This window comes from Antiquaquibacter metalliresistens (assembly GCF_029211225.1).
Classification (GTDB): domain Bacteria; phylum Actinomycetota; class Actinomycetes; order Actinomycetales; family Microbacteriaceae; genus Rhodoglobus; species Rhodoglobus metalliresistens.
Genome location: NZ_JARGEM010000002.1, coordinates 115,343 through 171,308 on the forward strand (window position 1 = coordinate 115,343; position 55,966 = coordinate 171,308).

The following is a 55,966-nucleotide window of genomic DNA, read 5'->3' on the forward strand; positions in this document are numbered from 1 at the left end:
TTCACGGCGTCGGCGCGGGGGTCGGGGTCTGCTCTGGTGTCGGGAGCGGACCCCAGCTGAAGCCCGTCGTAGTAACCCCCTCCGCGAGCGCCTCGACTTGCACGAGATACTCCCCGTCGTCGGGCATCCCCCCAGCGGCGACGAGCGTGAACCGCGAGCTGCCGGGAACCTTGCCATCGAACGTGCACCTGGCCCCGCCGTCGTCCATGGGACAACTCCAGCCGGTGGACGCAGCTACGATCCGCACCGTGTCCGGCAATGCGATCGAGAACGAGACCAGCGACCACTCGTCGGCCTCAATGTCGAAGTCGACCTCGAGTCCCACCGACCCACCCCGGTACGGCGTCACCGTCGTCCCCAGGTGTGCGGCCGGCGCGTCGAACGCGGCGATCGGGACCACCGAGCTGCCGGGCAGATCCAACACACCCGACGCGCCCAACCACGCCGCCATCAGAAGCCCCGCGCCCGCGATCAGAGTCACAACGGCGACGACGACTCCGGCGGGCCCAACCACCACTGCCCGTGCCACCGCACCGGCACGGGCCAAGATCGCTCCCGCGCCGGATACGCCGATCGTTCCCAGAGGGCTACCGTTGCCGGGGCGCCCGACCGCCCAGGCGACGCTCGGTGCCGGGGCGGTCTTGGAACTGGAAATCGACGAAACCCGTGCTCCCTCGTCCGACACGGAACCGGCGGTAGCTGCGGCCGTCGCCGCGGGTGCCGGTGAGCCGACCACGAGGCCCACGCTCAACAGCGGCAGGATGCCGAGCGCGCTGGTCAGCGTCGCGTATCGATTCCAGACTGTGCGGCAATCCACGCAGCCGAGCACGTGCAGAACCCCAGCCGCGCCAGCCGGATGCGCCTCGGGCGCATCGAATACTTGCGACGGCAAGGCCTCGGCGTTCACCGCGCATTCCTCGCGGCCCTCGCCGAGCATCACTACGAGCAGCTCTCGCCGAAGTGCCGTCTTCGACCGTGTGACCAGTGTGGAGACCGCGCCTGCCGAGCGACCCAGCTCCGACGCCACCTCACGTGGTGGTCGCCCGTTCACGACCACCTCGCGAAGAGCTCGCTGGGAATCGGCGCTAAGCCGGTCGAACGCCCGTCGCACCAGATCGAACTCGGAGTGCAGCTCCACGCTCTGAAGAGATTCGGGTATCGACGGCAGGCTGGATTCCGGCAGCTCTTCGACCCACGCTTCGCGTGCCCGCGGAGAACGATGCTCATCGATCTGCCGATTCCGCATTGCGGCTACCAGATAGGTCAGCACGTTCTCGGCAGGCCCTTCGCCGCGCTTCCACAGTTCCAGCAGCCGCGCCATCGCCCCGGCCAGCAGATCTTCGGCGCGATCAGGCGATGTTGCCACACGCCGCGCCATTAGCCGCAGATAGGGGAAGTGGCGTGCGAAGAACTCGCCTGCCGCCGCGCTATCACCCGCCATCGCCTTGGCTATCAGCTCCGCCTCGGGGATGGCCTTCACTTCTGGACCCTCCCCTCTCCGACTCGGACGCTCAGATACGATTTTACCGGGGCTCATGGGCACACTCGACCTGACCCAGGCTCGCGCTGCGCATGTCCCGGGACTCTTGTCTTGATCTCAAGTTGACAGGAGCTGTGTGCGTCGGCAATTGAGTCTGGACCCTTCCGCTTATATCGCGGTGAACGTGGGCGCCCGACCTGCCCAGCCGCCGGTGCACTGCTGCTGTCGGCCCAGGAAGAAGCCCTTCGTCCAGGCCAGCAGACCGGCGGTGTACGGCGAGTCGTCTGGGGCCGCCGACAGGTGCTCCCTGCCCTCGTACTCCCTGGCCCGCCCCGCAGCGATCGGCCACTGCTCGTGCACCGTCAGCAAGATGAGCTGGTCGGCCGCGCTCCACAGTGTTACGATGATCCGTCCGGGCGGCTTGTTCTCGCCGAGCCTCTCGCGGCGCGCCCCGGTCAAGTACGTCGAGCCAGACATGGCGGCCACCGTGAGAAGTGTCGCAGGCGTTGTTGAACCAGCGAGACTTTCGCCCGAGTCTGCTAGACGTTCGCAAGGTAGCGGATCATTTTAGCTGCGTCTGCCTGCCACATGCGCGCGATGACCGAGTCCGGGACGCCGAGTTGCATCAGCAGAGTAACCATCGTGTGCCGTGCGAAGTGCGTAGTCGGCGTCTCGGGAGTGCCGGGCGGGCGATCCTTGAGATCCTTCGCTTGTTCGGCCGTGATGACCCCGGCCGCGTGCAGGACCGACCTCCACTCGGCCTGGTCCTCCCAGTCGGCCCAGGGAGAACCATCCGACCGGTGCCAGATCAGGTTGTGCGGATTTGGATCAGCCTCGGTGCGGTCTAGGTACGCGACGATCCGATGGAACTCCGGCTCGATCAGGGGGAACCGGCGAACCTTGCCAGACTTGGGGCGAACGAGATACTGACGCCCCTTGATGTGCCGGTACTCGAGGCCGGGACGCAGCATCGGTCGCGCCTGTGGGCAATTGCCCCCGCGCTTTCGACCGCAAGTCCCGCCGCAACCGTGGTCGTGCGGAACGTCGGTCATCGACCACTGCACGATGAACTCCCGAGTCTCGCGATCTACGCTGTCGCGGGTCGCGCCGAGCCGCTCGCCCTGGCGGATCCCCCCGAGGAGAGAGACCCACCATCGCGTGCCGTCGGGCCTGCGGTCGGCCTCATCGAGCACGGCGATCGCGTGATCCACCGCGAGCGCTCCCCGCTTCTTGCCTGAGGCGTTCGGTGCATCGACGTCGCGAATCACGCTCGGAATGCGGAACTCCTTGCGGGCGTCCTCAAAGAAACGAGACAACGTCCAGTGCAGCTTGAGCGCCGTCGTCGACGCGCGCCCGCCGCGATGGATCGCCGAGTAGATATCGAGGATGTGAGAGGGCCGCAGGTCGGCAATGCGCTTAGTCCCGATTCGCGGCAGCACCCACACGTTGAACTGCGATCTGACCGTCCCATACTGGGATGGCTTGTAGGACGCCAGGGCGATGTTCTCGAGCCACTTCGCGTAGTAGGCGGCTACCGTGACGGTGCGGTTCGCTACGCCGCCGCTGGTGCGGATCTCGGTCTTCGCCTCCTCGAGCTTCTCTACGACTTCCGCGACCGTGCGCCCCCAGTAGGTCTTCTGATTCCGCTTGCCTGGCACCTCTGGCGGCAGCTCGAGCGTTGCCCGATAGCGACCGAGCTTGTCCGGCCCCGATATGCCGCCCTCGCCCTGGCGTCGCCTCGGGCGCTGCTTCTTCGCCTTTCTCGTGGTCCCCGTCGAGGTTGTTTGACTGGTTGATTGTGCAGCCAATTTCGTGCTCCGTCCGTATCAACATTCGTATCAACTACGGCATGTGAATCCATGACGGCACATGCCGGCACCGGAGAGGCCGACAGAGCCCGACTTCCCTTTGTTTATGGGCAGATCGGCTGATTTCCGGGGGACGATGTCTCTTCCCGGAAGTAAGGTGTTCGCCTTAGGACGGAACTGCTCTTCCATTGAGCTACAGAGGCCGGCGCATCCCAGTCTAGAGAGAGTGTGGAGGGGCGGAGGCTATCCGGGTGGGTAGAGGTAGGCGACGACGGCGCCGGCCTGGATGACGCGGGTGGAGTAGGTGTTGTCCCAGTTGCGGTTGTACTCCTCGAGGAGCACGGTGCCGTCGCCGTAGACGGCGGCGACGTAGGCGACGTGGTTGTAGTTGGTCATCGCGACCGCGCCGGGGATCGGGGTCATGCTCGTGGTCCAGCCGTTGGCCTGCCAGCCGGAGAGCCAGGAGCCGGCGCTGCCGACGCCCATCGAGCCGCCGGTCCAGCGGAAGGGGGCCGAGGTGAAGCCCTGGTCGCGGTTCAGGCGCCAGGCGACGAAGTCGACGCACTCGCTGCCGTAGAAGCCGAGGGGGGTGAGGCCGTACTGGCCGAGGTAGGGGTAGTCGTCGCCGGACTGGCGCGCGGAGGCGCGCAGCGAGGCGAGCGCGGCGCGGGCTTCGGCCTCGCGCAGCTGGGCGAGCTCCTCGGGAGTGGTCGCCGAGAAGGCGTCGCGCTGCGAGATGTTGGGTGCGGCATCCGCGGCGACGCGCAGCGACTGGGAGTCTGCGACGGCGTAGCTGGTGTCCGATTTCTCGGTCTCCTGAAACGCGTACGCCGGAAGGGCGGCGACCCCGAACAAGCCGCCGACGGCGGACATCGTCAGCAGGACGAACGCTGGATTTCTGGTGGAACGGTTTGACACGATTTCGGAACTCCCCTTGCGGATCCCTTCGAGGCTAACCCGGGAATGGCAGGAAGTCGAACCGACACGGCGCGTCGTTGTACCCCGAATCAGGTCGGCGGGTAGAGGAACTGCGTCACGGCGGAGGCCGGCAGCACGCGCTGTCCGTAGACATGGGAGTAGTTGTGGTTGTACTCCTCGATGAGCACGGAGCCGTCGGCGAGCACCGATTTCACGTACGCGACGTGGTTGTTCGGGAACCACGCGACCGCCCCCACGACGGGGGTCTTCGAGACCGTCCAGCCGTGCGATTCCCAGGCGTAGAGCCACTGCGAGGCGTTGCCGCCGGTGGGGGTCAGCGTGGACCACACCCACTTGTAGGGGGCCGCGTAGTAGCCCTGATCGCGGTTGAGGCGCCAGGCCACGAAGTCCACGCACTCGCGGTAGAAGTAGTTCAGCGGCGACAGCCCGCCGCCCTGCGACGAAGTGAGTTCGTAGGCCCAGGGATAATCGTCCCCCAGTTCGCGCGCACCCGACGCCAGGTACTCGGCGTTGTTGGACGCGCGCAGGGCATCCTTCGACATCTCCGCGAGCTGCTCGGGGGTCGTCGCGCGGTATCCGTCGCGGATCGCGCCGAGGGCCGTGGCCTGGTCGCTGATCACGAGCGACTGCACGTCGAGGTCCTTCGCCTGCGGCGCGGCCGGGGTGCTCAGCGCGTAGGCGGGCAGGCCCGCGACCGCGAACATGCCGCCGACGATGCCCATGGTCAGCAGCACGCTGAACGGGTTCTTGCGAGACGCCTTCGGGGTGGATGCCCGCATCGAACGCACGACCGCCCGGCGGTCCTTCGGCGCCCGAGCGCTGCGCCGCCGCTCCTCGGCCGAGCGGGCCGCACCCTTGGCGACCCGGGGTGGAACCGCGGAGCCGCCACGCGAGGCGCGCATGTCGCGCCGCGAGGGATAGGCGGCCGAGGCACGCCCCTCGGTCGAGGCGGCGGCCTGAGACGGGGCCGGGGCCGCACCCCCGAAGAGGTCGCTCAACGCGTCGTGAGACGGCTGCTGATCGACCAAAGCGTGGATTCCTTCTCGGGTTTCGGACTCAACGAGGCTACGGGAGCGAGCATGCCGTGGCGAATTGTCACAGCAAGGTAACAGTCTACGCCGCCGGAGCCAGGTACTCCTCCCAATCCGGCATGGCGCGCTCGACGCCGCGCACGAGCCACGTCGTGCCGCGGGGCGGGCGGGGGTTCACCCGCAGGCTCCAGTTCATCTCGGCCGGCGTGCGGTCGCCCTTGAGGTTGTTGCACTTCAGACAGCAGGCGACCAGGTTCTCCCAGCTGTCCTTGCCGCCGCGGGAGCGCGGCTGCACGTGATCGATCGTGTTGGCGCTCGCGCCGCAGTAGCCGCAGCGGTGGTTGTCTCGCCGCAGCACGCCGCGCCGCGAGACGGGCACGTGCCGTCCGGAGGGGATGCGCACGTAATTGCGCAGGATGATCACCGACGGGCGCTCATAGGAGCCTGCCGCCGCCCACACCGGATGCTCGGCATCCGCCGCGATGACGGTCGCCTTCTGATTTATCACGAGCACGATCGCTCGCTTGAAGGACACCACGGCCAGGGGCTCATAGCCCGCGTTCAGCACCAGCGTGCGCATTCGCACTCCTCTCGAAAGAGCCTGCACGGCTTGCAGGCGTTCGACTCCCCTGGATTCCAGCGGATGGGAGGGTGCAGAAACGCGAAAGGCACCGTCTGTCGACGGTGCCTTCAGTGTCTGGACGCGCGCGCGAGCACGCATCCTCGACTGCTGCGACGTATGCGGAATTGGGCGCGCGCATCCACGGTTTGGATGCTGCACCTGCCCGACATCGTCACTCCCCGGTCCACTCGTGGATTCCAAGGGCTTCAGGCTAACCCACAATGCCGGTGTACACCCGTGACGGCGCGCAAAGGTTCACGCGCCGTTAACGCGGCGCGTGAACTAGAAGTCGAGCACCAGCTCGGCGCTGCGGGCGCGGGAGACGCACGGGTACATCACGCCGAGCGCGTCCTTCTCCGCGTCGTCCATCACGGAGTCGAGGTGCTCCGGCGTGCCCGACAGTACGCGCACCTCGCAGGCGCCGCACACGCCCTTGCGGCAGGAGCCGGTCACGGGCACGCCGCCGCGCTCGAGTGCGTCGAGCACGCTCTCCCCCGCGCTCACGGTGAGTTCGAGGGGGTTTCGGCTGAACCGCAACCGCAGGTCGCGATCCGGCATGCTCGCCGCGCGCACCACGGGCACGAACCGCTCCAGGTGCAGCCGGTCCGTCGGCACGGCCGCCGCCACCGCGGCCATCAGCGGCTCCGGGCCGCAGCAGTACACCTGCGTGGTCTCCGGCGTCGAGAGCTGCGAGAAGTCGAGCGGGCCCGCGGTCTCGTCGCCGGCGTGGATGCGCACCCGCCCCGGGTAGCGCTCCTCGAGTTCGTGCGCGAAGGCCATCGCCTTCCGGCTGCGCCCCACGTGGATGAGTCGCCACTCGCGCGGCGCCGGCAGCGACTCGATCATCGCCTTGATGGGAGTGATGCCGATGCCGCCGGCGATGAACAGGTACTCCCTGGCCGGTTCGAGCTCGAAGTGGTTGAGCGGGCCGGAGACCTCGATCGTCGTGCCCGGCATGACGTTCTCGTGCACCCACCGACTGCCGCCGGCCGAGTCCAGGGTGCGCAGCACCGCGAGGTCGTAGTGGTGCCGCTCCCCCGGGTCCCCGCACAGCGAGTACTGCCGTTCGAGGCCGCCCGGAAGGTGCAGGGTCACGTGCGCTCCGGGGTACCAGATCGGCAGCATCCCGCCGCCGAGGGCGACCAGCCGGATGCCCATCACCCGCTCCGCGATGAGACCCGCCTCCGCGACGACCATCGTGCGTGTCTCGATGCGGGGCGGCGAGAGGCGCGGAGCCGAGTCGTGCGGCGGCACCCAGACCTCCGCCCGGGCCGCCGCTCGGGTGCGGTTGCCGACCGCGATGCGCACGACCGTCGCGAGCGCGGTGAGACCGATGAGGCCGTAGGCGAGGATCATGTAGCCGATCGAGCCCACGTCGGTGCCGGAGAGTCCCGCGTGGAATGACACGAGCAGCACGGTCGCGTAGCTCGCGTAGTGCACCGCCTTCCAGAGTCTGCGGGGCAGGCGGTGCATGATCATCGACGTGCCCTGCACCGCGATCAGCAGGTAGAAGGCGATCACGCCGAGCGCGACGGCGAAGGGCCGGAAGTCGGTCGCGAACGGCACCAGCACCTCGACCGGCGAGAACTGCAGCCAGCCGTCGAGCATGAGCGTGACCATGTGCAGCAGCACCATGGCCACACCGAGACCCCCGAGGTAGCGGTGCAGGTCTTGCAGCCAGCCCGGGTTGTCGATGCGGCGCAGGATGCGGGTGGAGAGCAGGATGCCCCACACCACCGAGAGCGTCATCAACGCCCAGGCGAGCATCGCGCTCGCCCTGGTCAGATACCACCACAGGTGAGGGTCGTTGAGAATCACGCGTATCTCCCCCAGTTCGCGGATGCCTGCTGCCGCCCGTCGGCGTCGACCAGCAGGGCCGCCGCACCGACCTCCGGCAGCCAGGCGAGGTAGTCCGCGGCCGGCCTCAGGAACCCGGACTTGGCGAGGGCCTCGGCGCGAGCACCGGTCGCCGCGATGACCGTCGCGGTGGCGGTGACCGTCGCCGCGCTCGCTCCTTCGCGCGGGTCGATCAGGTGGTGACGTTCGCCCTGCGGGGTCGCGAATCGCCGCTTCAGTCTGCTGGAGGTGACGATCGCGCCCCGCGCGATGCGCACCGTGGTGAGGTGGCGCGCGGTGTCGAACGGGTTCTCGACGCCGAGCAGCCATGCCACCCCGTCGGGCGCGCGCCCGGCGACGACCACGTCGCCGGCGAGCTCGACCATCGCACCGAGGGCGCCCTCCGCGAGCGCGAACTCGCTCACCAGGTCGGCGGCGAGGCCCTTGCCGATGCCGCCGGCATCCAGCGTGGTGCCGAGCGGCATCGTCACGAGGGTGCCGTCGATGTCGATGCCGTCGAGCCGTCCGGGTGCGCGGGCGCTGTGCGGCAGTTCGGTCACGATGTCCGGCGCGACCGCCGAGGCGGCGTAGCCGGCTTCGATGACCAGGGGCAACAGGGTGGGGTCGAAATCGCCGTCGGTGAGCGCGGCGCCGTCGCGCATCGCCTCGATCAGGCGCACGGTGAGCGGATCCACCTCGGTCGGGCGACCCTCCGCCCAGTTCAGCCGCCAGACGTCGCTGACGGGCAGGAACCGGCTCCATTTCTCCTCGCAGCGATCCGCGAGCCGGAAGGCCGCATCCAGCAGTGCCTCGGATGCCCCGACCAGGCTGATCGTCGCGTGCCCGCCCATGAGCGGCCGACGCTGCGAGATCACCTCGGGCTGCGAACCGGCGGCGAGGTGGAACGCCGTGATCGCGTCGCGCGCGATCGGGTCGTACGGCACTCAGCCACCCGACCCGCCCGTGGTGCCGCTCGGCTGCGCCGGGGCGGGGGCGGGTTGGGGCTCGACGACCGGGGCTGGTGCGGGGGCAGGGGCCGGGGCCTCCACGACGGGGGCCTCCACCGCCGGGGCTTCGACCACCGGCGCGGGTGCCGGCACCGCCTCCGGCGGCACCTCGGCCGCCGGGGCGTCGGAGGTGCCGACACCGCGCGGCGCGACATCCGTGGCCGTCTCCTGCGCCGTCGCCGCGTTCTGGAACCCGACCACACCGCCGACGAGCGCGAACGTGGAGAGCAGCCCCACCAGGGTGCGGCTGCCTCCCGCCGGTCGCGACTTAGTCATCGTCCCCGGACTCGTCCTCGTGCTCGGCGCTGTCGTCGTGGCCGTCGTCGTCGTAGCTGTCGTCGTCACCGTCGTCGTCGCTCGTGTTGCTCTGCGAAGGCGACGGCACACCGCCGGTCGAATCGCCGTCGTCGTCGACGCTGCCGTCACCGCGCAGCCCGTTGTCGTCGTCGGCACCGGGGGTGGGGGTCGAGCTCGGTGTGGGGCTCGTGGTCGGGCTCGGGGTCGACGTGGGCACGAGCACGTCCGTGGCCTGCCCGATGGTGCCCTGATTGAAGGCGGCGAGCGTCGCCCCGTTCACGGCCATGGCGGCGCCCGTCGTGGCGAGCACACCGATGATGGAGAGAGCGATGATGGCTGGAGTCTTCATGCCTCCACGCTAGAAGTGCGTCGTCGAAGACGAATCTGGCGAACATCCAAGATTCGTCCAAGATCCGCGGCCTGCTCCGAGAACCGGCGCCTCGCGACCACAATTGACCCATGCGGGTACTGGTCGTGGAGGATGACGCTTCCGTCGCCGACGGCATCCTCGACGGTCTCGCCCAGGCCAGCATCGAAGCACGCCACGTGAGCACCGGTGCCGCGGGACTCGAGTCGCTGACCGACTACGCCCCGGACCTGGTGCTGCTCGACCTCGGACTGCCCGACATGGATGGCACCGAGGTGTGCCGCAGCATGCGTGCCCGCTCACAGACGCCGATCATCGTCGTGAGCGCGCGCGACGACGAGATCGACCGGGTGCTCGCGCTCGAGATGGGTGCGGACGACTACGTCGTCAAGCCGTTCGGCATGCGCGAACTGGTGGCGCGCATCCGTGCCGTCTCGAGGCGCACGGCCGCGCCCGCGCCGGATGCCACGCCGCAACGGGTCTTCGGACCGCTCGTCATCGACTCCCGCACCCAGAAGGTGACCCTGGATGGCGCGCCGATCCACCTCACCGCCAAGGAGTTCGAGTTGCTGCTGTACCTCAGCGACGACCCCGGCGCGGTGTTCCGACGCACCGAGATACTGCACGACGTGTGGTCGACCAACTGGTACGGCACGACGAAGACGCTCGACGCGCACATCGCGGCGATTCGCAAGAAGCTCGGTCACCCGGGATGGATCGAGTCGGTGCGCGGGGTCGGCTTCCGCTTCGGTGAGCCGACGTGAAGTGGCGCCTCGTCGCGGCCCTGATCGCCACGACCCTGCTCGTGATCCTGGTGCAGGACGTGCCGCTGAGCTTCACCCTGCGCGACGTGCAGCACGACAACATCATCACCGGACTCGAGCGCGACGCCTTCGTGCTCGCGGGGCGCAGCGAGGAGGCGCTCGAGGAGCCCAGCGCCGAGTCGAACGCGCTCATCACCGAGATCGCCCAGCGCTACCGGGAGAAGAGCGGTGCACGGGTGATCCTCGTCGACGCCGAGGGCATCGCGATCGTCACGAGCGACGCCGACGACTCGAGGCTGGGCGCCTCGTATCTGTCGCGGCCGGAGATCGAAGCGGCACTCGGCGGTGAGATCGCCACCGGCACGCGGTATTCCACGACGCTGCAGCAGGAGCTGCTCTACGTGACCGTGCCCGTGCTGAGCGGGGAGCGCGTGCTCGGCGCGGTTCGGCTGACCTACCCGGCGCAGGTCGTCGAGGATGCCGTGGCGCGGCAGCTCGGACAGCTCTGGCTCGTCGCGCTCACCACCGTGCTCCTGGCCGGCGTGGTCGGGTACATCTTCGCCGCGGGGGTGACGCGACGGCTCGACCTGCTGCGGGCATCCACCGAACGGCTCGCCGAGGGGCACCTCGACACCCGCGCCGAGGAAGACACCGGCGCGCCGGAACTGCGATCGCTCTCCCGTTCGTTCAACGTGATGGCGGAGCGGCTCAACGGTCTCATCGACCAGCAGCGGTCATTCGCGGCCGATGCGTCGCACCAACTGCGCACGCCGCTGACCGCGCTGCGACTCAAGCTCGAACGCGCCCGCGACCTGATCCACGAGGATCCGGTGGGTGCCGAGGCGCGGCTCGCCGCGGCGGAGAGCGAAGCGGACCGGCTCGGTTCGATCATCGAGGGCCTGCTGCTGCTGGCCCGGACCGAGGCGAACACCACGGCGACGGAGCGCGTCGATGTCGCCGCCGTCGCGCGTGCGCGCACCGAGCACTGGATGGCGCTCGCCGAGGAGTCCGGCGTGCGCATCGGCTATCACGGCGCGGAGCACGCAGCGGCGCTGGCGCTCCCAGGTGCCGTGGAGCAGGTCGTCGACAACTACATCGACAACGCGCTCTCGGTGAGCCCCGCCGGCGGCACCATCGTGGTCAGTGTGGAGTCCGGCGCGCGCACGGTCGACCTGCACGTGCTCGACGACGGCCCGGGCATGTCGGCGGAGGACCGCCTCCGCGCGTTCGATCGGTTCTGGCGGGGCGCCTCGCCTGCCGGTGGCAGCGGACTGGGGTTGGCGATCGTCGCACAGCTCATGGCTGCGAGCGGCGGGGCCGCAGAGCTGCAGGCGCGCCCGGAGGGCGGCCTGGATGCCTCGGCGACCTTCCCGTCCGCCTGACCGGCCGCAGGAGCGGCGGCGCACCAGATGACTCAGATGCCGAAGCGCACGATGTAGGCCGAGCTCGACCACACCGAGTTGACGCTCACGACGCGGCCCTCGTACGGCGCGTCGATCATCATGCCACCGCCGAGGTAGATGCCGGAGTGCCCTGGCATCACGACCATGTCGCCGGGCAGGGCGGCCTCCCAGGCGATCGGGGTGCCGACCGCGGCCGCGCTCGAGACGCCGTGCGGCAGCGAGACACCGACCTGGGCGTAGACGTAGGCGACGAAGCCGGAGCAGTCGAAGCCTGCCGGCGTCGCGCCGCCATAGACGTAGGGCACACCCTGGTACTGCATGGCGATCGAGACCACCTGATCGAGGCTGAAGAACGGCATCGGCGGGTTGGCCAGCAGGGCCGTGTAGCTCGAGGCCGGTGCCGCTGCCGCCGCCGCGGCGGCCATCTCGGCGGCCGACGTCGAACTGAATGCGTCACGGTCCGCCACTCCCGCGGTCACGCCGCCGGCCACGGCCAGCGATTGGGCGTGCTCCTGCGTGAACTGCTGCAGCTGCACCTTGGTCTGCACCTTGGCGGTGTCGACCGGCTCGCCCTGGTAGGCGTAGGCCGGCAGTGCGACGGTCGCGAACATCCCTGGAACGACGACCGCGATCACCGCGGTGCTCAGGAAGCTGGACTTGCGCTTGGCCTTGGGTGAGGCGAAGGTCTTCGGGATTTCGGGTGCTACGGGCGTTTCGGGTTGTGGTGCCAAGAGTGTTGCCTCCTGCGTCTCGGCAGCCCCATGTCGCTGCCCCATCCGTTTCGTATATCTCCACGTACCTCACGCGAGACGGGTGAACGAGACGCTCGGTGAGGGTCCTTGACCGGCATTCCTGGTCGCGAGGACCCAGCGACTCTATGCCGAGAGCGTGCCGAAGTCACGCTGAGGCGATGCCTCCCAGAGGATTCCCAGTGGAGAACTCAGGCGGTGATGTAGATGTGCACGGCGACCTCGTTGGGCAATTCCAGCCCCTCGCCGAAGCCTTCGACCTGCACGGAGACATACGATCCGGCGGCCGCGATCGTCACGTTCGCACCGGGCATCACACCCGCCGCCTGCAGCTGCTGCAGCAGTTCGGGCTCGAACTGCACGGGCTCTCCCAGGCGACGGATGACCCCGCTCACCGGTGCCGTCGCCTCCGCCACGACGGCCACGATGTTGACCACGCCGTCCATGAACCCGGGCGCCGGGGCATCCCCCAGTTCCTGCAGACCGGGGATCGGATTGCCGTACGGCGACTCGGTGGGGTGGTCGAGCATCTCGAGCAGGCGGCGCTCGACCTGCTCGCTCATCACGTGCTCCCAGCGGCAGGCCTCGTCGTGCACGTAGGCCCAGTCGAGACCGATCACGTCGGCCAGCAGCCGCTCGGCCAGCCGGTGCTTGCGCATGACGTGGATGGCGCGGCGCCGCCCCTCCACGGTGAGTTCCAGGTGCCGATCCCCCTCGACGACCACGAGGCCGTCGCGCTCCATGCGCGCGATGGTCTGCGACACGGTCGGACCGGAGTGGCCGAGCCGCTCCGAGATGCGCGCGCGCAGCGGCACGATCTGCTCCTCCTCGAGATCGAGGATGGTGCGCAGGTACATCTCAGTGGTGTCGACGAGGTCCGTCATAGCGCACAAGCCTAGCGGCGGCCGCCCGTAGAATTGGACTCATGCCCGGCCTCGTGATCCCCCGTGAACTCCTGCCCGCCGACGGTCGTTTCGGGTGTGGTCCATCCAAGGTGCGGCAGGAGCAGCTCGATGCCGTCGCCTCCGCGGGTGCCGCGATCATGGGCACGTCGCACCGTCAGAAGCCGGTCAAAGACCTGGTCGGGCGCGTGCGCTCCGGCCTCGGCGAGTTGTTCCGGCTGCCCGACGGCTATGAGGTCGTGCTCGGCAACGGCGGGTCGACCGCGTTCTGGGATGCCGCGGCCTTCGGCCTCATCGAGCGCCGCAGCGAGAACCTCACCCACGGCGAGTTCGGCGCCAAGTTCGCGCAGGCCGCCGCCGCCCCCTGGCTCGAGGCCCCGCACGTCGTGAAGGCCGAGGCCGGTTCGCGCGCCGAGGTCGAGCTCGTCGATGGCGTGGACGTGTACGCCTGGCCGCAGAACGAGACCTCCACCGGCGTGATGGCGCCGGTCTCGCGCGTCGACGCCCCGGGCGCCCTCACCGTCATCGACGCCACGTCTGGTGCCGGCGGCATCGACTTCGACGCCGCCCAGGCGGACGTCTACTACTTCGCACCGCAGAAGAACTTCGCCTCGGACGGCGGGCTGTGGTTCGCCCTGTTCTCACCGGCGGCGCTCGAGCGGGTGGAGCGCATCGCGGGCAGCGGGCGGTACATCCCGGAGTTCCTCTCGCTGAAGAACGCGGTGGACAACTCGCGCCTCGAGCAGACGCTCAACACGCCGGCACTCGCCACCCTGCTGATGCTCGAGAACCAGATCGACTGGATCAACGGCAACGGCGGGCTCGCCTGGGCCGACGCCCGCACCAAGGAGTCGTCGAGCGCGCTCTACGACTGGGCCGAGGCAGCGAGCTTCGCGACTCCCTTCGTCGCGGACCCCGCGCACCGCTCGCAGGTGGTCGTCACGATCGACTTCGACGAGTCGGTGGATGCCGCGGCCGTCGCCAAGACGCTGCGCGAGAACGGCGTGGTCGACACCGAGCCCTACCGCAAGCTCGGCCGCAACCAGCTGCGCGTGGCGACGTTCGTCGCGATCGACCCGGCCGACGTGCGCGCCCTCATCGCCTCGATCGACTACGTGGTCGGTAGCCTGTAGCCATGCGCTTCTGGCTCAAGTCCGACGAACGGCGCCCGAGCCCGGCACCCGTGGCGACGGATGACCGGCTGGCCTTCCTCGTCGGACTCGTCGCCTGGGTCGCCGCCCTCGCCGCGATGCTGCTGTTCCTCGAGCCGCTGCGCGCGGCGGGCAACCTGTGGTGGTTGTGGACGGCGATCGCCGGCGTCGCGCTCGGACTGATCGGCCTGCTCCACACGCACGTGCGCGGCCGCCGCAAGGCGTAGGCCCCAAGGGCGTCCGGCCGCACAGCCCGACGCCGATGCACCGCAACCGGCCTGCCGGCTTTCGCACGCGTTGCATCCGCCGCGCGCCGCACCCTCGCCCACGCCCACGCCCACGCCCACACCCACACCCACGCCCACACCCACACGCCACGCCCACACGCCCACGCGTGCCACCCACGCCCACGCGTCACGCCCTTCCCCACGTCCACACGCACGCCTCGCCGCGTGGCTCGCGGAACTCAGGAGCATCTCCTGAGTTACGCACCTGACGTCTGCGTGCTCAGAGGCACGGCCCTCTCCCGCAACGACCCGACTCCCCTTTGCGGGGATCTTCATCGTGAGGAGCGTGCGCCACTGACATCTCAACGGCGCACGAGAAGCCGACAGCGCCCGGCGCGGCGCGCATCATGCGCACGAGTCCGACCCCGAATGCGCGCGGGACCCGACCGTCGAGCGCGCTCGTCGAGCGCGAAACTCAGGAAATCCTCCTGAGTTTCGCGAGTCAGTCAAGGGCAGGATGCCGCGGCAAGGCAGCGGGGCGAGGCCGAGCCGGGCAAGGCAAGGCAAGGCAAGGCAGCGGAACATGGCCGAGCCGGGCGGGCCGACAGAGGCCGAGCCGGGCGGGCCGAGCCGGGGAACGCGCAGGGGCAGAGGAAGCGAGGGGCAGCCGAACCGGCTTAGGAGTCGTCCTCTTCGCGGTCGTCTTCGCCGTCGCCGAAGTCCTCGTCCAGTTCATCGAGCACGTCCGGGTCATCGATGTCGACGCCGTCGAGGTCGCCGCCGTGAAGCACGTCGCTGCCGAGCAGGTCGTCGTCATCGTCGTCGTCGTCCGCGTCGTCGTCATCGTCATCGTCGTCGTCCGCGTCGTCATCGCCGGAGTCGTCGTCCGCGTCGTCATCGGAGCCGTCGAGCGCTTCGGCCTCAGCGGCTTCCTGGGCGGCCTTGTACTCGGCGAGGCGGTCCGACCACGGCACCCAGTCGGGCGCGAGCAGCGCGCCCTCGCCCGGCATCAGCTCGGTCTCGAGCACGGTCGGCTCTCCCCCGTCGACGACGGCGAGGCTCACGGTCCACTGCCACCCGGGGTATCCGGGCATCGCGGACTCGAACCGCACGGTCACCACACCATCGCCCTCGTCCACCGACCCGACGTATGCGCCGATCGTGGATTCCGGGGTGATGTCGAGCAGCGCTTCGCGGGCGAACTCGAGGTGGCGGTCAGGCATCCAGTTCGTCCGCGACCTTGCGCAGCATCGCGGCGATCTTCGCGCCGTGCGCCTTGTCCGGGTACCGGCCCCGCTTGAGCCCGGCGCCGATGCCGTCCATGAGCTTGACGAGGTCCTCGATGATGATCGCCATGTCGTCGGCCGGCTTGCGGTTGAGCTTGGCGAGACTCGGGCTGGCCTCGAGCACCCGCACCGACAGCGCCTGGGCGCCCTTCTTGCCGTCGGCCACGCCGAACTCCAGCCGGGAGCCCGCTTTGACGACCGCGCCGGCGGGCAGGGCGGACGCATGGAGGAAAACTTCTTGGCCGTCATCGCTGGAGATGAAGCCGAAGCCTTTCTCTTCGTCGTAGAACTTGACCTTGCCGGTGGGCATGCGGAACTCCTCGGTACGTGGTGCATCAAGCCTAGAGGACTCCGCTGTCCCCTATCCTTGTGAATGTGACCCAGGACAACACGATGCTCGCTCACCGCGGCGAGCGCATCCTCGCCTTCATGGTGGCATCGGCCATCGGGCTGTCGGTGCTGTCGTTCCTCGCGGTCATCATCGCCACCGCCGCCGGGGTCACCGACTTCGACGGCGGCATCTGGCCCGTGCTGATCGTGTTGCCCGCGGTCGGCCTGCCCCTGGGTCTCGTGCTCATGATCGCGCTCATCGTCGTGAGTGGGATCCGGAGGAGTCGCGACGCGAGGGATGCCTCCCAGTAACGACTCCGCCCTCGCGCTGGCCGACCAGCTGCGATCGCTGGTCGACCCCGAGCTCATCGCCCTGATGGCCGAGCGCTCGGTGAGCCCGAACGGCATCCGGGACTTCTTCGATCTCGCCGACGCCCTGCTCGCCCCCGACTCCGTGCGCGCCGCGCTCGATCGTCTGCAGCGCCCGAGCCTCGTGGCCCTCGCGGTGGTTGCCGAACTCGGTATGCCCCGCTCGAAGGATGCCGCCGCCCACCTCACCGCGATCGGCGGCGACGCCACCGCCTTCGACGCGCACCTCGCCGCCGCGCGCGACCTCGCGCTGCTGCTGGAGCGCGACGGCGTGCTGAGCGTGCCGCCCACCGTCGCGGCCGCGATCGCCACACCGGTGCGTGAACTCATCGCGCAGCCACCGCCGCCCGCACTGTCACCGGTGGGCCGCGGCGACCGCGCGGCCGCCGACCGGCTGGCCGCATCCCGCGCCTTCGAGACCACGGGCTTCGTCGCCGAGCTCGTCGCGGAGCTGCAGCGGGAGCCCGCGCGCGAGCTCGCGCGCGGCGGCATCACGCTTCCGGACAGTCGGCGGCTCGCGGCATCCGTCGGCGTCGACCTCGACCGCGTGCCGGAGATGCTCGACATCGTCGAACGCGCGGGACTGGTCACCCCCGGCGTCGGCGAGCGCGTCGTCAGCGATGCCGGCAGCGCCTGGTTGCCCGGCGGTTTCGCGGAGCGCTGGACGGCACTGGCCGCCGGATGGCTGGAACGCCTGCCGGAAGACGTGCGAGCGATCCTGCGCGACCGCGCCGGCGCGGAGTGGGGCGGCGGCCTTCACGAGTACCTGACGTGGCTCTACCCGGCTGGCGACGCGTGGATCCGCGAACGGGTCGCCGTCTACCTGCGCGACGCCGAGCGGCTCGGCATCACGCACGAGCGGGTGCCGAGCACTCCCGGCGCGCTGCTGCTCACCTCCGGGGCGGATGCCGCGGGTGCCGCGATGGGCGAGCTGTTCCCCGCCGAGGTCGACAAGGTCTACCTCCAGCACGACCTCAGCGTGGTCTCCCCCGGCCCGCTCGCGCCGCGACTCGACGCGCGCCTGCGCACCATCGCCGAGTCCGAGGGGGGCGTGCTGGCACCCACTTACCGCATCACCACCGCGAGCCTCAACCGCGCGATGGCCGCGGGTGAGACCGCGGAGAGCATCCGGCAGTTCCTCGGCGGCATCTCGCTCAGCGGCATCCCGCAACCGCTCGAATACCTCATCGCGGAGGCCGCCGCCCGCTACGGTCTCGTGCGCGTGGCGCCCACGCCCGAGGGCGGCAGCCGCGTGCGGTCAACGGATGCCGGACTGCTGCGGGCGATCGCCGTGGACGCGAGCCTCACCCCGCTCGGCCTCAGCCGGTCCAGCACCGAGCTGACCAGCCGTTTCGAACCCGACGTGGTCTTCTGGAGCCTCGCCGAAGCCCGCTACCCGGTCGCCGCCGAAGACGAGCGCGGCCGCATCCTCACCCCCGAACGACCCCGCCGCGCCGGCGCCAACGCACCCGTGCGTGCCGACCCGATCGCCACCCTCATCGAGCGCCTGCGCGCCGAGAGCCCGGCGGATGCCGCGGCCGCCGACCGGGCCTGGCTCGCCCGCCAACTCGACGTCGCCATCCGCGGCAAGCTCGCCCTCACGGTCACCGTCACCCTGCAGGACGGCAGCTCCGTGGACTACCAGCTCGAGCCGGCGAGCGTCGCCGGCGGACGCTTGCGCGCCCGCGACCGCCGCACCGACCTGGAGCGCACGCTGCCGCTGTCGAGCATCACCGGCGTGGGGCCGGCCGCGGACTCCTGAAGGCCGGCACCACTCCGGCCATCGGAATCCCGCGCGGGTCGGACAGCTGGGGCACCGCCGTCGGCTTCGCGTGCCCAGGTGGCGCTGACCATCTCCGTGGACGTTCGGCCCATGTTGTGCATGACAAACCCATAATGTTCACGAGCTTTGCTAGTCTGACGGCTGGAAAGGATCCAATGACCCAGCCATACGCGACAACGCGACGACGCATGCTCCTCGACATGCACATCCCCGACTGGGACCCGGCGTTCCTCTCCGAGTACGACCCGGCGTCGCTCGCCGACCAGTACGCGCGCGCGGGTGTCGCGGCGGTGCTCGTCTACGGCAAGTCGCACCTCGGTCTCAACAGCTGGCCCGCGCCCGTCGGCTCCGTGCACCGGGCCGCGCGCGATCGCGACCTCGTGGCCGAGATGCTCTCCGCCCTCCGCGATCGCGACATCGCGGCCGGGCTGTACCACACGACCGTCTTCGACAACTGGGCGATCGAGACGCACCCCGAGTGGTCGACCGTCCCAGCATCCACGCGAATCGGGGTCGCCGCACCGTGGCACGGTCCGCGCTACGGCACCGCCTGCCCCAACAACCCTGACTACCGCGAGTACGAGCGCACCCAGATCACCGCCCTGCTGGAGCGCTACGACGTCGATGTGCTCTGGCTCGACATGACGTTCTGGAACGCGGTGTGCGTGTGCGTGGTCTGCAGCGAGCGCAGCCGTACCGAGCTCGGCTTCGAGATCCCCGAGCGACTCGACTGGCGTGACGCGGAATGGGTCGCGTTTCAAGCTGCCCGCGAGCGGTGGCTGAGGGAGTTCATCGTGTTCCTTCACGAGACCGCTCAGCGGGCGCGACCGCGCATCGACGTCGTGCACAACTTCGGCGCTGCGACCCACGGCTGGTACTCGGGGCTGCGGACCGATTTCAGCACGATCGACGCCTTCGCGGCGGGCGACATCTACGGAGGTCGCGACGAGCAGCTCCTCGTGTCGAAGATCATGCAGCACCTCGGCCAGCGCCAACCCGCCGAGTTCATGACGACGCGCACCTCCGACCTCGCCAACCACGTCGACCTCAAGTCGGAGCTCACGATGACGGTCGAAGCCCTCGCAACCATCGCCCACAACGGCGCGTTCCTCTTTATCGATGCGATTGATCCGCGCGGCACCGTCAACCCCGAGGTCTACGAGAGGCTCTCCCGGGTGTTCGCTCACGTCGAGGAGGTCGAGGTGCAGCTCGGCGGCACCCCGGTCGCCGACGTCGCGATCTACTACTCCGACGACTCCTGCATCTACCCGCCCGACTCCGGTCGCGCCGTCGCGGAGGCCACGATCGTGGACGGGGACGCCACGCGCAAGGCCGACCTGCCCCACATCCGTGCCGTGTCCGCGGCCGCAGCCGCCCTCCAGCGCGCCCACATCCCGTTCGCGGTGCTCACGCACGACGGCTTGAGCCGGATCGGCGAGTACTCCGTGCTGGTGCTGCCCGACGTCATCCGGATGAGCGAGCCCGAACGCGACCTCGTCCGGGCCTTCGTGGCCGGCGGCGGCCGGATCTACGCGAGCGGCCGCACCTCCCTGCTCGACACGACCGCCGCGCCGCTCGACGACCTCGGCCTCTCCGACGTCTTCGGTGTGCGGCTCGAGGGCCACGAGAGCGGCGACGGCTTCTACCTCGCGCCCCGAGTCGACTGGCTGCGCGACGCCGTCGCGCCGGAGCACCACCTGAGCCACGGCTTCCGCCCGGGGTGGGTCGGCGCGGACTACGCCGATGCGACTCTCGGCCTGCCCCGCGTCACGGCGACGACGGGCAGGGCCATCGCGACGCTCACGCTGCCGTACGCCTATCCGTCGCGCGGCTCGATGGCGGGGCACGACTTCGCGAGCATCCACTCGTCGCCGCCATGGGAGGAGCGCGAGGAAGCGACGATCGTCGAGAACCAGTTCGGCGACGGCCGCTCGATCTACGCGGTCGCCCCGGTCGAGCGCGGCCGCTCGGAGTCGGAGTGGCGCGTCTTCGTCGGCGCGGTCGAGAGACTGCTCGGTGAGGATGCCCGCGTGCGAGCCACCGCGCACCCCGACATCTGGCTCACCGCGTTCGAGCAGCCCGAGCGATCCCGCGCTCTCATCGCGGCGCTCGTCTACCGAACGGACGCGCCGTCGCCGCAGCTCCCGCTCTCAATCGAGTACCGCCTCCCGGGCGGTGTCCGCGCGACGCGGGTGTCCCGGGCGGTCGACGGGACGCCGCTGGCGTTCTCGGGCGAGGGCGGCGTCGTGCGCATCGAGACGACGGTCGAGCTCTTCGAGCTCGTGGCCGTCGACTACGCGATCGGCTGAACGCGCCGATCGGCGGCGCCGGCGAGCGCCGCGACGGTGGCCTCGACGCCGGCAAGCCGCTCCTCGAGGGCGACCGCTCCGGGCGCCGCCTTGACCTTCGCCCCCACGAAGTCGAGGGACTCGAGGCCGTCGATCGCGTCGAGCGACCGAGCGATCGCGTCGTCGTCGAGCAGGGAGTGCCCGTCAACCGCGGCCACCGGGTTGTGCACGTCGCGCCAGGCATCGCCGAAGGGGCCGTCCGTCGCCGCAGCTCCTGAGAGCATCATCCCGCGGAGCAGCCCGACATCCTGGATCTCGCGCACGTGCTCGACGGGGGTGCGCGCGGAGCGGCCCTCGATCGCGGAGCGCCCCCAGTTGACGCTCAACCCGAGACGCGCATCCCGGCCGCCCGCCGCGCGAACCGCGACAATCTCGTCGGCGAGGGAGAGGTAGCCCTTCTGCCACGTCCCGCCGGGCACCGCCGCATCGCAGTGCTCGACGACGAGAGCCGCGCCATCCCAGTCGAGCGCAGCGAGCGAGGAGAGCGACGAGGCGAGAGACGCGGCATCCGACGCTCCCGGTTCGCGCCGCGAGGGCGCGGAGTGCAACTGCACCGCGCAGACCGCGCTCCGGCCGAGCGCGTCATGGAGGCGCAGGATGCTCTCGCGCGCCCGCCGCGCGTCCTCGAGAGCGGCCTCGCGCGCGGCGGCATCGGCGGATGCGAGCCCGTACCGGCTGTCGGTCTTCCCGATCGTGAAGGTGAGCGGCAGCAGCGTGACGACGACGTGCCAGCCGCTCGGCAGGAGGCCGGCCAGGCGGTCCGGATGCTCGCCCCGGCGGTACGGCGCCTCGATTCCCCCCACGCCCTCGAGCCGGCCGAGGAGCTCGTACCACCGCGGCTCGTCCGCAGGAGGCAGCTCGCCGGCGGCGGCGTACGCGCCGACCGTGAACCCGCGCGGCACTAGCGCGTCCCGAGCGCGGCAGCGCGGATCTCGTCCTCGAGCACCTCGATGCCGAGTCCCGCTCCCGCCGGCAAGACCATGTGGCCAGCGCTCACGTCGAGCGGACACGCGAGGAGCCCGTTGGCATTGTGCACGGCGCCGATCTGGTACTCGAACGAGGGCATGAGCTGCGTCGTCGCCGCGATGTGCATGCCCGCGGCGAGGGCGGGGCCGAGCGCGAGCGAGTGGTGCGGCATGACGGGACGGGAGGCCGCGTTGGCCATCGCGGCGATCGTCCAGGCCTCGCTGATGCCGGTCCGACCGACGTCCGGCTGGTAGATGTGCACGGCATCGCGGGCGATCCAGGCCGCCGCCTCGAAGCGGTTGCGCATGGCCTCCCCCGCCGCGAGCGCGATGTCGGCGGCATCCGCGAGGCGGGCGAAGTCGTCGAGGTTCTCAGGCGGCAGCGCGGACTCGAGGAACCAGGCATGCCTCTCGAACAGGCCGCGAGCGAGATCGAGGGCTTGCGGTAGCGAGTAGACGCCGTGAACGTCGACGGCGAGCTCGACGTCCGGCACGAGCTCGCGGATCCGGTCGAACGCGGCGAGGTCGTCGCGCACGCCGTGGCCGAGGTGGAGCTTGAAGCGCCGGGCACCGGCATCCCGCAGCTGCTGGATGGTCTCGGCGCGCTCCTCAATGGTGTCGCCGGCGATGCTGCTGACGTAGGTGGGGATCTCGGTGCGGAAGGCCCCGCCGAGCAGGGCGGAGACCGACAGCCCGCGGGCGCGGCCGACGAGATCCCACAGGGCGATGTCGACGCCCGCGATACCGTCCGCCTGGAACCCGGTGAGGTGCCCGCGCTCGCGCATCGACTCCTGCATCCGGGAATGCAGCCACCGCGTGCGTCCCGCGTCCTGCCCCAGGATGATCGGGCTCAGCACGTCGTCGATGACGGCTGCGGTCACCCGGGGGCCCACGGGTGCCAGGGACTCGCCCCACCCCACCGCGCCGTCCTCGGTCTCGACTCGGACGAGGACCGTCTCGGTGAGGTCCGCGTAGAGGGTCCCGCGGTCGAAGATCGTGCGATACATGGGCCGTGCGGAGGTGGGATGCCCGTCTGCATCCAGCCGCAGCACGAAGGTCTCCACGCGCGAGATGACGAGCGGGGTGCCCCCGGATCCGTTCTGAGTGCTCATGCCCGCCTCTCTGCGGTCTCACTGTAGCCATCCCGCTGCTGTGGATGTATGTAACATTTAAAGGGTTGACAATCTAGATCGTTCATGTCAAATCTACTATATGACTGATGACGCTCAACGTAGAGACCCAGTTCTTCCGCCCTTCAGCCGTCGCTCCATGATCGGCCTCATGCTCGCAACGGGGGTGCTCCCCCAGGTCCTCGGGGCCTACGACCAGCCGGCCGTCGCCGCGCTGCGCGACACCGACCCGTTCGTCCCCTCGGACGCTCTGCGCCGGCTGGAGAAGCCCGATCTGGACTTCCAGCAGGTCGCCCAGCTCACGGGCGCGCATCATCGGGTCACCTTCTACTCCGCGACGTGGGACGGCGGGGCCGCCCACGTGCGCGACCTCGAGGTCTGGAACGGGGCGGCGTGGGTCACCGTCTCCGGCGTCGACGCCCGGTTCGACGAGCAGTGGGTCGTGCTCACGAGCACGGATGCGGCATCCGCCGACTACTACTACGCGGCGGCCGACCCGCACTGGGTCGCCCTGCAGACCATCAGCCAGCTCTCCTCTACGACGGTGGAGCTCACCGCGACCGACGGTGCCGACTACTCCCTCGTGGTGCGCTGGGTGATCGACGGCGACTACGTCGAGGTGCAGTACGAGATCACGGCGCTGCAGACCCAGCACTACGTCGTCGGCTACCAGTCGATGCCGATCGTCGGCCTGGCCGATGTCGACGAAGTACTGTGCGGATCGCTCCAGCACGCGCGCACCGTCAAGAGCACGACCTCGCTCGGCGCGTGGGAGCTCTTCGCCCCGATGTCGCTGACGGAGCGCACGATCTCCTCCCAGCAGATCACGGTCGGCGTGTACATCCCAGGGGACGTCCTCGCGTTCGAGCACGACCGCGCCCTCGGCAGCGACCGGCAGCCGTTCGGGATGAGTCTGCGCAACGACACCGGAGACATCCAGCCCGTCGTCTACGCGCCGCAAGCGGGACTGCGCTCGGTGATGACCGCGAGCACCTCATCCGCGTACGCCTTCGGCGTCGCCGCGATGGTGGGGCCGCTCTACGAGGCCTACGTCGACATCTGCCGCGACCAGTACGGGCTGACGTCGTACCGCGAGAACGTCTACGACACCTCGCTCACTGACGCCGTGCACAACATGATGGCCCTCGCCGCGATTGATCCGGCGAGCGACGACAGCGAGGACTACGTGCCGTCCTTCTCCGGGTGGTGGAGCCGGGCAAAGGGGTTCATCGACCTCGAAAACAACCAGTCCGTGCGCGCTGCGACCGCCAGTGCCCTCCTGTCCGCGTTCTACCTGACAGCCACCGCCGCGGACCAGAGCTTCTACGACAAGCGCGCCCGGCCGATGCTCGAGTACCAGGTCTCCCGGCGCAACGTGGGCACCACGCCCGTTCCGGGCTCGCCCGTCTACGGCGACACGAGCCTCACGACGCACGCCCTCGGCAGCTACGTCCACGACGCGAGCGTGCTCGTGCCGATGTGGCAGCTCACCAAGGGCCAGAACGGCGGCCTGCATCGAGCCGCGAAGGACCTCATCGTCACGCGCCCGGCGTACCAGCCCGACTACCGCAGCCCGTGGAGCACGGCCATGCAGGCGTGGCAGCTGAGTGGGGATCCCGCGCGGCTCGCCGAGGCCACCGCGATCGCGAAGCGCTACGCGCGCGACAACATCGACACCCCCTACACGTCGAACGTCACCGAGCTGCAGTTCGCCTTCACCTACTCGAAGTCGTGGATCGAGCTCTTCATGCTCTTCGAGCACACCGGCGACCCCGATCTGCTCGCGGCGGCGTACACCGAGGTCAAGCGCTTCATCACGCAGACGACCGTGCGGCCCGTGCCCTCCGGCACGGTCTCGGTCCCGCCGGGGTCGCCGAACCTCGAGCACATCGACGCGTGGGGCGCCGCGGGCGACCCGTCCTACCCGCACACCACGGTCTCGACCGAGACGGTACCAAAGTGGCTCGTCTCGACCTCGGGGCTCACGTTCGAGCAGCTCATCACCTTCAAACTCGGCGACAGCACGACCGACGGCGGCGGCGGGTACGTGCTCAATCCGATGTGGGCGCCGGCCCTGCTGCGGCTCTCCCACCACACCGCCGACACCTTCATCCGCGATGTGGCGCGCAACATGGTCGTCGGCCGCTTCACCAACTACCCCGGCTACTACAACAAGCAGTTCGTCGCCCGGCACATCGCCCCGGACTACGCCCTTACCGGCCCGTCCAGACTGTCGGCGATCTACTACCACCACATCCCCGGTCAGATCGAGCTCGCAATCGACTTCCTGCTCTCCGAGTGCTACCTCCGCTCCGGAGGGGCGATCTCGTTCCCCGGCCAGTTTGAGAGCACGTTCGTGTACTTCCGCGTGCGCCTCTACGGAGCGGAGCCCGGCACCTTCTACGGCGAGACCGGCGTGTGGCCGCACTTCCCCGCAGACATCATCGCCGTCGACGATCCGCAGATCAACTGGGTCACGGGCGTCAGCGACGACGACTTCTACGTCGCTCTCTCGAACATGTCCGCGTCGTCGGTGACCACCACTGTCACCTTCGACGAGGACCTCACCGACATCAGCCCGTCGTCGACGTACAGCGCGGAGATCATCGACGCCGCAGGGTCCCGCACCTCGACGTCCGTGACCGGCGGCTCCCTCACGGTGACGGTGCCCGCGGGCGGCATCACGTCGATCGTCGTGCGGGGCGCCGGGGTGCCCGCCCCGTGGCACTGGACGCCGACCGCCGTCGACCGCTCCGCCGTGAGCTACTCGCTCGACGACGCCGACCCGTCGGGACCGCTGGGGATGACCAAGGCGCTGCTCATCGTCCGGCCGGACCGCTCGGGGATGGACGCGTACGTGCAAACCGATTCGCAGGATGCCGCGACCATGACCTACTCCATCAACGGGGGCGCCAACCAGACCACCCCCGCCAAGCCCTACCCGTACGAGTGGACCATCCCGCTCTCGAGCCTGACCGACACCTTCACGTACCAGGTGAGCACCGCGACGACGTCCTCGCCGCAGCGCACCCTGAGGCTGCCCCCGTCGATCACCTCGGTGACACCGACGGGCCAGACGTACTCGGGCGAGGTCTCGGCCCCCGGCAGCACGACGCCGGGCGACACGTTCAGCGTGCGGGCGCGCATCCGGTCGTCGAGTACCACGAACCGCACGGGGGTGGTGCTCTCGCTCACCGTGCCGTCGGGGTGGAGCGTCGCAAACGCGACCGGACCCAGCACCCTGCCGGCTGGCGGTTCGATCGACTGGACCTTCGACGTGACGGCCTCGGCCTCCGCGACGATCGGCAACGCGACCATCTCGGGCTCCGCCACATGGACGGGCGGCGCGGCCGGGGTCACGGCGACCTCGATCGAGGTGCTGCAGCCCGTCCTCGTGACGGCCGTGACGGCGTCACCCGCTCGAGTCAAGCCGGGCGAGTCCACGACCCTGACGATCGCCGTGCTCAACCGCGGGCCGGCCTCGCTCTCCCCGTCGATCGCATTCGCAGCACCGAGCGGCTGGTCGCTCGCCGCTTCGAGCGCCTCCGTCACCGTGCCCGCGCGATCGGAGCAGGAGATCACCGTGGTCGCGACCGCGGGCAGCGGAGTCACCCCGGACGCGGCGTACTCGCTCACGGCGACCCCGAGCGGCGGTGCCGCCGTCGCGGTGAACGTGCAGGTCGATCATCCGCTCGCGACCGTCATCACGGCCGATAGCCCGTACCCGCGCTACTTCGAGCTCGGCCACTGGATCTCGAGCGGCCTGCCTGGATTCGAGAAGACCATCTCGCGCTACAGCGCCACCGGCGTGACGGGCGGCTCGGTGCGCTGGACACCCGACCTGCCGGCGAGCGGCACCTATGAGGTGTTCGTGTGGTTCCCCGCCAATTCGGGATCCACGACCTCGGCCTCGTACACCGTGCACCACGCCTCCGGAGACTCGACCGCCTCAGTGAACCAGTCGACGAGCGGTGGCTCGTGGGTGAGCCTCGGCTCGTACTCGTTCGCAGCCGGCAGCGGAGGCTACCTGAGGCTGGATGTCACGAACACGTCGTTCCACCGCGCGAGCGCGGCGCGATTCCTCAAGCTCTGAGCCAGCGCGGGCTCGCCGCGATCGCCCGGAGCGCGGCGAGCTCGTCGGGATCGGCCAGGGCGGCACCCACGGCGACGGCGTCGACCCCCGCCTCGAGGAACTCGACGGCGTTCGCCGAGCTCATGCCGCCCGTCGCGACGATCCGCACGTCGGGGAAGGGCCCGCGCATCGCCCGCGCCCAGCCCGGCCCGAGCTGCGCCGCGGGGAACATCTTCACCCACGAGCAGCCGAGCGCGACGGCGGCCTGGATGTCGCTCGCCGTCGCCACACCGGGCAGGTGGGCGAGCCCTGCGCCCGCCGACGCCCGCGCGACCTCGGCGTCGACCCCCGGTGCGACGGTGAAGGCGGCGCCCAGGGACCGCGCGCGATCGACGAGGGCGGTCGAGACGATCGTGCCCGCGCCGACCAGGCGGGAGCGAGCGGCGCCCGCGTGCACGAGAGCGGCGAGGGCGTCGGCATCCTGATCGGACTGGAGCGGGATCTCGACGAGGCCGATACCGGCGTCCCACGCACGGGAGGCGAGCTCGAGGCTGCGCTCCGCGCCCAGCCCGCGCAGGATGAGCATGAGCGGCGAGCGCTCGAACTCGGCGCTGAAGTCGATCACAGGGCTTCTCCTCTGCTAGGCGGGGTCTGCGCCCACTCCGTCCACTGCGAGTCCGACAGCGCCAGGAGCTCCTCGAGGGACTCGAGCGAGGGCTGCGTCGCGACATCGTCGGACGAGCGCAGCACGGCTCCCGCCGAGACGTGCCCCACCCGCGCGGCAAAGCGGGAGTCGCCGCTGCGAGCGTACGCGGCGAGGAAGCCGCCCGCGAAGGCATCGCCCGCGCCGACCGGCTCGCGCACGAGGGTCGCGAGCGCGGCGACCCGGATCCGGCGGTCGCCCTCGAACACCGTCGCCCCCACGGCGCCGTCCTTGACGACGAGCAGACGCGGGTTCGGCAGGGTCTGCCGCACCGCCTCCGGCGTCGCCGAGCCCCACAGGGCGGACGCCTCGTCGAGGCCGACGAAGCACACGTCGCTCGCGTCCGCGAGCCGGTGCAGCTCCGCGGGCGCCGAGCGCCCGCCCCACAGCGCGGGGCGGTGGTTAACGTCGATGCTGACGAGCGCCGCCCCCGTGGCGCGACCCACCACGATGCGGTCGACGAGTGCGGCGCAGCTCTCGGACAGGGCCGCGGTGACCCCGCTGGTGTGCAGCGCGGTTGCCGCGGGCAGATCGGCGAGAAGTCCGTCGAGGTCGGCGAGCGACAGTCGAGAGGCCGCAGAGCCCGAGCGGTAGTAGTGCACGCGCGTCGCATCCGGCCCGGGGTCCTTGAGGAGCAGGCCGGTCGGCGCCCCGCTCGTCAGCTCCACGCGGGAGACGTCGACGCCGTAGCCCGCGATCGTCGCGAGCACGCGGCGGCCGGCCGGGTCGTCGCCGAGCCTGCTCGCCCACGACGACGAGAGCCCGAGCTGCACCGCGCACGCGGCGACGTTCGACTCCGCTCCTGCCGTGAGCACGCGGAAGGCCTGCGCCGCCTCGAACGGCCCCACCGGATCGGGCACGACGGCGCCCATGGTCTCGCCAACGGTCACGAGGTGCTCGAGACTCGTCATCATCGCTCGAGAGCGCCCAGTAGGTCCGGTCGGGGTCGCCACGGGCTCGCCGGTCGCCCCGGCACGGCGACTCGCGCTGCGAAGACGCGTCCATCATCCGATGTCGGATGCTCGAGCCCGACCCGCGCGGTCGTCACGACCAGGAGGTCGCCGACGAGGCACACGGCCGAGGGCCGGCGCGCGTCCAGCTCGACCACATCCGTGACCCGCCCCGAGGCATCGAACCGGCGCACCTCGCCGGCGTCCCACACGGCGACCCAGACCCCGTCCTCCTCGTCGACCACGAGTCCGTCGGGGTTGCCGCCGTCGATGGCGGCGAGGATGCTCCGCTCCCCCAGCTCGCCGCCCCCGAGGGCGATCGCCTCGAGCCGGCGGTGCGGGAGAGTGTCGATGTAGTACATCGTCGAGCCGTCGCCGGAGAAGCCGAGCCCGTTCGAGACCGTGACACCGGTCAGCCGGGTGCGGACCGCCCCGGCTTCGTCGAGCGTCAGGAGGCAGGCATCCGGCACGCGCGCGTGGCTCTGCGAACCGGCCCACAGTACACCGGCCGCGTCCGCCGCTCCATCGTTGAACTGCGTGCCGTCGGGGATGACGCCCGTCGCGATCGGAGTCAAGGCGCCCGACTCGGAGATGTGCACGAGGTCGCGGCCGACCGCGCACACCCAGCCCTGCCCGGGCTCGGGGAGCGGCGCGGCGAAGCCGACGGTCGGCCCGACGTCGACGACGAGCATCGAGGTGAGGACCCCTTTGACGATCCGGCCGACATGGAACTCGCCGACTGCCATGTCCACCCAGAGGAGGCGCTCGCCGCGGGCATCCCACCGGGGCGACTCGCCCTGCTCGAACGCGCGACCGGCGAGCGGTTCAGCTCTTGACCGCACCCGCGATTCCCTCCACGAAGTAGCGCTGGAGGAAGAGGAAGATCACGACGACCGGCAGGACGCTGATCGTCGCGGCTGCGGCGAGCCCCGTCCAGTCCGACGTGTTCGTGCCGAAGAAGCCATACATCCCGACGCCGAGCGTGCGCAGCGACGGATTGCCGAGGGTGAAGATGAGCGGCACGAAGAACGCGTTCCACGAGAAGATGAAGTTCATCAGCACGACCGTCCCGGTCACGGGTTTCGCGAGCGGCAGCACGACCGAGAAGAACGTGCGGAAGTAGCCCGCGCCGTCGACCTGAGCCGCCTCGGTGAGCTCCTTCGGGATCTGCGAGAAGAAGCCGACGTAGAGCAGTACCGGCACCACGAGCGACGGACCCGCTTGCGCGAGCGCGGCGCCGAAGAGGCCGTTGGCCAGCCCGAGCGCGTTGACGAGCACAAAGGTCGGGATGATCGTGTACCCGCTCGGGATGAACATCGTCACCACGAGCACGCCGAGGATGATCTTGCGCCCCGGCAGCCCCGGTCGGCTGAGGGCCCATCCCGCGGGAGCGGACACGAGCACCACGAGCACGACCACAGCGACCGAGAACACCACGGTGTTGAGTGTGTACTCGCCGAAGCGCCCGACGGTCCACGCGCGCACGAAGTTCTCGAGGGTGAACTCCTCCGGGATGAGGCTCGCACCGTTTCGGTACATGTCCGCCTGCGTCTTGAACCCCGTCGAAACCATCCAGAGGAACGGGTAGACCCACGCGAACGCGATCGGGATGAGCAGCACGTGCCAGAGCTGGATCCTCCAGCTGCGGCGCCTCGGCTTCGGCCGATTCGGGCCACCGGGGGCGATTCCGTCGTCGAGTGCGCGAGCGACGTCCACGGGCGGCGTGGCGAGTGCGGTCACGAGAGCTCCTTCCCGCGGCGCAGACGGAGCACGAGGGCCTGCCCGACGGTGATCACGAGCGTCAGCAGGCCGAACACGACGCCGGCCGCAGACGCGAAGCCGTAGCGCGACGCCAGGATCTCCGGGTTGAACGCGATGCGGTAGATGTAGGTCGGCACGACATCGGTGGAGAACACAGGACCGCCCTTCGTCATGACCTGCACGATGTCGAACGTGTTGAGGCTGCGCTGGAAGACGAGCAGCAGCACGACGATCGCCATCGGAGCGAGTACCGGGAGGGTGACGTGGAAGAACTGCTGCCGTGGCTTGGCTCCGTCGAGGCGCGCGGCCTCGCCGAGCTCCGGCGGCACGGTCTGCAGCGCGGCGAGCCAGTAGATGAGCGTGATGCCGAAGCCCTTCCAGATGTCCGCAGCGATGACGGTCGGCAGTGCGGTCGCGGGGCTGCCGAGGAAGTTCACCCGAGGCAGGCCGAGCGCGGTGATCAGCTGGTTGACCACACCGCTCACGGGATCGAGGAGCACCGCGATGACGATGCCGACGACGGCCGTCGTCGCGACGACCGGGAGGAAGAACGCCAGGCGGTAGAGGTTGCGGCCGCGCAGGAAGGCGCTGTCTAGGAGGATCGCGAGCAGCAGCGCGAGCGGCGCCTCGATGAGCAGCGCGGCGAGCGAGAAGGCGAGCGAGTGCCAGAACGCGTTCCAGAACGCGGCATCCCGCAGCACCTCCTCGAAGTTCGCGAGCCCGATCCACTGGGTCAGCGGACCGATGCCGTCCCAGTCGAAGAAGGCGTAGACGTAGCTCGCGACGATCGGCCAGAGGGTGAAGCCGCCGAACAGCAGGGCGAGCGGCAGCAGGAAGAGGTACGCCTGCCAGTTCTCCCGGCGGCGCCGACGCCCGAGGCGCCCCGCGGGGCGGCCGGCCCTGGCAGCCGGTCGCCCCGCAGTGAGTGTGTCGTTGCTCACTCCTATTCGCCGTCCCAGTCGCTCAGCGGGTCCCAATCGGCGAACGTGATGTCGTCGCGGCTCGCACCGGGCACCGCATCGATGGCAGCGTCGATCTGAGCGTCGAGGTCGGCCGCGATCGGTCCGAACGGCTGGTTCTGGATGATCGCGTTCGCCGCCGCGGCGACCGGGTTGAGCCCCGTCTGGCCGGCGAGTGCGTTGAAGATGGCCGCACCGCCCTCGCTCAGCAGAGCCGGGTTCGGGGCGAAGCGAACGGTGTCCTCCGCGATGCTCACGATCGTCGACTGGTCGTCGGTGAGCTTGTCGCGCCACGCCGACTCGATCGCGGTGAGCGTGCCGAAGGTGTCGTAGTACTCGCCCTGGAACTCCTCCGAGGCCAGGCACTCGAGCACCTGCCAGGCCGCATCCGGGTTCTCGGTCTCGCTCGACATGCTCCAGTGCGGGGCGAACGACGAGAGCTGCGCGTTGTACGCCTCGCGCCCGCCGTCCGGAACAGGCGGGGCGACGATGCCGAGGTTGAGGTCCGGGTTGAGCGCGCGGATCTGGGCGACGTGCCAGGGCGCCGTCGAGTACATCGCCAGTCGGCCCGCCGCCATCTCCTGGAACGCCTTCGTGCCGTCCCAGCTCTCCCAGCCGGGCTCGAGCACGCCGTCGGCCTGCATCGCGGTGAGCATGTCGACGAGGGCGACGAAGTTGGGGTTCGAGACATCCGCCTCGCCCGTCTGCAGGTTGACGCCGTTGGTCGACAGCGTCGCCGGTGCGCCGGTGCCGAGCATCCAGTTGATGGCGGATGCCGTGCCCGCCGTCGGGGCGAAGCCGTACACGCTGCCGCCGTTGTCGGCCGTCACCTTGCGCGCGATCTCATCGAGCTCGCCCCACGTCTCGGGCGCCTCGTCGAAGCCGGACGCGGCGAGCACGTCCTTGTTGTAGACGAGAAGCGACACGTACGACCAACCGCCCCACGTGAGCGGGACGCTCACGAGGTCGCCGTCGCGGTAGAGACCGGAACGCTCCGGGTCGGTGATGCTGCCCTCGGGGAACCGGCTCGTGAACTCCTCGTCGGCGTAGTCGGAGAGGGAGGCGACCCAGCCCTTCGTGTAGAACCGGTCGAGCGCGGCCTGGCCCTGGGCCTGGAAGACGTCGGGTCCGTCGCCCTGCTGGAACATGAGCTCGATCGCGTTGAGCTGCTGGTCGGCCGGGTTCTCGACGATGGTGACCGTCAAGCCGGGGTTCTCGGCCTCGCAGCGGTCCATCTGGCTGCGGTAGAGCGCGCTCGCGCCCGACGGGTCGGGGACGATCGCGAGCGTGACCTCGCCGGTCGCGCCAGGGCCCTGATCGGCAGGCGCGCCGAAGAGGCTGCACCCGGCGAGCGCGACGGCGCTCGTGGTCAGGATTGCGGCGGCTGCGAGCGGACGGCGTCTCTGTGTGCTTCGGGGCATGAACAACTCCTTCGTTGTGAATCTAGAGAACATTCCTGATCTATGCGATCTGTGGTTAGAGTATCTACATTATGCAGATTATTCGCAAGTAGTGGGTGATACAACTGTGAATCACTGGTCGAGGAGGACCCATGAGTTCGATGTCATTGCGCGGGGTCGTGCCGATCCTGGCCACGCCGTTCGATGCGGACGGAGCGCTGGATGAAGCGAGCCTCGGCCGCCTGATCGACTACGAAATGGCTGCCAGCGCCCGCGGGCTCGCAGTCTTCGGCATGGCGAGCGAGGCCTTCTCGCTGTCGGGCGACGAACGGCGCCGCATCCTCGAGATCGCCGTGCGGGGGACCGATGGGACCGGGCTGCCCCTCATCGCCGGAATCGCCCCGACATCGCTGCAGTCCGCACGGGATCAGCTCGCGAGCTGCGCCGCAGGCGGGGCATCCGTCGTGATGGTGATGCCGCCGCACTTCGTGAAGCCGTCGGCCGCGCAGGTGGTCGACTTCTTCGGCGCACTGTCCGAGGACGCGGCTACGGCGGGGCTCGAGATCATGGTGCAGGACGCCCCGGGCGCGACCGGGGTCGTGATGGACGTCGACACCCTCGCCGCGTGCGCGTCGTTCGACGCCGTCACCTCGGTCAAGGTCGAGGCGCCGCCGACGGCGCCCAAGATCCACCGGCTCTCGACGCGAGCCGAGTTCGCCGATGTCGAGATCCTCGGCGGCCAGAACGCGCAGTTCCTCCTCGAGGAGCTCGCGTCGGGAGCGGTGGGCACGATGCCCGCGTGCGAGTTCACCGATCTGCTCGTACCGATCATCGAGGACTGGAACGCGGGTCGGGAGGATGCCGCACGGGACGAGTTCACCCGCATCCTGCCTTTGGTAGTTTGGGGGCTCCAGCCCGGCATCGCGTGGGCTGTGCACAAGGAGGTCCTCGTGGCGAGAGGCATCATCGCGCACTCCACAGTGCGCTCCCCCGCGTCGCCCCTCGCCCCGCACTCGAGGGTGCTCCTGCACCAGATGACGGAGCGGCTGCACCTGCCCGCCGTCGACCGGGTGCGCGTGTGACCGGTCGGGCGCTCGTCACCGGGGCCACGTCGTCCCTCGGCGCCGCCGTGCTCCGTGCGCTCGACTCCGCGGGCTACCGCTCGGTCGGCACCTCCCTCGACGAGGCCGGGATCGGCGGAGTCGTGGAGTACGTCGCGGCGGACCTCAGCGCGCCCGGGGAAGCGGCTCGAGTGCTCGATCGTGCGATGGCCGTGCTCGGCGGACTCGACACCGTCGTGTGCATCGCCGGCGCGATGCCGGTGGCCCGCATCGAGGACACGACCGACGAGCAGCTCGCCGCCGCCATGAGCGGGTCGTTCTCCACCTTCTTCGAGACGGCCCGCGCCGCGGTCACCCGGATGCCGCCGGGCTCGAGCATCGTCGCCGTCTCGTCGGTGAACGCGACCCTCGCAGCGCCCGGGGTTGCGGCGTACGCGAGCGCGAAGGGGGCCGTTGAGGCGCTCGTGCGCCAGCTCGCGCTCGATCAGGCGGCACGGGGCATCCGGGTCAACGCGGTCGCACCCGGCCTCATCGACTCGGGCACCATCGCGGACGGCGGCGCGGGCTACCCGCGGGGCCGCGCCGTGACCGATGACGAGGTCGCCGCCGCGATCGTGTTCCTCGCCCTCCCCGGATCGTCGGGTATCACGGGGGCGGTGCTGCCCGTGGATGCCGGGCTCTCGATCACCTCGCCAGCGTCGTTCCTCCGGCCGGACCTGCGCCAGCGGCTCACTCCGGCCGATCGCGCGGACTAGCGCCGCGAGGCGTGGAAGCCGAGGTCGGAGGAGATCTGGTCCGCCCGCTCGATCGCCCGCACGGCGAGCGCTTCCGTGCGCTCGGGCAGGCGGATCGCCGACATCGGTCCCGAGATGGACAAGGCGGCGACGATCGCGCCCGAGCGATCGCGGATGGGTGCGGCCACGCAGGCGCGGCGCAGCGCGAGCTCTTCCAGCTCGACCGCATAGCCGCGGGAGCGGACGGAGTCGAGGTCCGCGACGAGCTCGTCGAGGGTGGTGAGGGTATTGCCGGTGTACTGGGGGAAGGGCCCCGGGCCGAGCTGCTCCGCCACCTCCTCGCGCGAGAGGTCGGAGAGGAGCGCCTTGCCGAGTCCGGTTGCGTGCAGCGGGCCGCCTCGGCCGATCATCGTGGCCGACCGTGGAGCATCCGCCCCCTCGAAGTGCGCGAGGTAGAAGAGGTTCGTTCCCCGTCGTTCGGCGAGGTTGACGCCGAGCCCGAGCTCCGCGGCGAGCGATTGCGCGAGCTGACGCCCGGCCTGGTGAACCGGGGACTGGTTGAGAGCGACCGCGGCGAGCGTGACGACCTGCGGGCCGGCGGTGTAGAGCCCGCTGCGCTCGTCGAGGCTGAGGAAGCCGAGACCCAGCATCGCGCCGACGAGCCGGGAGACCGTCGATTGGCCGAGACCGGTCAGCTCGACGAGCTCGGAGATGCGCAGCTGCGGGCGCTCTTGGGTGAAGCACGACAGCACCGACAGAGCCCGCTCGACGCTCTGCGTGCCGGTCGCGTTCTCCTTCGTCGCGGCGCCTGCGGCCATGCGCTCCTCCTCGGTCGGGTGTCGTGGTGCATTCTACGCATGGCTCGCGGGCCGCCCGATGGTGCACCCTCAGTGCATCCACTATACGGATGATGTAGGTTCTTTGTGGATAATCGATCCGTTACAGGGGAGCGCATGGCGAACACGATCGTCTTCACGGGAGACAGCATCACCGACTCCGGGCGGCGCGATCCCGAGCGGTCGCCTCTGGGCTCAGGCTACGTCGCCCTGCTCGCGCCCGAGCTCGCCGCCGCAGGCTGGCAGGTCGTGAACACCGGCATCTCCGGAAACCGTGCTCGGGATGTCGCGGCCCGCCGGCACTCGGACATCGACGCGCACTCCCCCGCCGCGGTAAGCCTCCTCGTCGGGATCAACGACGTGTGGCGGCGCTTCGACAGCGACGACCCCACGAGCGCCGAGGACTTCGAGAGCGCCTACCGCGAGATCCTCGGCGACCCGGGCATCCGCGCCGCGCGCTGGGTGCTCCTCGAGCCGTTCCTGATCCCGGTAGCGCCGAGCCAGCACGAGTGGGCGGAGGACCTCGACGGCAAGCGCGAGGTCGTGTGCTCCCTCGCCGCCGAGTACGGTGCCGCATTCATCCCGCTGCACGCCGAGATGAACCGGGATGCCTCGGACCTGGGTGCCGCCGCGCTCACGACCGACGGAGTGCACCTCACCCCGATCGGCTACGAGCGGCTCGCGGCGCACTGGCGGGCCTACGGCGCGAGCGCCCTCGCCTAGTTGTTAGTGCCCAGGGAGGTTATTTGACCTGGTTGCGGTGAGGTGACGAGAACCTCCCGGATTAGACACCACTTCTGATTCAGGAGGTTCTCGTGCGAGGCCTGCTCCGAGTCAACGTGCCGCGCAGCCTCCCCGCCGGGCTCCACTTCTACACTCACCACAGGCCCCCGCACCGCCATCGGCAAGGTCCCACCGATCAACCGGATCTCGAACAACCAGGCTGCGCTCGACTCCTAGAGGTTCTTCACCGCCGTGAGCACCTTGGTGAGCGACTCCTTCGCGTCGCCGAACAGCAGGGCGGTCTGCGGCTCGTAGAGCAGCTCGTTCTCGATGCCGGCGAAACCAGGACGCATGGAGCGCTTGAGGAAGACGACCTGGCGTGCGTCGGCGACATCCAGAATCGGCATGCCGTAGATCGGCGAGCCCTTGGTGTTCTTCGCCGCGGGGTTCACCACGTCGTTGGCACCGACGACGAGGGCCACGTCCGCGTTCTTGAACTGCGGGTTCACCTCGTCCATCTCCTGCAGCTTCTCGTAGGGCACGTTGGCCTCCGCGAGCAGCACGTTCATGTGCCCGGGCATGCGGCCGGCGACCGGGTGGATGCCGAACACGACGTCGATGCCCTTCGCCTCGAGCGTCTCCGCGAGTTCCGCCATCGTGTGCTGGGCCTGGGCGACGGCGAGACCGTAGCCGGGGACGACGATCACGCGCTGGGCGTAGCCGAGCAGGATCGCGACATCCTCGGCGCTCGAGGACTTCACGGGCCGGTCGGACTCCTGCGTGGAGCCCGCGGTCGAGCCGCCCTTGAAGGCGCCGAAGATGATGCCCGCGACGCTGCGCCCCATCGCTTGCGCCATCGCGCGAGTGAGGATCGTGCCGGAGGCACCGACGAGCGTGCCCGCGACGAGCAGCAGGATGTTGCCGAGCACGAGACCGGATGCGGCGACCGTGAGTCCCGTGAACGCGTTGAGCAGCGAGATGACGATCGGCACGTCGGCGCCGCCGACCGGCAGCACGAGCAGCACGCCCGCGACGAGGCCGAGCGCGAGCAGCACGAGCACGGCGACGAAGGAGTGCGTCGCGATCACGAAGCCGCCGGCGACGAGCGCGCCGAGCAGCACGGCGCCCATCACGAAGGGCTGGCCGGGGAAGGTGATCGCGCGCGTCGGCATGAGCTCCTGGAGCTTCGCGAACGTGATGCACGAGCCCGAGAACGAGACGGCACCCACGAGCACCGTGAACGCGACGGCGAGCGCCGACCACGGGTCATCCGAGTGCGGGAGCTCGAGCAGCGCGACGAGCGCCGCGGCGCCACCGCCGACGCCGTTGAACAGCGCGACGAGCTGGGGCATCTGCGTCATCTTCACGCGGCGCGAGATCGGGGCGGCGATCGCGGAACCGACGACGATGGTGCCGAGGATCCATGGCAGGTTCTCGAGCTTCATCGACAGGAACACGGTCACGAGCGCGACGAGGGCGCCGAACGCACCGATGAGGTTGCCGCGGCGCGCGCTCTTCGGGGAGCTGAGGCCCTTGAGGGCGAGGATGAAGCAGACCGCGGCAACGAGGTAGAGGATCGCCGACCACTCGGGGCTGAGGATGCTCACTTGGCACTCTCCTTCTTGACGTTCTTGCGGCCGCCGAACATCTCGAGCATGCGGTCGGTGACGACGAAGCCGCCGACGAGGTTGACGGTCGCGAGCAGCACCGCGATGAGCGCGATGACGAGCACGAGCACGTCCTCCGCCTGGCCCGCGACGATGATCGCGCCGACGAGGATGATGCCGTGGATCGCGTTCGCGCCCGACATGAGCGGGGTGTGCAGGGTGCTGGAGACCTTCGCGACGACCTCGAATCCGACGAAGACGCTGAGCACGAAGACCGTGAGCAGGGTGATGGGATCCATTACTTCTTCGCTCCCTCCACCGCGGTCGCGGTGGGCTCGTGGCGGATGACGCCCTCGTAAGTCAGGCACGCGCCCGCGACGACCTCGTCCTCGAAGTCGGGGGTCACGACGCCGTCGACGGTCATGAGGGCGATGAGGTTGGAGACGTTCTTGGCGTAGAGGCGCGAGGCGTCGTAGGGCATCGTGGATGCGGCATCCTTCATGCCGACGATCGTGATCTCGCCGCCGTCGACCTTGACGCGCACGTCTTCGCCGGGCTTGCTGCCCTCGACGTTGCCGCCGGACTCGGCCGCGAGGTCGACGATCACGCTCCCGGCGCGCATGCCGCTGAGCATCGCCTTGGTGATCAGTCGCGGTGCCGGGCGACCAGGGATGGCGGCGGTCGTGACGATCACGTCGGAGTCCGCCACGTGCGGGGTGAGCAGCTCCTGCTGGCGCTTGGCGCGGTCGGCGGCGAGCTCCTTGGCGTAGCCGCCACCGGCATCCGCGGCGTCGAGATCGAGGTGGATGAACGTGCCACCCATGGACTGCACCTCGTCGGCGGATGCAGCGCGCACGTCGTTCGCCGACACCTTCGCCCCGAGGCGCTTGGCCGTCGCGATCGCCTGGAGCCCCGCGACACCCGCGCCGAGCACGAGCACCTTCGCCGGCGGGATGGTGCCCGCCGCCGTCATGAACAGGGGGAAGAACCGCGGCAGCCGCATCGCGCCCTCGAGCACGCAGCGGTAGCCGGCGACGAGCGCCTGGGACGTGAGCGCGTCCATCGACTGGGCCCGGGAGATGCGCGGCACGAGTTCGAGCGCGAAGGCGGTGACGCCCGCGTCGCGCAGCGCCTTCACCGCGGCCAGCTCGGACGCCGGGGATGCCAGGCCCACCGTGATCGCGCCCTTGCGCAGTCCCGTGATCACCTCGGGCTTCAGGGGACGCACATGCGCGAGCACGTCGGCCTTCGCGAGGTCGAGCTTCTTCGCCACGGTGGCCCCCGCGGCGGTGTAGTCCGCGTCCGGGTAGCCGGCCTCGACGCCGGCTCCGGCCTCGACGGTGACCTCGAGCCCGGCGGCGATCAGCTGCCGCACCGACTCGGGCGTTGCGGCGACGCGGCGCTCACCGGCATCCGGTTCTCGCCTCACTGCGATTCTCATGGCACTCCTCATGGTGGCGCAAACGATCGAAATGTAGCAGCCGCTCGGGAACGAATCTGCCCCGATCTGCGCGGATGTGCGAGAAGAACCGCGGAACTTAAGGAAACCGGAAACCACCCGCCACGCCGAGCGCGGCCCCGGCATAGGCTTGAAGGATGCTCCCGAACGGTCCCCTCATCGTGCAGAGCGACCGTACCGTGCTGCTCGAGGTCGCCCATCCGGAGGCCGAGGACGCCCGGCACGACCTCGCGGTGTTCGCCGAGCTCGAGCGCGCACCCGAGCACATCCACACCTACCGCATCACCCGCCTCGGCCTGTGGAACGCCCGCGCCGCCGGTCACACGGCGGAGGACATGCTCGCCACCCTCGAGCGCTACTCGCGCTTTCCCGTGCCGCAGGCGGTCTCCGTGGACATCGCCGAGACCGTCGGTCGCTACGGCCGCCTCGTGATCGAACGGGCGGATGATGGCGCCCTCACCCTCACCGCGACCGACCCTGCCGTGCTCGGCGAGATCACTCGGGCGAAGAAGGTCGCCGAGCTGCTGTTCGAGAAGCGCGGCGAGCGCACCTACGTCGTGCAGGCCTGGGCGCGCGGCCAGCTCAAGCAGGAGCTGTTGAAGCTGGGATGGCCGGCCGAGGATCACGCCGGCTACACGCCGGGCACCCCGCACGACATCGCGCTCGACGAGTCCGCGTGGCACCTGCGCCCGTATCAGACGCAGGCGATCGACAACTTCACTCGCCACGGCTCCGGGGTGGTCGTGCTGCCGTGCGGCGCGGGCAAGACCCTGGTCGGGCTCGGAGCGATGGCGGCGACCGACACGACCACGCTCATCCTCGTCACCAACACGGTCTCGGCGCGCCAGTGGCGGGCGGAGCTGCTCAAGCGCACGAGTCTCACCGAGGACGAGATCGGCGAGTACTCCGGGCAGCTGAAGGAGATCAAGCCCGTCACGATCGCGACGTACCAGATCCTCACCGCGAAGCGAAAGGGCGAGTACGCCCACCTCGCGCTGCTCGATGCGCTCGACTGGGGACTCGTGATCTACGACGAGGTGCACCTGCTGCCGGCACCCGTGTTCAAGCTCACCGCCGAGCTGCAGGCCCGCCGTCGGCTGGGGCTCACCGCGACGCTCGTGCGCGAGGACGGGCGCGAGGGCGACGTGTTCTCGCTCATCGGCCCCAAGCGGTTCGACGCTCCGTGGAAGGAGATCGAGGCGCAGGGCTTCATCTCCCCCGCCTCGTGCTTCGAGGTGCGCATCGACCTGCCGGAGCACGAGCGACTCGAGTACGCGGCATCCGCCGATGACGGCCGGTACCGCCTGGCGGCGACGGCGCCCGCGAAGCTGGACGTGGTGCGCACGCTCGTCGCCCGCCATGCCGGGGAACGGATCCTGGTGATCGGGCAGTACCTCGATCAGTTGGACGAGCTCGCGGATGCCCTGAACGCACCGTCGCTCACGGGGTCGACGCCGATCGCCGAGCGCGAGCGGCTCTATCAGGAGTTCCGGGACGGCACGACTCCCGTGCTCGTGGTCTCGAAGGTCGCGAACTTCTCGGTGGACCTGCCGGAGGCGACCGTCGCGATCCAGGTCTCGGGGTCGTTCGGTTCACGTCAGGAGGAAGCTCAGCGTCTGGGCCGTCTGCTGCGGCCGAAGGAGAGCGGGCTGCCCGCGAACTTCTACACGCTCGTCGCGCGCGACACCGTCGACCAGGATTACGCGCAGAATCGCCAGCGCTTCCTGGCCGAGCAGGGATACAGCTACACCATTCTCGACGCGGACTCGCTCGAGGCGGCCTGAGGCCGCCTGCGCGGACCGCCCGCGTGCACCCCGCACCGCTCGACGACCCACTCGGCGTGCTCGAGACCGACCGCCCGACGGTCGCCCGGGCCTGGGTGCCGGGACCAGTGCACCACGACCGGGGCATCGGCCGCGAGCGGCAGGCGCGGCCACACCGGATCATGCAACCGGGCGGTGTTCGCCGCGACCTCCACGTGAAGCACGTGCGGCATGGCTTCGCCCAGGTGCAATGCCACCGCGCTCACGCACGTCAGCCGACCGCCGATCCGCCACGCCCGGAGCACGGCCGGATGCTCGTCCGGCCGTGCGAACCAGCCATTGCGTACCCGGATCAGTCGCCACCCATACCACGCGGCGAGGTCAATCTGGCCTGGGTCGACTCCCGCGCTGACCAATTCTCTGCGCGCGGCAAGGCCTCCCAGTGAGTCCACGATGTCCAGCATCTTCATGCCTCCACGCTCGCACCCCATGACCGCCCGTCTCGTCGGCCTCACGCGTTGTGTGGATAGCGTCGGACGCACCGCCGATGTGGGATCGCCAGACACTCTGAGTTTGAAGGACTGTCCTTCAAAATCAGAGTCTCGTAAACGTGAGGATGGGCGCTGCCGCAGTGTGCTCAGTGCGAGAGCTCAATAAAGTCAGTGCGAGAGCTCAACAAGCTTGCGAACGGTATTGAGATTGCGCGCGGTTCCCGGCACGGCGAGGCGACGCATCAGCCCGTCCGTGTTCAGCTCGGAAGCGCCGATGCCGTGGGCATAGCGGAGGTGGAGGTGGTCTCCTATCACCTTCCAGCGGTCGGCGCCGGCGCGCTGAGGAAGCTGATGTAGGAGTACCTGGGGTCGACCACCTCGAACGGGTGTTCGGCGAGTGCTCCAACGAGCTGCTCTCGTGTTCGCGACATCACCTCCCTCGACCACCCGTAGGCGGCAGTGAGCGCGGATTCCACGGCGCGGTCGAAGGCGTCCGCGTCGCCCGAGATCGTGACGAGCGCGTTGCCGGAGGCAATGTAGGTGCGCACGTCCGCCGCCCCGAGGCCGCTGAGCAGCTCGCGGAACTCCGCCATCGGCAGCGTCGCACCGCCGACGTTCACGGCGCGAATGAAGAGCACGCGGGGCTGGGCCACCCGCCCAGGTTACGGCGACGCGCGCCGCACGTGCGATCGCGCGTGTTCGACCGCCGCGTCGAGCGAGTCGAAGAGGTGGTTCTGGTGGCGCAGCGCATCGAGCACCCCCACGTGCGTGGCCAACCGCAGGTGCTGCGGCTGGATGCCCTTGATGAGCACGGTGATCCCGCGCCGCTCGAGCGTTCGCACGATCTCGGTGATGACGTTGGCACCCGTCGCATCCAGAACCTGCAGCTGGGACATCCGGATGATGACGACGGTAACGTCCCTGATCTGGCTGACCCGCTCGAGCATGCGCTCCGCCGCCCCGAAGAACAGCGCCCCGTCGAGCCGGAACAGCGCAATGCGCTCGTCGCCGGGTTCGGCGGGCCCGGGCAGTTCCTCGCGGTGCACGCCGGCGGCCCGCGAGAGGGAGCGCAGCGCGGCGAAGGCCGCGACCGCGATGCCGATGCCCACCGCGATGATCAGGTCGAACGACACGGTGATGATGGCGGTGACGACGAACACGATGGTGTCCGATCGGGTGGAGCCGACGACGCTGCGCATCGTCGCGAGCGAGACCATGCGGAACGCCGTGACCATGAGCACCCCCGCGAGCGCCGCGAGCGGAATCTGCGAGACCACGGTCGCGGCGAGGTAGACGACGCCGAGCAGCACGAGCGCGTGCACGATCGCGGCGAGCCGCGTGCGCCCACCGGAGCGCACGTTGACCGCCGTGCGCGCGATGGCGCCGGTCGCCGGCATCCCACCGAAGAATCCGGCCACGAGCGAGGCGAGCCCCTGCCCGACCAGCTCACGATCGGCGTCGTACGCGCCCGTGTCGGCGATGGATGCCGCGACCCTCGCCGAGAGCAGCGACTCGATCGCCGCCAACGCCGCCACCGCGAAGATCGGCCCCACCAGGGTGGACACCACCGCCCAGTCGAAGCCGGGCACCGACGGCGCCGGCAGGGAGCTCGGCAGCTCGCCGATGCGCGCCAGTGGCAGGTTCGTCCACGCCGTCACGAGCGACACCACCACGATCGCGATGATCGACCCGGGCAACTGCTTGTGGATGCGCGGCGCGAGCAGCATGATCCCCGCCGTCGCGGCGACCGCCGCCAACGACCAGCCCACCGCCGGCCAGTGCATCGCGCTGAGCGCCTCGAACGCCGAGACGAGCGCGCTGGAACTCGCGTGCGGGGTGCCGCCGAGCGCTGCGGGCACCTGCTGCAGGAAGATCACGATCGCGATGCCGAGCGTGAAGCCCTCGATTACGGGCCACGGGATATACCCCACCACCCGACCGAGCTTGAGCAGCCCCGCGACCAGCACGACCACACCCGCGAGCACGCTGACGATCGCGATGACCCCGGCCCCGTGCGTGGCGACGATCGGCCCGAGCACCACCACCATCGCCCCGGTGGGCCCGGAGACCTGCACGTTCGAGCCGCCGAAGACCGCAGCGACCAGACCGGCGACGATCGCCGTGATGAGGCCCGCCTCGGCTCCCGCCCCCGAGGACACCCCGAAGGCGAGCGCGAGCGGCAGTGCCACGATGCCGACGGTGACGCCGGCGAGCAGGTCGCCCTTCCAGGTGCGCCGGATCGGAGTGTAGTCCGCTCGGCCCGGCAGCAGGGGGCGCAGGTAGCCGAGCACGCGCTTCATCGGGACACCGTCGTCAGGTGCGCCCGCGTCGTCTCCAGGACGTCGACGAGCAACGACCGGGCGGCCGCGAGCAGGTCCGCGACCTGCGGGTACGCCAGCCGGTAGTACACCTGGCTGCCGCGCCGCTGACCGGTGACCAGGTTGTGCCTGCGGAGCACCGCCAGGTGCTGGGAGAGGTGGGATGCCTCGAGCCCGGTATCGCGCAACAGCTCGGTCACCGGCACCTCGTCGGACGCCGCGAGCACCTCGAGCACGCGCACCCGCACGGGATGCGAGAGGCCCTTGAACAGGTTGGCCTTCACCTCATAGAGCGGATGGTCCTCCGCGCTGAACCCGTCGCTCGCTGACTTCATGAATTCATCATATCACGAAGAGGCTCCCAGACTTTATTCAGTCAATTCGCAGATACTTGGCGCATGGCTGATGGACCGAAGATTCTCATCGTCGATGACGAGCCGAACATCCGTGACCTGCTCACGACATCCCTGCGCTTCGCCGGCTTCGCCGTGCGCGCGGTCGGCAACGGGGCGCAGGCGATCTCCGCGGTGCTGGAGGAGGAACCCGACCTCATCATCCTCGACGTCATGCTGCCCGACATGAACGGCTTCGGGGTGACCAAGCGGCTGCGCGCCTCGGGCTACACCGCGCCGATCCTCTTCCTCACCGCCAAGGACGACACCGAGGACAAGATCACCGGCCTCACCGTGGGCGGCGACGACTACGTGACCAAGCCGTTCAGCCTCGACGAGATCGTCGCGCGCATCAAGGCCATCCTGCGCCGCACGATGCAGGACGACGAGGAGGCCGTCATCCGGGCCGGCGAGCTCACCATGGACCAGGACACCCACGAGGTCACGATCGGCAACCAGCAGATCGAGCTCTCCCCCACCGAGTTCAAGCTGTTGCGCTACCTCATGCTCAACCCGAACCGGGTGCTGAGCAAGGCGCAGATCCTCGACCACGTCTGGGAGTACGACTTCAACGGCGACGCCGGCATCGTGGAGAGCTACATCTCCTACCTGCGCCGCAAGCTCGACCAGTTCTCGGAGGAGCCGATCATCCAGACCAAGCGCGGTTTCGGCTACATGCTGAAGGCCGCCAAGGTCTAGCGTTGACCTCCTGATGGACGAACTCACCGAGTGGTGGAACCGGATCTCCCTCCGCACCAAGATCACCGGTGTGACCGTCCTCCTGCTGACGATGGGCCTGCTCGTCGCCGGCATCGGCACGATGGCGGTGCTGCGCGCGTACCTTCTCGACGAGGTGGATGCCGACCTCAAGGAGGCCGTCGGCACGCTCGACCCCGTCGTCGACCTCGAGGGCGTGCGCACCTTCGACGGCGAGTCCTACTCGCGCCTCAACCGCTTCTACTTCGCCGCAGTCGACGCCGATGGCGTGCTCATCGATGACAACCTCGAGTCCGACCAGGCGAGCATGCGACCGGATGTCTCCGGCCTCACCCTGTTGCGCCTGCAAGAACTGCCCACCCAACTGACGCTCACGAACGCGAAGCACACCGTGGAGTGGCGGGTGCTGGCACTGCCCGGCCGCCTCGTCGGCACCGGCGAACAGGCCACCCTGGTGATCGGCATCGATCTGGGCGAGTCCAATGCGATCGTGGCCCGGTACGTGGCGATCTTCCTGTTCTTCGGGCTCACCGTCGTGATCCTCGGGGGTGCATTGACCCGGCTGCTGGTCACCACCACGTTCACGCCGCTGCGTGAGGTGGAGGCCACGGCGGCCCGGTTCGCCGACGGGGACTTCAATCAGCGCCTCTCGGGCGCCACGCCGAACACCGAGGTCGGGCGGCTCAACCGCAGCCTCAACTCGATGCTCGGGCGCATCGACCGCGCGTTCGCGGACCGGGCGAAGACGATCGACCAGATGCGCAGGTTTGTGGGCGACGCATCCCACGAACTGCGCACGCCGCTGGTGTCGGTGCGCGGCTACGCCGAGCTGTACCGCATGGGCGCGCTCACCACCCCGGAAGACGTCGCGCAGGCGATGGAGCGCATCGAGAAGGAGGCGATTCGCATGGGCGAACTCGTCGAAGACCTGCTCGAGCTCGCGCGCATCGACGAGGCGAAGCCGCTGCAGCTGACCGAGGTCGACCTCGTGCCGCTGGCGAACGACGCCGCGCTCGACGCCATGGCATCCGCACCCGACCGGGTCGTCACCGTGATCGGCACCGACATCGCGCCGTCCGACCGCCACGTGGAGGAGGCCGACCCGCAGACCAAGGTGCTCGAACTGCCCGACCTCACGCCGCCGTCCACGCCGTCGCGCGGGGTGGCATCGCTGGCCACCGGCCCGATCGCGTTCGCCAACGCGACGCTCGCCCGCATGCGCCGCAGCCGGGTGAAGCCGAGTGAGCCGCAGCCGGTCGTGCCCGAGCCGCCCACGCCCGCGCTGCGCGCCATCGTGCTCGCCGAGGAGAACAAGCTGCGCCAGGTGCTCGCCAATCTGATCGGCAACGCCTTGCGGTTCACTCCGGCCGGCAGCCCGATCGAGATCGGTGTCGGCGTGGATGCGGATCGCCGCCTCGCGATCCTCTCCGTGATCGACCACGGCGAGGGCATCCCACCGCAGATTCGCGACAAGATCTTCCAGCGCTTCTGGCGCGCGGACACCTCGCGCACGCGCGACACCGGCGGCAGCGGCCTCGGTCTCGCGATCGTGTCGGCGATCGTGGAAGCCCACCGCGGCGAGGTCGAGGTCGTCGAGACGCCCGGCGGCGGGGCGACGTTCCGGGTGCTCCTGGCACTTCTCCCCAGATCCGGGGATGCCCCCGCCCTCCCCAAGGCGCCCTGATCCCTGCGGCGCCCGCCGCCGCCCCGGTACCGTCACCCGCATGACTCGTTACCAGGTAGACAGCGAAGCCGTTCTCACCGCGACGGGGGCCGTGCGCACCTCGATCTCGCGCATCCAGTCGGAGGTCGCCGGGCTGCACAGCCAGCTCGCGAACCTCCAGGGCTCGTGGACCGGCCAGGCCTCGACGGCGTTCGCGGGCGTCGTCGCGGAGTGGAAGGCCACCCAGCAGCGCGTCGAGGAGAACCTCGCCGCCATCAACCAGGCGCTCAGCCAGGCCGGGCAGCAGTACGCCGACATCGAGGCGGCCAACGCGAGGCTCTTCACGCGCTGACCGCGAGGTCGGCTCTCCGTGGCCGAGGCCCGGAGGTCGAGCGAGGTGTACCGGCGCACAGCAAAGCGGGCGGCCCCTTCTGGGAGCCGCCCGCTTCGTGTGCCTGAACTGCTTAGAAGTCCATGCCTCCGGTGGGGTCGCCGCCCATCTGGGGCTGCGCCTTCTCGGGCTTGTCGGCGACGACGGCCTCGGTGGTGAGGAACAGGCCGGCGATCGACGCGGCGTTGAGCAGCGCGGAGCGGGTGACCTTCACCGGGTCGTTGATGCCAGCGGCGAGCATGTCGACGTACTCACCGGTCGCGGCGTTGAGGCCCTGACCGGCGGGCAGGTGACGCACCTTGTCCGCGACGACGCCGGGCTCGAGGCCCGCATTGAGTGCGATCTGCTTGAGCGGCGCGTCGATGGCCACGCGCACGATGTTCGCGCCCGTCGCCTCGTCGCCGGTCAGGCCGGTGAGGGCCTTGCCATCGAACGCGATCTTGCCGGCCTGGATGAGCGCCACGCCACCACCGGCGACGATGCCCTCTTCGACGGCGGCCTTCGCGTTGCGAACGGCGTCCTCGATGCGGTGCTTGCGCTCCTTGAGCTCGACCTCGGTCGCGGCCCCGGCCTTGATCACCGCGACGCCGCCGGCGAGCTTCGCGAGGCGCTCCTGGAGCTTCTCGCGGTCGTAGTCGCTGTCGGTGTTCTCGATCTCGGCACGGATCTGCTTGACGCGGCCCGCGATGGCGTCCGGGTCACCGCCGCCCTCGACGATCGTGGTCTCGTCCTTGGTGATGACGACCTTGCGCGCCTTGCCCAGCAGGTCGAGCGTCGCGTTCTCGAGCTTGAGGCCGACCTCCTCGGAGATCACCTGGCCGCCCGTGAGGATCGCGATGTCCTGCAGCTGCGCCTTGCGACGGTCACCGAAGCCGGGCGCCTTGACGGCCACCGACTTGAAGATGCCGCGGATCTTGTTCACGACCAGGGTCGCGAGCGCCTCGCCGTCGACGTCCTCGGCGATGATGAGCAGCTGCTTGCCGCTCTGGATCACCTTGTCGACGATCGGCAGCAGGTCCTTGATGTTCGAGATCTTGCTGTTGACGATGAGGATGTAGGGGTCTTCGAAGACCGCCTCCTGGCGCTCCTGGTCGGTGACGAAGTAGGCCGAGAGGAAGCCCTTGTCGAAGCGCATGCCCTCGGTGAGCTCGAGCTCGGTGCCGAAGGTGTTCGACTCCTCGACGGTGACGACGCCCTCCTTACCGACCTTGTCGATCGCCTCGGCGATCAGCGCACCGATCTCTGCGTCGCCGGCGGAGATCGACGCGGTCGCGGCGATCTCTTCCTTGGTCTCGATCTCCTTGGCACCGGAGATGAGGGCCTCGATCACGGCGTTGGTGGCCTTCTCGATGCCGCGCTTGAGGCTGATCGGGTCGGCGCCGGCCGCGACGTTGCGCAGGCCCTCGCGAACCAAGGCCTGGGCGAGCACGACGGACGTGGTCGTGCCGTCACCGGCGACGTCATCCGTCTTCTTGGCGACCTCCTTGACGAGCTCGGCACCGATCTTCTCGTACGGGTCGTCGAGCTCGATCTCCTTGGCGATCGACACACCGTCGTTCGTGATGGTGGGGGCGCCCCACTTCTTCTCCAGCACGACGTTGCGACCGCGCGGGCCGAGCGTCACCTTGACGGCGTCGGCCAGGATGTTGAGGCCGCGCTCGAGGCCGCGACGGGCCTCTTCGTTGAATGCGATGATCTTTGCCATGTGTGTTTCTCGTCCCTCCCGGACGTCGGTCTAACGAATTCGTTGGCACTCGGAACATGCGAGTGCCAAGACTCAAAATTAGCACTCGCCATGGGTGAGTGCAAGGCACGGGATGCCGCGACGAAGCGCCGCAAACGGCGGCGAGTCGCACCCGCCCCCCCGGCGGCGAGTCGCACCCGCTGCACGGCGGCGCGACGCACCCCGCTGTACAGCGGCGAGCGCTCTGCCCGCGGCGAGCCCGGCCTACGGGGCGGGAGTCATGTGCGTGCGGCGGGAGGCATCCCCGTCCGGCGGGAGACATCCCGCGTGCGGCGGGAGACATCGACCGGTGGCGGGGGTCGTTTATCCCGCCGAACGCGAGTTTCTCCCGCCGAAGCGTCGGCGTGGCGGTGGCCGGGAGCGCGCTAGGCGAGCTTGACGGACTCGGCTTGGGGCCCCTTGGCACCCGTGCCGACCTCGAAGACGACCTGCTGGCCCTCTTCGAGCACCTTGTACCCGGCCATGTCGATCGCGGAGTAGTGGACGAACACGTCCTGGCCCCCGTCGTCCACGGTGATGAAGCCGTAGCCCTTCTCAGCGTTGAACCACTTCACGGTTCCGTTCGCCATGTCTTGCTCCCTGCTGTGGTTCTGAACTGGCGCCGTCGGGGGCGACCATCCACGAATAGTAACGAGCAGCGAGGGTCGACAGGAGGCCCTCAGGGGGCTGTGCACCTCGATTTGACCGAGATTAAACACGCGCGTAACACGATCGGCACTCACGTTGGCTTCGGGGCCCGCGCCGCGGCGGCATCGGGCCCGATCCTGGTCGATCCGGAGGCGGCGAACCGGCTATTCGGTGGGCTCTTCCGTCGTCTCGTCGGTGACCACGGGGCCGAGGAAGTCCGCGCCGACGCCGACCACGATCGGCTGGCCGGGGAAGGTCTCCGGCGAGACCAGGCGGATCTCGCCGACGCCGAGAGCCAGCGCCACGCCCCGGGCGATGCCCTCGTTGGCGGGGTCGCTGTAGTAGATGAAGGTGTCTTCCACCGGTTCGGCCGCGACGATCCTGGAGGTGACCGGCCATCCCGCCGCCGCGAGCTGGTCGCCGACCGTATTCTGCACGCCGGACGTGCCGGTGGCGTTGAGGATCGTGATCTTCACGACGGCCGGATCGATGGTGCTCGGGTCGGTGACCGGATCCATGGTGGGAGTGGGCGTCGGCGTGGGCGTCGCGCTCGGCGCGGCATCGAAGATCGGCAACCCGACATCGATGCCCATGAACCGGTTGAGCGCGAACAGCCCGCCGAAGATCAGCACGCCGGTGGCGAGCGCCGCCCAGGCGAATCCGATCCATCCGCGCCCGCGCCGCATCGGTCCGCGGTGGGCGCCGATCCGCTCGAGATCCTTGGGCAGTTGGTCGAACTGGTCTTTGGGGTATGACGCCATGGCTCAGTCGGTCGATTCTGGGTCGTGCGGCCCTCGGCCACCGTGGTCAGCGATCCTGAACGCCCGTGCCGCCCTGGCCCGAGTGCGGGCGTCTCGCGCCCGCTGCAACCGGCCGACCAGCATGGGATCGTGCCGCACGGCATCGGGCGAGTCGATCAGAGCGTTCAGCAGTTGATAATAGCGGGCCGCGCTGAGGCCGAACTCCGAACGGATGGCCTCCTCCTTCGCACCGGCATGCCGCCACCAGTGGCGCTCGAAGTCGAGCATCCGCCGCTGCAGCGCGGGCAGGGACGACGGCGACTCGTGCGTCGGTTCCGCCTCTGCCGCCACGTATCCTCCAGGGTTCATCACGGATACTAGGGCCGGGATGCCGTCACCGCCGCGACCCGCGCGGGAAGGTCGTGACATCCACAGCTTAGGATTGCCTAACCATGGTTACCCGCACCGCCACCGCCATCGCGCTCGCCGCGACCCTGCTGCTCGTCGGATGCGGCGGCGTCGCGCCGCACACCACCCCGAGCCCGAGCGTGACGAACGACCCGACCGTGCCGCTGAGCGAACTCGAGGTACTGACGGACCCGCGCTCCCACGTCGGCGAGTCGACCGCGACGCTGGCGAATGCCGCCATCGCGGTGCCCGCCGAGACGCCGACCCAACAGTTGCCGGTGACCGTGGCATCCCACGACCTGGACGGCGACACCGAGGTGACCGTGAAGTCGACCGAGCGCATCCTGCCGATGGACATCTCGGGCTCGATCGCGGCGACGGTGTTCGGGCTCGGCTTCGGTGACTCCGTCGTCGGACGTGACATCTCGACGACGTTCCCGGGCACTGAGGAGCTTCCGGTGGTCACCTCCGGCGGCCACACCGTGAACAACGAGGCGATCCTCGCGCTGCGACCGACCGTCGTGATCACCGACGGCAGTATCGGGCCCATCGACGTCGTGAAGCAGCTGCGCGATGCGGGCATCCCGGTGGTGTTCGTCGACACCGACCCGTCGATCGCCGGCGTCGGGGAACTCGCGGTGCAGGTCGCCGCGGCGCTCGGCGCGCCGGCCGCCGGCGAGGTGCTGGCCGCTGAACTCGTCGCCGGCATCGAGGCGAAGGTCGCCGAGATCGCCGCCATCCTGCCCGCGGGCGAACCACTGCGCATGCTCTTCCTCTATCTGCGCGGCAGCTCCGGCGTCTACTACCTGTTCGGCGCCGAGTCGGGTGCCGACGTGCTCATCGACGCCCTCGGCGGCCTGGATGTCGCGGCCGAGATCGGCCTGGACGGCATGCGCCCCATGACCGACGAGGCCATGATCGCCGCCGACCCCGAGCTCATCCTGGTGATGACGGATGGCCTCGCCAGCGTCGGCGGGGTCGACGGGCTGCTCGAGTCCAAGCCGGCGATCGCGCTGACGGCGGCCGGGCAGCACCGCCGCTTCGTCGACATGGCGGACGGCGAGATCCTGAGCTTCGGCCCGCGCACGGCCGACGTGCTCGACGCCCTCGCACGCGCGATCTACGCACCCGGGCAGTAGTCCCCGCACGACGAAGGGCCCGGCGGACGCGATCCGCCGGGCCCTTCGTGTCGCGGTCAGGCCTTGCGCGCCCGCATCCGCCAGATCAGCACACCGGCGGCCGCGCCGACGACGACGATGCCGACGATGAGCCAGGCCAGCCAGCCGAGGTCGGGGCCGGTCGCGGCCGTGTTCTCGGGATCCACCTCGACGGGCGCCGACGTCGTCGCGCAGGCTCCATCGAGGGTGATGGTGAACGTCAGCGGGTCGAGCTCCTCGCCGGCGGGGTAGGTGCCGAATGCGGCGGCGCCCGGCGCGGAGAGGGTGGCCGGGGCATCCGTCACCGTGAGCACCGCGCCGTCCTGCGTCACCGTGGCGGACGCGAGGTCGATGCCGGCGAACTCGACGCCGGCCGCCTCGACCGGGGTGCCCTCCTGCGTCGTGCCGCTCACGTCGAGCAGCAGCACCGCGGAGTCCGCGTCGACGAACTCGATCACCGGGTTGGCGACGGTGGTGTCGAGGATGCCGCCGTGGCCGGTGAACTCGATCGAGCCCTGGAAGGCGAGCACGCCTTCACCGGTCGCGGGGTCGTAGTGACCCTCGCCATCTGCCCAGCCGAAGTTGGGCGTCTCGTAGGTCGCGCCGTCGGCGACGGTCCACTCCCCGTTCGCGATCGAGCCGCTGATATAGCTGCGGAACGACTCCTTGAAGCCCCAGGTGAGGCTCGAGGCCTCGACCGTGCAGCCCTGGGTCTCCATCGGCTGGATCTGCAGGGCGAGCCCGCGGCTCACCGAGCCCTGGAAGGTGAGGGTGTGGTCGCCGCTGAGCCCGTAGGGCAGCTTTCCGGTCCAGGTCACGACACCATTCTGGTCCGCCGTGGCTGCGCGGTCGATCACCGTGGGCGTGGAGTAGAGCACGACGAGGATGCCGGACTCGTTGGGCTGGAACCCCTCGGCCGTGAAGGTGTACCGCTGACCCTCGGTGAACTCGTCCGCGTCGACCGCGGCGATGCCGTCGGTCTGCGGGGGCGCTGCGGCCGGGGAACGGACGCTCGAGCCGACGCTCGCCGGCCCGGTGGCCCCACCGAGGCTGATCGGGCTCCAGGCGTCGAGCGAGCGGTTCGTCAGTGCGAGACCGTGAGCGGCGAAGGTCGCAACCCCGTAGTCGCCACCGGCGACGAAGGCGTTCGCGGGGATGGTGATCGAGGTCGAGAAGGCGCCGCCCGAGATGCTGCCGGGCTGCACCCACACGGTCGCGAGCCAGCCGGATTCGGATGGCACCCGTCCCGGCTGCCACACCGAAGACGAACCGATCGAGACGTAGACGCCGTTCGCGGCGCCGGCACCGGTGTATCCCGAACCCGAGATCCGGAAGGTGTTGCTCACCGACCGGTCGACGGATGACGGGGTCACGCCGAGCGAGACGCCCGCGGTGGGCGGCGTCGTGGGCGTGGTCGGCGTGCCGGGATTCGTCGGCGTGCCCGGGTCGGTCGGCGTCGTGGTGCCGGCGAACGCGACCACACGCTTCGCGTCCTGCGTGCGGTCCGTCATGCCCGTGTGGTTCATCAACGTGAAGAATGCCGGGGCGGTGAACGAGGATGCCGCGGCGGGCACGGCGTACTCGAAGCTGAAGGTGCCGTTCGCCTCCATCTTCACCTGAGTCGCAGAGGTTGGGCTCGGTGTGACGAGGCGCGCCGAGGAGGTCGACAGGCACGAGCTCGTCGTCAGCATCGCGAACGACACGGTCGACAGCTCCCGGTCCTCGCACATGGTGACGTAGATCGCCTTCGTGCCCGCGTATCCCGAACCGGTCACGGTGACGGTCTGACCTGTGCGGTCGAGGTTGGTCGACGGGCTGACGGTGATCGTCGGGGTGGCGGCGGCGGCTTCGACTGGCCACTCGAACGAGACGGCATCGAGTGCGGCCCCGGCGCTGTAGAAGCCCGCGAAGGCGGCGGCACCGTCGGCCGTGAGCACGGCGGGCACGCCGCTGAACGCGACGGACTCGCTCGTGGAAGTCTCGGTGCCGGACGAGAGGTCGAGCGTTGCGAGCACGACGTCATCCGCTGGAATGAACACACCGGGGTTCGACATCTCCGTGTAGACCGCATCCACCACGATGCTGCCGGTCGTGGGTCCGGTGCGCTCGACGCGGAAGTCGGAGAACGTCAGATCGAGCAGGCCGCCGTGGCCCGTGAAGTGGATGCTGCCGTCGTAGAGCACCGAGCCGGTGTCGGCCGCGACATCCGCCGAACCCTCGCCGCCCGTCCAGGCGAAGGGGGTGCTGGAGCTCACGTTGCCGGCGACGGTCCAGCCGCCGTGCGCGATCGGGCCCGAGATGTAGTTCGTGAAGGAGGTCTTGATGCCCCAGGACAGCGTCGCATCAGCGACGCTGCCGTCGGTCGCCGACGTCGACATCGTCGAGAGCATCCGCGAGGCCGCAAAGAGGTCGGCCGACGGCACGAGCGCCTCGGGCGCCTCGTCTGTCGCGGGCTCTTCGACGGGCTCGGTCGCAGGCTCCGTGGTCGGCTCCTCGGTCGGCTCGGCGGTCGGCTCGGCGGTCGGTTCCGTCGTCGGCTCGGCCGCGAGCTCCTCGGCGGGCTCTTCCGCCGGCGCCTCCGGTGTCGCGGTCGGCTCGACGAGCACCTCGACGCTCTCGCCGTCCGCACGCAATGGCAGTGCGGTGGCGGATGTCGCCGCGGTGACGCTCGCGAACCCGATGAGTACGGCGACCGCCGCCGCCCCCCATCTGGTTCGAATTCGGGTGAGGACAGTCTTCTTCACGGATGCTCCTGCTGTGCTGTTGTTCGCGCAAACGAACGGAAAGTTAGCTAAGGCTTAGCTAACTTCGAACCTATGGCGGAGCAGGCATGAATGTCAAAGGTTTGGTAAGGCAATCCTTACATGATCCGTGGAACATCCGCGCCCACTCGCTGGTTGAATGAGACGAGACCACGAACAGGAGTTGCCATGAGCACCCCCCAGAGCACTGACAAGAGCACCAAGAAGTACACGGTCGAGAAGACCGAAGACCAGTGGCGCGAGGAACTCGGCGAGGAGCGCTACGCGATCCTGCGCCAGGCCGCCACCGAGCGCGCCTGGACCGGCGAACTGCTCGACGAGTCGCGCGCCGGCCTCTACGCGTGCGCGGCCTGCGGCGCCGAGCTGTTCAAGAGCGGCACCAAGTTCGACTCCGGCTGCGGCTGGCCGAGCTTCTACGACTCCGTGAACCCGGATGCCGTCGAGCTGATCGAGGACACGAGCCTCGGCATGGTGCGCACCGAGGTGCGCTGCGCGAACTGCGGCGGACACCTCGGCCACGTCTTCGACGACGGCTACGGCACCCCCACCGGTCTGCGCTACTGCATGAACTCGCTCTCCCTCGACTTCAAGGAGCAGTGATCTCCGCGTTCGAGGCCGTCGGCGCCCGTCACTCGTACCCGCGGGTGACGGATGCCGCACCCACGCACGACGAGCTCGCGCGGCTCGTCGAGGCGGCCGCGAGCGTCGCCGACCACGGCGCCCTGCGACCGTGGCGGCTCATCGAACTGCGCGGCGAGGATCGCGAGCGGCTCGGTGCGGTGTTCGCCAAGCGCGGCGGTTCGGCCGCCAAGCCGCTGCGCGCGCCGCTCGTCATCGCGGTCGTCGCGTCGCGACGACCCAGCGGCAAGGTCGCGGGGTGGGAGCAGGATGCCGTGGCATCCGGTGTCGCGCACGTGCTGAGCCTGCTGCTCGACGAGGCGGGCTGGGGCGTGATGTGGCGCACCGGGGAGCTCACGCGCGACAAGAAGGTCGCCAAGCTGCACGGCCTGGGCAAGCACGAGCGCCTGATGGGGTGGCTCTACGTGGGCGGCAAGCCCGAGCGGTCCAAGCCCGAGAAGCGCAAGCCGCTCAGCCTGGAACGCCACCTCGGCGCGCTCGGGGCAGCGACGCGATCCCGATAGCGACGAAGGTGACCACGGTGCCGACGATGGTCGTCCATTCGACGGGATGCCCCGCCACCGGGAGCACCAGATCGAACACCAGCGACGCCGCCAGCTGACCGGCGATCGCGCCGAGCCCGAGCAGCAGCACGCCGGTGAAGCGCACCACGATCGCGTAGCCGGCGACGAAGAGGATGCCGTTGACGCCGCCCACATACAGCAGCGGGTTGGTCGGGAACGTCACCGGCTGCCACGCGACGAGCGCGTGCACCGCGAACACGATCGCCAGCAGCAGCGCCCCCACCATGAAGTTGAAGAAGGTCGCGGTGAGCGCCGAGCCGCTGATCTCGCGCACCTGACCGTTGACCGCCTGCTGCCAACCGAGACCGAGACCGGCGGCCAGCGGCAGCGCGAGCACCCACCACTCGACCCCACCGCGGATCTGCGGGGACACGGCGAGCGCGACGGCGAGCACCGCGAGCACGGCACCGACGATGCGGGATGCCGTCACCGGCTTCGGCGCCATTGTGCCGAGCCCGCGTCGGTCGACGAGCAGACCGCTGATGGTCTGACCCGCGATCGTGGCGACGGTGAACAGCGCGACGCCGAGGAT

Annotated in this window: 54 protein-coding genes (1 of these 54 only partly in view); 18 read left to right on the top strand and 36 right to left on the bottom strand. The window is 69.7% G+C overall.

Features of this window, described 5'->3' with window-relative positions:
* Window position 1: 1 nt before the first annotated feature.
* The 10 genes from PYV02_RS03405 to PYV02_RS03450 all read right to left on the bottom strand — a co-directional run bounded on the left by PYV02_RS03405 (window position 2) and on the right by PYV02_RS03450 (window position 9,369).
* Window positions 2–1,480, bottom strand: coding sequence for an RNA polymerase sigma factor (locus PYV02_RS03405; protein ID WP_275756218.1), 1,479 nt, complete (start codon window positions 1,478–1,480; stop codon window positions 2–4).
* A 168-nt stretch (window positions 1,481–1,648) separates the two neighbouring features.
* The gene (locus PYV02_RS03410; protein WP_275756220.1) at window positions 1,649–1,957 is read right to left on the bottom strand and encodes a hypothetical protein; all 309 of its coding nucleotides are present in this window, start codon (window positions 1,955–1,957) and stop codon (window positions 1,649–1,651) included.
* 62 nt (window positions 1,958–2,019) lie between these two features.
* Complete coding sequence (locus PYV02_RS03415) at window positions 2,020–3,288, bottom strand: tyrosine-type recombinase/integrase (protein ID WP_275756222.1); 1,269 nt, start codon at window positions 3,286–3,288, stop codon at window positions 2,020–2,022.
* 243 nt (window positions 3,289–3,531) lie between these two features.
* On the bottom strand, window positions 3,532–4,161 hold the full coding sequence (locus PYV02_RS03420; protein ID WP_275756224.1) for a CHAP domain-containing protein: 630 nt from the start codon (window positions 4,159–4,161) through the stop codon (window positions 3,532–3,534).
* A 134-nt stretch (window positions 4,162–4,295) separates the two neighbouring features.
* Window positions 4,296–5,255 (bottom strand): CHAP domain-containing protein, encoded by a 960-nt coding sequence (locus PYV02_RS03425; RefSeq protein ID WP_275756226.1) that lies wholly within the window; start codon window positions 5,253–5,255, stop codon window positions 4,296–4,298.
* 85 nt (window positions 5,256–5,340) lie between these two features.
* Window positions 5,341–5,838 carry an HNH endonuclease gene (locus tag PYV02_RS03430; RefSeq protein WP_275756228.1) on the bottom strand — a complete coding sequence of 166 codons (498 nt, stop codon included), beginning with the start codon at window positions 5,836–5,838 and terminating at the stop codon, window positions 5,341–5,343.
* A 324-nt stretch (window positions 5,839–6,162) separates the two neighbouring features.
* Window positions 6,163–7,698 carry a 2Fe-2S iron-sulfur cluster-binding protein gene (locus PYV02_RS03435; RefSeq protein ID WP_275756231.1) on the bottom strand — a complete coding sequence of 512 codons (1,536 nt, stop codon included), beginning with the start codon at window positions 7,696–7,698 and terminating at the stop codon, window positions 6,163–6,165.
* Complete coding sequence (locus PYV02_RS03440) at window positions 7,695–8,660, bottom strand: FAD:protein FMN transferase (RefSeq protein WP_275756233.1); 966 nt, start codon at window positions 8,658–8,660, stop codon at window positions 7,695–7,697. Before PYV02_RS03440 ends, PYV02_RS03435 begins: the two co-directional genes overlap by 4 nt.
* Window positions 8,661–8,999: a hypothetical protein gene (locus PYV02_RS03445; protein WP_275756234.1), complete on the bottom strand. Its 339-nt coding sequence runs from the start codon at window positions 8,997–8,999 to the stop codon at window positions 8,661–8,663. It lies immediately after the preceding gene.
* Window positions 8,992–9,369, bottom strand: coding sequence for a hypothetical protein (locus PYV02_RS03450; protein ID WP_275756235.1), 378 nt, complete (start codon window positions 9,367–9,369; stop codon window positions 8,992–8,994). The genes PYV02_RS03445 and PYV02_RS03450 overlap by 8 nt, the downstream gene beginning before the upstream one ends.
* A 110-nt stretch (window positions 9,370–9,479) precedes the next feature.
* Here PYV02_RS03450 and PYV02_RS03455 point away from each other — a divergent pair, with 110 nt between their 5' ends.
* Both PYV02_RS03455 and PYV02_RS03460 read left to right on the top strand, forming a co-directional pair.
* Window positions 9,480–10,151: a response regulator transcription factor gene (locus tag PYV02_RS03455; RefSeq protein ID WP_275756236.1), complete on the top strand. Its 672-nt coding sequence runs from the start codon at window positions 9,480–9,482 to the stop codon at window positions 10,149–10,151.
* Entirely contained in the window at window positions 10,148–11,533 is a 1,386-nt protein-coding gene (locus PYV02_RS03460) for a sensor histidine kinase (RefSeq protein WP_275756237.1), read from the top strand. The genes PYV02_RS03455 and PYV02_RS03460 overlap by 4 nt, the downstream gene beginning before the upstream one ends.
* 32 nt (window positions 11,534–11,565) lie before the next feature.
* Here PYV02_RS03460 and PYV02_RS03465 read toward each other — a convergent pair whose 3' ends face one another.
* Window positions 11,566–12,285: a C40 family peptidase gene (locus PYV02_RS03465; protein WP_275756238.1), complete on the bottom strand. Its 720-nt coding sequence runs from the start codon at window positions 12,283–12,285 to the stop codon at window positions 11,566–11,568.
* 209 nt (window positions 12,286–12,494) lie between these two features.
* Window positions 12,495–13,187: an iron-dependent transcriptional repressor DtxR gene (locus PYV02_RS03470; protein WP_275756239.1), complete on the bottom strand. Its 693-nt coding sequence runs from the start codon at window positions 13,185–13,187 to the stop codon at window positions 12,495–12,497.
* Window positions 13,188–13,228: 41 nt separating this feature from the next.
* Here PYV02_RS03470 and serC point away from each other — a divergent pair, with 41 nt between their 5' ends.
* Together serC and PYV02_RS03480 are read left to right on the top strand one after the other, a co-directional pair.
* Complete coding sequence (gene serC, locus PYV02_RS03475) at window positions 13,229–14,338, top strand: phosphoserine transaminase (RefSeq protein WP_275756240.1); 1,110 nt, start codon at window positions 13,229–13,231, stop codon at window positions 14,336–14,338.
* 2 nt (window positions 14,339–14,340) lie between these two features.
* Window positions 14,341–14,583 carry a DUF2530 domain-containing protein gene (locus PYV02_RS03480; protein ID WP_275756241.1) on the top strand — a complete coding sequence of 81 codons (243 nt, stop codon included), beginning with the start codon at window positions 14,341–14,343 and terminating at the stop codon, window positions 14,581–14,583.
* Window positions 14,584–15,260: 677 nt separating this feature from the next.
* On the opposite strand, the gene PYV02_RS03485 is transcribed toward PYV02_RS03480, so the two are convergent.
* Both PYV02_RS03485 and PYV02_RS03490 read right to left on the bottom strand, forming a co-directional pair.
* Entirely contained in the window at window positions 15,261–15,806 is a 546-nt protein-coding gene (locus tag PYV02_RS03485) for a DUF3027 domain-containing protein (RefSeq protein ID WP_275756242.1), read from the bottom strand.
* Window positions 15,799–16,179 carry a cold-shock protein gene (locus tag PYV02_RS03490; protein ID WP_275756243.1) on the bottom strand — a complete coding sequence of 127 codons (381 nt, stop codon included), beginning with the start codon at window positions 16,177–16,179 and terminating at the stop codon, window positions 15,799–15,801. Before PYV02_RS03490 ends, PYV02_RS03485 begins: the two co-directional genes overlap by 8 nt.
* Window positions 16,180–16,244: 65 nt before the next feature.
* On the opposite strand from PYV02_RS03490, the gene PYV02_RS03495 reads away from it, so the two are divergent.
* The 3 genes from PYV02_RS03495 (at window position 16,245) to PYV02_RS03505 (ending at window position 20,660) form a co-directional block, all read left to right on the top strand.
* Window positions 16,245–16,511: a hypothetical protein gene (locus PYV02_RS03495; protein ID WP_275756244.1), complete on the top strand. Its 267-nt coding sequence runs from the start codon at window positions 16,245–16,247 to the stop codon at window positions 16,509–16,511.
* A complete protein-coding gene (locus tag PYV02_RS03500) occupies window positions 16,498–18,330 on the top strand; it encodes a helicase-associated domain-containing protein (RefSeq protein WP_275756245.1) in 1,833 nt (610 codons plus the stop codon). Before PYV02_RS03495 ends, PYV02_RS03500 begins: the two co-directional genes overlap by 14 nt.
* A gap of 209 nt (window positions 18,331–18,539) precedes the next feature.
* Entirely contained in the window at window positions 18,540–20,660 is a 2,121-nt protein-coding gene (locus PYV02_RS03505; protein WP_275756246.1) for an alpha-L-fucosidase, read from the top strand.
* On the opposite strand, the gene PYV02_RS03510 is transcribed toward PYV02_RS03505, so the two are convergent.
* Together PYV02_RS03510 and PYV02_RS03515 are read right to left on the bottom strand one after the other, a co-directional pair.
* The gene (locus tag PYV02_RS03510; RefSeq protein ID WP_275756247.1) at window positions 20,645–21,601 is read right to left on the bottom strand and encodes a DUF4862 family protein; all 957 of its coding nucleotides are present in this window, start codon (window positions 21,599–21,601) and stop codon (window positions 20,645–20,647) included. The two genes, PYV02_RS03505 and PYV02_RS03510, sit on opposite strands and share 16 nt — an antisense overlap.
* Window positions 21,601–22,776: a mandelate racemase/muconate lactonizing enzyme family protein gene (locus PYV02_RS03515; RefSeq protein ID WP_275756248.1), complete on the bottom strand. Its 1,176-nt coding sequence runs from the start codon at window positions 22,774–22,776 to the stop codon at window positions 21,601–21,603. Before PYV02_RS03515 ends, PYV02_RS03510 begins: the two co-directional genes overlap by 1 nt.
* 157 nt (window positions 22,777–22,933) lie before the next feature.
* Between PYV02_RS03515 and PYV02_RS03520 the strand changes: the two genes are divergently transcribed.
* Window positions 22,934–26,887 carry a golvesin C-terminal-like domain-containing protein gene (locus tag PYV02_RS03520; RefSeq protein WP_275756249.1) on the top strand — a complete coding sequence of 1,318 codons (3,954 nt, stop codon included), beginning with the start codon at window positions 22,934–22,936 and terminating at the stop codon, window positions 26,885–26,887.
* Here the strand turns inward: PYV02_RS03520 and PYV02_RS03525 are convergent.
* Genes PYV02_RS03525 through PYV02_RS03550 form a run of 6 tightly spaced genes read right to left on the bottom strand, consistent with a single transcriptional unit; the run spans window position 26,877 to window position 32,660 of the window.
* Window positions 26,877–27,491 (bottom strand): bifunctional 4-hydroxy-2-oxoglutarate aldolase/2-dehydro-3-deoxy-phosphogluconate aldolase, encoded by a 615-nt coding sequence (locus PYV02_RS03525; protein WP_275756250.1) that lies wholly within the window; start codon window positions 27,489–27,491, stop codon window positions 26,877–26,879. The genes PYV02_RS03520 and PYV02_RS03525 overlap by 11 nt on opposite strands.
* On the bottom strand, window positions 27,488–28,483 hold the full coding sequence (locus tag PYV02_RS03530; RefSeq protein WP_275756251.1) for a sugar kinase: 996 nt from the start codon (window positions 28,481–28,483) through the stop codon (window positions 27,488–27,490). Before PYV02_RS03530 ends, PYV02_RS03525 begins: the two co-directional genes overlap by 4 nt.
* The gene (locus tag PYV02_RS03535; RefSeq protein WP_275756253.1) at window positions 28,480–29,361 is read right to left on the bottom strand and encodes an SMP-30/gluconolactonase/LRE family protein; all 882 of its coding nucleotides are present in this window, start codon (window positions 29,359–29,361) and stop codon (window positions 28,480–28,482) included. The genes PYV02_RS03530 and PYV02_RS03535 overlap by 4 nt, the downstream gene beginning before the upstream one ends.
* Window positions 29,345–30,259: a carbohydrate ABC transporter permease gene (locus tag PYV02_RS03540; RefSeq protein ID WP_275756255.1), complete on the bottom strand. Its 915-nt coding sequence runs from the start codon at window positions 30,257–30,259 to the stop codon at window positions 29,345–29,347. The genes PYV02_RS03535 and PYV02_RS03540 overlap by 17 nt, the downstream gene beginning before the upstream one ends.
* Window positions 30,256–31,221, bottom strand: a complete 966-nt coding sequence (locus PYV02_RS03545; RefSeq protein ID WP_275756257.1) for a carbohydrate ABC transporter permease — start codon at window positions 31,219–31,221, stop codon at window positions 30,256–30,258. The genes PYV02_RS03540 and PYV02_RS03545 overlap by 4 nt, the downstream gene beginning before the upstream one ends.
* 2 nt (window positions 31,222–31,223) lie before the next feature.
* Entirely contained in the window at window positions 31,224–32,660 is a 1,437-nt protein-coding gene (locus tag PYV02_RS03550) for an ABC transporter substrate-binding protein (RefSeq protein WP_275756259.1), read from the bottom strand.
* 131 nt (window positions 32,661–32,791) lie between these two features.
* On the opposite strand from PYV02_RS03550, the gene PYV02_RS03555 reads away from it, so the two are divergent.
* On the top strand, window positions 32,792–33,721 hold the full coding sequence (locus tag PYV02_RS03555; RefSeq protein WP_275756261.1) for a dihydrodipicolinate synthase family protein: 930 nt from the start codon (window positions 32,792–32,794) through the stop codon (window positions 33,719–33,721).
* Window positions 33,718–34,455, top strand: coding sequence for an SDR family NAD(P)-dependent oxidoreductase (locus PYV02_RS03560; RefSeq protein WP_275756263.1), 738 nt, complete (start codon window positions 33,718–33,720; stop codon window positions 34,453–34,455). The genes PYV02_RS03555 and PYV02_RS03560 overlap by 4 nt, the downstream gene beginning before the upstream one ends.
* Here the strand turns inward: PYV02_RS03560 and PYV02_RS03565 are convergent.
* The gene (locus PYV02_RS03565) at window positions 34,452–35,252 is read right to left on the bottom strand and encodes an IclR family transcriptional regulator (RefSeq protein ID WP_275756265.1); all 801 of its coding nucleotides are present in this window, start codon (window positions 35,250–35,252) and stop codon (window positions 34,452–34,454) included. The two genes, PYV02_RS03560 and PYV02_RS03565, sit on opposite strands and share 4 nt — an antisense overlap.
* A 135-nt stretch (window positions 35,253–35,387) precedes the next feature.
* Between PYV02_RS03565 and PYV02_RS03570 the strand changes: the two genes are divergently transcribed.
* Window positions 35,388–35,993 carry an SGNH/GDSL hydrolase family protein gene (locus PYV02_RS03570; protein ID WP_275756267.1) on the top strand — a complete coding sequence of 202 codons (606 nt, stop codon included), beginning with the start codon at window positions 35,388–35,390 and terminating at the stop codon, window positions 35,991–35,993.
* A 233-nt stretch (window positions 35,994–36,226) separates the two neighbouring features.
* On the opposite strand, the gene PYV02_RS03575 is transcribed toward PYV02_RS03570, so the two are convergent.
* The 3 genes from PYV02_RS03575 to PYV02_RS03585 are packed head-to-tail and all read right to left on the bottom strand — an operon-like array spanning window position 36,227 to window position 39,041.
* Entirely contained in the window at window positions 36,227–37,600 is a 1,374-nt protein-coding gene (locus PYV02_RS03575) for an NAD(P)(+) transhydrogenase (Re/Si-specific) subunit beta (RefSeq protein ID WP_275756269.1), read from the bottom strand.
* Window positions 37,597–37,899 (bottom strand): NAD(P) transhydrogenase subunit alpha part 2, encoded by a 303-nt coding sequence (locus tag PYV02_RS03580; protein WP_275756271.1) that lies wholly within the window; start codon window positions 37,897–37,899, stop codon window positions 37,597–37,599. The genes PYV02_RS03575 and PYV02_RS03580 overlap by 4 nt, the downstream gene beginning before the upstream one ends.
* On the bottom strand, window positions 37,899–39,041 hold the full coding sequence (locus PYV02_RS03585; protein WP_275756273.1) for a Re/Si-specific NAD(P)(+) transhydrogenase subunit alpha: 1,143 nt from the start codon (window positions 39,039–39,041) through the stop codon (window positions 37,899–37,901). The genes PYV02_RS03580 and PYV02_RS03585 overlap by 1 nt, the downstream gene beginning before the upstream one ends.
* 155 nt (window positions 39,042–39,196) lie before the next feature.
* On the opposite strand from PYV02_RS03585, the gene PYV02_RS03590 reads away from it, so the two are divergent.
* A complete protein-coding gene (locus PYV02_RS03590; RefSeq protein WP_275756275.1) occupies window positions 39,197–40,843 on the top strand; it encodes a DNA repair helicase XPB in 1,647 nt (548 codons plus the stop codon).
* Here PYV02_RS03590 and PYV02_RS03595 read toward each other — a convergent pair.
* From PYV02_RS03595 to PYV02_RS03610, 4 genes are all read right to left on the bottom strand, one after another.
* Window positions 40,804–41,292, bottom strand: coding sequence for a hypothetical protein (locus PYV02_RS03595; RefSeq protein ID WP_275756276.1), 489 nt, complete (start codon window positions 41,290–41,292; stop codon window positions 40,804–40,806). The two genes, PYV02_RS03590 and PYV02_RS03595, sit on opposite strands and share 40 nt — an antisense overlap.
* Before the next feature lie 332 nt (window positions 41,293–41,624).
* A complete protein-coding gene (locus PYV02_RS03600) occupies window positions 41,625–41,966 on the bottom strand; it encodes a DUF1697 domain-containing protein (protein WP_275756278.1) in 342 nt (113 codons plus the stop codon).
* A 9-nt stretch (window positions 41,967–41,975) separates the two neighbouring features.
* Window positions 41,976–43,613: a SulP family inorganic anion transporter gene (locus PYV02_RS03605; protein ID WP_275756280.1), complete on the bottom strand. Its 1,638-nt coding sequence runs from the start codon at window positions 43,611–43,613 to the stop codon at window positions 41,976–41,978.
* Window positions 43,610–43,966 carry an ArsR/SmtB family transcription factor gene (locus PYV02_RS03610; protein WP_275756281.1) on the bottom strand — a complete coding sequence of 119 codons (357 nt, stop codon included), beginning with the start codon at window positions 43,964–43,966 and terminating at the stop codon, window positions 43,610–43,612. The genes PYV02_RS03605 and PYV02_RS03610 overlap by 4 nt, the downstream gene beginning before the upstream one ends.
* Window positions 43,967–44,029: 63 nt before the next feature.
* On the opposite strand from PYV02_RS03610, the gene PYV02_RS03615 reads away from it, so the two are divergent.
* Genes PYV02_RS03615 through PYV02_RS03625 form a run of 3 tightly spaced genes read left to right on the top strand, consistent with a single transcriptional unit; the run spans window position 44,030 to window position 46,755 of the window.
* Window positions 44,030–44,722, top strand: coding sequence for a response regulator transcription factor (locus PYV02_RS03615; RefSeq protein WP_275756283.1), 693 nt, complete (start codon window positions 44,030–44,032; stop codon window positions 44,720–44,722).
* A 13-nt stretch (window positions 44,723–44,735) separates the two neighbouring features.
* On the top strand, window positions 44,736–46,424 hold the full coding sequence (locus PYV02_RS03620; protein WP_275756285.1) for a sensor histidine kinase: 1,689 nt from the start codon (window positions 44,736–44,738) through the stop codon (window positions 46,422–46,424).
* Between the two features lie 40 nt (window positions 46,425–46,464).
* Window positions 46,465–46,755 (top strand): WXG100 family type VII secretion target, encoded by a 291-nt coding sequence (locus PYV02_RS03625; RefSeq protein WP_275756287.1) that lies wholly within the window; start codon window positions 46,465–46,467, stop codon window positions 46,753–46,755.
* Window positions 46,756–46,867: 112 nt separating this feature from the next.
* Here PYV02_RS03625 and groL read toward each other — a convergent pair whose 3' ends face one another.
* From groL to PYV02_RS03645, 4 genes are all read right to left on the bottom strand, one after another.
* Window positions 46,868–48,499, bottom strand: coding sequence for a chaperonin GroEL (gene groL / locus PYV02_RS03630; RefSeq protein WP_275756289.1), 1,632 nt, complete (start codon window positions 48,497–48,499; stop codon window positions 46,868–46,870).
* 404 nt (window positions 48,500–48,903) lie between these two features.
* Entirely contained in the window at window positions 48,904–49,107 is a 204-nt protein-coding gene (locus PYV02_RS03635; protein WP_275756291.1) for a cold-shock protein, read from the bottom strand.
* 222 nt (window positions 49,108–49,329) lie between these two features.
* Complete coding sequence (locus PYV02_RS03640) at window positions 49,330–49,926, bottom strand: LytR C-terminal domain-containing protein (RefSeq protein ID WP_275756293.1); 597 nt, start codon at window positions 49,924–49,926, stop codon at window positions 49,330–49,332.
* Between the two features lie 3 nt (window positions 49,927–49,929).
* A complete protein-coding gene (locus tag PYV02_RS03645) occupies window positions 49,930–50,274 on the bottom strand; it encodes a DUF3263 domain-containing protein (RefSeq protein WP_275756295.1) in 345 nt (114 codons plus the stop codon).
* An 83-nt stretch (window positions 50,275–50,357) separates the two neighbouring features.
* Here PYV02_RS03645 and PYV02_RS03650 point away from each other — a divergent pair, with 83 nt between their 5' ends.
* Complete coding sequence (locus PYV02_RS03650) at window positions 50,358–51,452, top strand: heme/hemin ABC transporter substrate-binding protein (protein ID WP_275756297.1); 1,095 nt, start codon at window positions 50,358–50,360, stop codon at window positions 51,450–51,452.
* A 56-nt stretch (window positions 51,453–51,508) separates the two neighbouring features.
* Here the strand turns inward: PYV02_RS03650 and PYV02_RS03655 are convergent, their stop codons facing one another.
* Window positions 51,509–54,214, bottom strand: coding sequence for an HtaA domain-containing protein (locus tag PYV02_RS03655; RefSeq protein ID WP_275756299.1), 2,706 nt, complete (start codon window positions 54,212–54,214; stop codon window positions 51,509–51,511).
* A 186-nt stretch (window positions 54,215–54,400) separates the two neighbouring features.
* On the opposite strand from PYV02_RS03655, the gene msrB reads away from it, so the two are divergent.
* Together msrB and PYV02_RS03665 are read left to right on the top strand one after the other, a co-directional pair.
* Window positions 54,401–54,832 (top strand): peptide-methionine (R)-S-oxide reductase MsrB, encoded by a 432-nt coding sequence (gene msrB, locus PYV02_RS03660; RefSeq protein WP_275756300.1) that lies wholly within the window; start codon window positions 54,401–54,403, stop codon window positions 54,830–54,832.
* Window positions 54,832–55,374, top strand: a complete 543-nt coding sequence (locus PYV02_RS03665; RefSeq protein WP_275756973.1) for a nitroreductase family protein — start codon at window positions 54,832–54,834, stop codon at window positions 55,372–55,374. Before msrB ends, PYV02_RS03665 begins: the two co-directional genes overlap by 1 nt.
* Here the strand turns inward: PYV02_RS03665 and PYV02_RS03670 are convergent.
* A protein-coding gene (locus PYV02_RS03670) for a DMT family transporter (RefSeq protein WP_275756302.1) crosses the window boundary here: on the bottom strand, window positions 55,322–55,966 show its 3' portion. Its footprint extends 330 nt past the window's final position; 645 of the gene's 975 nt are visible here — the last part of the coding sequence; its start codon lies off the right edge, out of view; its stop codon occupies window positions 55,322–55,324. The genes PYV02_RS03665 and PYV02_RS03670 overlap by 53 nt on opposite strands.

What these genes read in the sequence shown, in the direction of transcription:
- PYV02_RS03410 (WP_275756220.1), bottom strand. Translation starts at nt 1,957, where the DNA reads ATGTCTGGCTCGACGTACTTGACCGGGGCGCGCCGCGAGAGGCTCGGC.
- PYV02_RS03420 (WP_275756224.1), bottom strand. Translation starts at nt 4,161, where the DNA reads ATGTCCGCCGTCGGCGGCTTGTTCGGGGTCGCCGCCCTTCCGGCGTAC.
- PYV02_RS03430 (WP_275756228.1), bottom strand. Translation starts at nt 5,838, where the DNA reads ATGCGCACGCTGGTGCTGAACGCGGGCTATGAGCCCCTGGCCGTGGTG.
- PYV02_RS03445 (WP_275756234.1), bottom strand. Translation starts at nt 8,999, where the DNA reads ATGACTAAGTCGCGACCGGCGGGAGGCAGCCGCACCCTGGTGGGGCTG.
- PYV02_RS03450 (WP_275756235.1), bottom strand. Translation starts at nt 9,369, where the DNA reads ATGAAGACTCCAGCCATCATCGCTCTCTCCATCATCGGTGTGCTCGCC.
- PYV02_RS03455 (WP_275756236.1), top strand. Translation starts at nt 9,480, where the DNA reads ATGCGGGTACTGGTCGTGGAGGATGACGCTTCCGTCGCCGACGGCATC.
- PYV02_RS03470 (WP_275756239.1), bottom strand. Translation starts at nt 13,187, where the DNA reads ATGACGGACCTCGTCGACACCACTGAGATGTACCTGCGCACCATCCTC.
- serC (WP_275756240.1), top strand. Translation starts at nt 13,229, where the DNA reads ATGCCCGGCCTCGTGATCCCCCGTGAACTCCTGCCCGCCGACGGTCGT.
- PYV02_RS03480 (WP_275756241.1), top strand. Translation starts at nt 14,341, where the DNA reads ATGCGCTTCTGGCTCAAGTCCGACGAACGGCGCCCGAGCCCGGCACCC.
- PYV02_RS03485 (WP_275756242.1), bottom strand. Translation starts at nt 15,806, where the DNA reads ATGCCTGACCGCCACCTCGAGTTCGCCCGCGAAGCGCTGCTCGACATC.
- PYV02_RS03490 (WP_275756243.1), bottom strand. Translation starts at nt 16,179, where the DNA reads ATGCCCACCGGCAAGGTCAAGTTCTACGACGAAGAGAAAGGCTTCGGC.
- PYV02_RS03500 (WP_275756245.1), top strand. Translation starts at nt 16,498, where the DNA reads ATGCCTCCCAGTAACGACTCCGCCCTCGCGCTGGCCGACCAGCTGCGA.
- PYV02_RS03505 (WP_275756246.1), top strand. Translation starts at nt 18,540, where the DNA reads ATGCTCCTCGACATGCACATCCCCGACTGGGACCCGGCGTTCCTCTCC.
- PYV02_RS03515 (WP_275756248.1), bottom strand. Translation starts at nt 22,776, where the DNA reads ATGAGCACTCAGAACGGATCCGGGGGCACCCCGCTCGTCATCTCGCGC.
- PYV02_RS03520 (WP_275756249.1), top strand. Translation starts at nt 22,934, where the DNA reads ATGATCGGCCTCATGCTCGCAACGGGGGTGCTCCCCCAGGTCCTCGGG.
- PYV02_RS03530 (WP_275756251.1), bottom strand. Translation starts at nt 28,483, where the DNA reads ATGATGACGAGTCTCGAGCACCTCGTGACCGTTGGCGAGACCATGGGC.
- PYV02_RS03550 (WP_275756259.1), bottom strand. Translation starts at nt 32,660, where the DNA reads ATGCCCCGAAGCACACAGAGACGCCGTCCGCTCGCAGCCGCCGCAATC.
- PYV02_RS03555 (WP_275756261.1), top strand. Translation starts at nt 32,792, where the DNA reads ATGAGTTCGATGTCATTGCGCGGGGTCGTGCCGATCCTGGCCACGCCG.
- PYV02_RS03565 (WP_275756265.1), bottom strand. Translation starts at nt 35,252, where the DNA reads ATGGCCGCAGGCGCCGCGACGAAGGAGAACGCGACCGGCACGCAGAGC.
- PYV02_RS03570 (WP_275756267.1), top strand. Translation starts at nt 35,388, where the DNA reads ATGGCGAACACGATCGTCTTCACGGGAGACAGCATCACCGACTCCGGG.
- PYV02_RS03580 (WP_275756271.1), bottom strand. Translation starts at nt 37,899, where the DNA reads ATGGATCCCATCACCCTGCTCACGGTCTTCGTGCTCAGCGTCTTCGTC.
- PYV02_RS03585 (WP_275756273.1), bottom strand. Translation starts at nt 39,041, where the DNA reads ATGAGAATCGCAGTGAGGCGAGAACCGGATGCCGGTGAGCGCCGCGTC.
- PYV02_RS03590 (WP_275756275.1), top strand. Translation starts at nt 39,197, where the DNA reads ATGCTCCCGAACGGTCCCCTCATCGTGCAGAGCGACCGTACCGTGCTG.
- PYV02_RS03595 (WP_275756276.1), bottom strand. Translation starts at nt 41,292, where the DNA reads ATGAAGATGCTGGACATCGTGGACTCACTGGGAGGCCTTGCCGCGCGC.
- PYV02_RS03605 (WP_275756280.1), bottom strand. Translation starts at nt 43,613, where the DNA reads ATGAAGCGCGTGCTCGGCTACCTGCGCCCCCTGCTGCCGGGCCGAGCG.
- PYV02_RS03610 (WP_275756281.1), bottom strand. Translation starts at nt 43,966, where the DNA reads ATGAAGTCAGCGAGCGACGGGTTCAGCGCGGAGGACCATCCGCTCTAT.
- PYV02_RS03615 (WP_275756283.1), top strand. Translation starts at nt 44,030, where the DNA reads ATGGCTGATGGACCGAAGATTCTCATCGTCGATGACGAGCCGAACATC.
- PYV02_RS03620 (WP_275756285.1), top strand. Translation starts at nt 44,736, where the DNA reads ATGGACGAACTCACCGAGTGGTGGAACCGGATCTCCCTCCGCACCAAG.
- PYV02_RS03625 (WP_275756287.1), top strand. Translation starts at nt 46,465, where the DNA reads ATGACTCGTTACCAGGTAGACAGCGAAGCCGTTCTCACCGCGACGGGG.
- groL (WP_275756289.1), bottom strand. Translation starts at nt 48,499, where the DNA reads ATGGCAAAGATCATCGCATTCAACGAAGAGGCCCGTCGCGGCCTCGAG.
- PYV02_RS03635 (WP_275756291.1), bottom strand. Translation starts at nt 49,107, where the DNA reads ATGGCGAACGGAACCGTGAAGTGGTTCAACGCTGAGAAGGGCTACGGC.
- PYV02_RS03640 (WP_275756293.1), bottom strand. Translation starts at nt 49,926, where the DNA reads ATGGCGTCATACCCCAAAGACCAGTTCGACCAACTGCCCAAGGATCTC.
- PYV02_RS03645 (WP_275756295.1), bottom strand. Translation starts at nt 50,274, where the DNA reads ATGAACCCTGGAGGATACGTGGCGGCAGAGGCGGAACCGACGCACGAG.
- PYV02_RS03650 (WP_275756297.1), top strand. Translation starts at nt 50,358, where the DNA reads ATGGTTACCCGCACCGCCACCGCCATCGCGCTCGCCGCGACCCTGCTG.
- msrB (WP_275756300.1), top strand. Translation starts at nt 54,401, where the DNA reads ATGAGCACCCCCCAGAGCACTGACAAGAGCACCAAGAAGTACACGGTC.